The sequence below is a fragment of the Cytophagales bacterium genome, from assembly GCA_019456305.1.
Taxonomy (GTDB): Bacteria; Bacteroidota; Bacteroidia; order Cytophagales; family VRUD01; genus VRUD01.
On the sequence record VRUD01000029.1, the window covers coordinates 1861 to 47482 of the forward strand.

Below are 45622 nucleotides of genomic sequence, written 5' to 3' on the forward strand. Positions count from 1 at the left end.
ATGGATACTTCAATTGTAACAGATGAAATTTGCGGTAACGGGCAAGGGGCTGTTGATATAACTGTTTCAGGCGGAACAACACCTTACACTTTTACCTGGAGCAATGGAGCAACTACAGAAGATATTAGTGGATTAAGTGCCGGTAATTACACTTGTCAAATAACTGATATTAACGGTTGTATTCTTAATCTGTCAGCAACTGTAACAAATGCTGTGGGAAGTTTAATTATGGATACTTCAATTGTAACAGATGAAATTTGCGGTAACGGGCAAGGGGCTGTTGATATAACTGTTTCAGGCGGAACGACACCTTACATTTTTACCTGGAGCAATGGAGATACAACAGAAGATATTAGCGGATTAAGTGCCGGTAATTACACTTGTCAAATAACCGATTTTAACGGTTGCATTATTAATCTGTCAGCAACTGTAACAAATGCTGCAGGAAGTTTAATACTAAATAGTTCAATTGTAACGGATGAAATTTGCGGTAACGGACAAGGGGCTGTTGATATCTCTGTTTCAGGCGGAACAACACCTTACACCTACCTCTGGAGTAATGGAGCAACTACAGAAGATATTAGTGGATTAAGTGCCGGTAATTACACTTGTACAATTACTGATATTAATGGCTGTGTTATTAATATATCTGAAAATGTACTAAACCAAACAGGCACCTTTAGCTTAGACACCATTATTGTAACATACGAAATTTGTGGTAACGGACAGGGCGTTATTGATATCACTGTTTCGGGTGGCATTTCACCTTATACGTATGCCTGGAGCAATGGGGCTACGAGCGAAGATATCAACGGATTGAGTGCAGGAAATTATTCTGTCGTAATAACTGATAATAGCGGGTGTATTATTAATCAAACAGTTGATGTTTTAAATGCAACGGGCACCTTTAGCTTAGACAATATAATTGTAACCGGTGAATATTGTGGTAATGGGCTGGGTGCTATAGATGTGACCATGTCGGGTGGAGTTACTCCCTACTCATTTACCTGGAGCAATGGAGCAGTTACTGAAGATATAACCGGATTAAGCGCTGGTAATTATACCTGTGTCATTACCGATAGCACGGGTTGTATTATCAATACAGCAGGAGATGTATTAAACCAGACTTTTGGTTATAGTGTAGATTCCATAATTGCCATAGATGAAGTATGTAATAACGGACAAGGCGCTATAGATATAACCGTTTCCGGGGGTTTTCCTCCATATACTTTTGCCTGGAGTAATGGAGGCACAACTGAAGATATTATTAATTTAACTGCGGGTAACTATACTTGTATCATTACTGATAGCTTGGGATGTATTCTCAATACAGGTGGAACTGTTTTAAACGAAACACAAGGCTTTAATTTAGCCGCTGCAATTGTCACAGATGAAATATGTGGTAACGGGCAAGGCACTGTAGATATAACCGTTTCCGGGGGTGTTCTGCCTTATTCTTTCGCCTGGAGTAATGCAGCGACCACTGAAGATATAAACGGATTAAGTGCCGGTAACTTTACAGTAACCATTACCGATTCATTGGGCTGTATTGCCGGTACAACAGTAACTGTACTAAACGATCCGGGGAACTTGATCATTAGTAACGTCACCATAACTGATGAAATTTGCGGCAACGGAAGTGGCGCTATTGACATTACTGTTTCAGGAGGGTATGCTCCCTATACTTTTATATGGAGTAATGGAGCTGTTACAGAGGATATTACAGGATTGAGTGCAGATACTTTTACTGTTACCGTTACTGATTCAAATGGATGTGTAAGCGGTACTACCATTACTGTCTTAAATAGTCCAGGCACCTTAACCATCAGCAATGTAGGGATCACAGATGAAGTATGTGGCAATGGAGCAGGCGCTGTTGACATTACCATTTCAGGCGGATCTGCTCCTTATACTTTTGTGTGGAGCAATGGAACTGTTACAGAGGATATTACAGGATTGAGTGCAGATACTTTTACTGTTACAATTACCGATTCAAACGGTTGTATTACCGATACTTCCGTAACCGTACTGAACAGTCCCGGAACATTAAGTATGACCATTACGGGTATAACGGACGATAATTGCGGCTATGGCATTGGTGCTATAGATATTACCGTTACCGGTGGCAATGCACCCTATAATTTCATCTGGAGCAATGGAGCAACCACTGAGGATATTAGCGGGTTAGATACAGGAATATATACTGTAATTGTTACAGACAACAACGGCTGCCTGGTAACAGAAAGCGCCACTATTAATGATTCCACCGGGGGGCCGCCACTGACAAGTAATATAATTGGATTTACAACTGTAAGTGAATTTGCCATAGAAAATTATTCTGTTGCGCTTAATGCAGGGTCCGAATATTATTGGGCTGTTACCGGTGGTAATCAAATAAGCGGTGGCTTAACAAATGCGATCGGTGTATATTGGGGCGCTGCGGGTACGGGATTGTTGTCTGTTGTTGAAAAAAGCAGTAACGGGTGTTTTGGTGATACGATTTATTTGACTGTAAATATAGGTGGAACGGGTATAAATATTGAAGATACTTCACTTATTTCAGTAAAAGTTTATCCAAATCCAAATACAGGAACCTTCACCCTGGAATTACAGATAATAGAAGAACAGAATGTACAGTTAAAGATCATAAATATCCTTGGCATTGAGGTATTTTCGGAGGAGCTAATAATGGGTTCCCGGAACTTGCCGGGACGGGTAGAAATTTATCACAAGGTAATTGATTTTAAAAAATACGCAAGTGGGATTTATCAATTGCGAATAGTTACAGATCAAGGAGTTATAACGAGACATATAACTATAAATAAATAATAAATAATAACAATCATGAACAGGCTATTACTGATTTTTTTCGTATGGTTTGTCTCTTTTCAGTTTTTATTCCTGATACAAGCCAATTCGCAAACTACTATATTCACAGTAGGTACAGCAAATACCACCACCTCAGGTACAGGAGAAACCCCTTTTGGAACCTTTTATGAGGATAACAAAAATCAGATACTGTTCCTTGCCTCCGAGCTTCAGGCGCTTGGAATGGGGCCTGGAAATATTTATTCAATTGCTCTCAATGTTTCAACTGCAGCAGCTCAGACAATGAATGGATTTAAAGTTCTGATAAAAACCACCACTTCTACTGCAGTGACAAGCTGGGAAACCGGGCTGATTCCGGTTTTTTTAGGTAATCATACTGCCACAACGGGCTGGAATACTTTTACATTTTCTACACCATTTTTCTGGGATGGTGTTTCCAACATTTTAATTCAAACATGCTTTGATAATAATAACTGGACGAGCAATTCCTCTGTTTTTTATACCGCAACAACATTTAATTCAAATGGTTACCGGTATTGTGATTCGTGTGTCCCTGATATCTGTATTGATATGACGTTTACAGCCGGTACACTTCAAAGACCTAATACACGGTTTGAATATGCTCCATTAACTGATATTGACGCTGGTATCACTCAAATAACTTCCCCGGTTTTGGGATGCGGCTCAGCAGTATTTGAAGATGTCTCTGTAATTATTGAAAATTTTGGCTTAGATACCATTTCCACACTTGACGTATCTTATACAGTCAATGGTGGAGTACCAGTTACCGAAAATATAAGTACCACTATTCTTCCGGGAAACAACTTTACCCATACATTTGCAACTCAAGCCAATTTAGGTACTTTCGGAACTTATACTTTTGATGCCTGGGCAACACTGGCTGGAGATACCAATAATATAAACGACAGCATTACAAATTACCAGGTTTTACGCGACTCTATTTTTATATTTGTAGAAAATATTTGTATACATGATGCTCCGGGCGGAGCAGGTAGCTGCAACTTTTCCAATGATCTATGTAATGACGGTAATGATTTTGGAGATATCACACTAAAAACATCACCCTTATTTTTCATTAATACCCCAACCGTTGATTCCATAACCTTCTATTTATATTATACTGATTGTAGTTTTAGCACAAACGATTTTACATTTTATCTGAATAGTACACAAATTGGTACATTCACAAATACAATCCTGGAATGTGTATGTGCTCCATCATTGGGAACTTACCCATACATATTTAGCATCACTGATACAGCTGTTTTAAACGCTGCATGGAGTGATACAAGTACACTTGGCGTTCAACATAATAATATTGATATGGCAGCAGCCGGCTATGCTGCGACAGTTTATTCTCAAGTTCAATGTCCTCTGCTAACAGCTATTGAAGTTGCTAATGATACTAGCATTTGCATAGGTGACTCTATTTTGTTAAGCGTTGCCATAATTGATTCAAATATTTTGGTACCTCCTTACAGCTATTCATGGATTCCCTCAACGGGTTTGAGCTGTGATACCTGTCAAAGTCCACTAGCAAGTCCTTCTTCTACTATTACATATATGGTAATGGTAACCGATTCTACCGGCATTCAGGATTCTGCCTTTGTTACCGTAACGGTTTTCGTTGCTGCTCCGATTGCCAATGCAGGAACAGATACAACCATCTGCGAAGGGGATTTAATACAATTAAATGCTTCAGGTGGAGCAACCTATTTGTGGGACCCCGGTACAGGATTAAGTGATTCTATAATAGCTAACCCATTGGCAAATCCTTCAACAACAACGACCTGGTCGCTAACAGCGATCAATGCCTGTGGCAGTGATATAGATTCAGTAACGGTATTTGTTAATCCGCTACCTGTTATAACCATTAGTTCAGATACTGGTATTTGTCCTGGTGATAGCGTGCAATTAAGTGCAAGCGGAGGTGTTTCATATTCCTGGAACCCAACTTTGGGATTAGATAATCCTAATATTGCAAATCCCATAGCAAATCCCTTTGTTACAACTACTTATATTGTAGCTGTTACTTCTGACTCTGGTTGTACAGATTTTGCCACAGTGATAGTAATGGTAGATAGTGTTGCACAGCTAGTTGCTATTGCAGTTAAAGATACGATTTGTCTTGGAGATAGTACTCAATTATTTGCAAATTCTTGTCCACCGATGAATGATGATTTTGACCCGAATATCGATTTTGCTCTTTGGTCGGGCATTACAGGTGGAGCAGCAACTATTGATTGCGGATCGGTAAGTGGTTTTGCTTTATATTTTAATGGTTCCACAACGCGCGAAGCGATAACACAAAACCTGAATGTATTGGCGGGCGGTAACATCAACTTTTACCTCAAAATCGGATCAGGCGCTCCTCCTTGTGAAACAGCTGATGCCGGTGAGGATATCGTGCTTGAATATTCAACCGATAACGGTATTACCTGGAACAATATCAATACATATTTTACCGGTGGATATGTCACTTTTACAGCCATCAATGAAAATATGCCTGCCGGTGCTCAAACTGCAAGTACACAATTCAGATTTAAACAGATTATGTTTTCTGGTTCCTGCTGTGACCACTGGGCTATTGATGATGTAAACATCGCCTGCAGTGGAGTAGATACTACTTTGAGCTTTACATGGAATCCTTCGACCGGCTTATCCAACCCAAATATTTCCAATCCGTTAGCCAGCCCTTCTTCCACCACTACTTATGTGGTAGAGGCAGCTATTGGTACTTGTTCAAGCTTTGATACCATCACGATATATGTGGATACGGCAAATTTTATTGTTGCCAGCCCCGATACTGCTATTTGCTTTGGAGATAGCGTGCAATTAACTGCAACTGGAAGTGGAGCATATCTATGGTCTCCATCCACGGGACTAAGCTGTACCAATTGTCAAAGCCCTTATGCAAGCCCAACTGCTACCACAACTTATTATGTTACCACTCCTGCTGGCTGTACCCCTATTGACAGCGTGACGGTTAGCATTGGCGGTGGTCCAATCATTGCTTCAGCCACAAGAGATTCAATTTGCCCGGGTGATACTACTCAATTATTTGCCTATAGTTGCGCACCTGCACTTTTTTATGACGGTTTTGAAGACGGCACGTACAACAAATGGACTGACGCAGGCGGTGGCTATACCATTACACCTACCACCTCAACGGCTGCCGTTGGAAACTACTCGCTTCAATTATCTGGTGGAAACTGGGCTTTTTATGATGGGGTATATACTAATTTTAATCCCGGCACTCCTGATTACGTTGGTTTTTATGTAAACGCCACATCCACTTTTAATTGGGATGCTGGAGTGACAATTGGTGATAACAATACGACAACTAATGGGGGTATAATAACCTTCTCTGCAGATTGGTCTGGATCTTTTAACATGAATGGAATTTTCAATGTATTTAATGCAAATCAATGGTATCATATAGAATGCCAAAATATTGACTATATCAATGTAACCTTTGATTACTATATAGATGGTGTTCTTATTCAAGCCAGTGTTCCATTCAATTCTACTACCTCAACAGATATTTCTCAAATTCACTTATTTAATGTACAACCTGGAAGTATTGCTTATTTTGATGATATTATTATAGGCGCTCCCTGTAGCGGAATTGATACCACCTTGTCTTATACATGGACACCCGCTGCCGGATTATCCAACCCAAATATTGCCGATCCGGTAGCAAATCCCACTACAACCACATCATATATTGTTGTTGCCTCGGGTGGCGGTTGTTCAGCAACGGATACTGTCACAATTTATACAACCACACTTAATGTTGTTGCTAATGCCAGCACATCCCTTATTTGTTCAGGGGATACAGCTCAATTAAACGCTACGGCTAATATTGGAGGTACGTCCTTTTCATGGAACCCTCCTGCTGGATTGAGTTGTATTAATTGTCCTGACCCACTTGCAAATCCCGTGTCAACCACCATGTATTATGTTACGGGAACATCGGGGTCATGCACTGACATGGATTCGGTTTTGATCACTTTCGGCACAGGACCAATAGCGCCTTCCTGTACTCCAATAACTACCGCATATTGCTGCGGATATGGTATTTACAATGTTACTTTTAATACCATAAACAATACCACTGCCGATGGTATTGAGGGATACCAGGATTACAGTTGTTCAAATGCAACAAACGTAATTGTTGATCTGACCTATCCCATTTCCATACAAACAGGTGCAGGTGCAGGAAATGAAGAAAATGTAAGGATGTGGATTGACTACAACAATGATGGTGTTTTTGATAATGATTCCACCACCGAGCTTGTTTTTTGGTCTGACAATGTTTTACAAAATCATTCCGGAAATATTACCATTCCTTTTTCTGCAGTGATAAACACACCTTTACGTATGCGGGTAGGGTCTGATATATGGTGGAATACTGCACCTGCACCATGCGTAAATGTTTGGCGTGGTCAGTTTGAAGATTATTCTGTTGTTATACTGCCCAATACCATCCCTCCGGTAGCTGATTTCTCTATTAATATATTAGACATGTGCCAGGGAATCGTAAGCTTTACAGATCAATCATTATACAACCCCACTTCCTGGTTTTGGGATTTTGGTGATGGTATTGGACTCTCTGCGTCTCAAAATCCATTTTATGCATACAGTTTACCAGGCATTTATACCGTAACCTTAATTGTGACTAATCTTTATGGAAGTGATACCCTATCACAGCTAATCACAATAAACTCTCTAACGGGTAGCTTTACTATGAGCAACGATACGGTTAATATTGGTGTAGTTGTGAACTTTTTTGACAATAGTACTGGAGCTGATTCATGGAACTGGGATTTTGGAGACGGATTTTCTTCAATAATTCAAAATACTTTCCATGCTTATTTTTCAGTGGGGACCTATCCTGTAACTTTAACTGTTACCAACGCATCAGGTTGTATTGCACAAATAGTACAGCAAATAGTTGTAATTGATTGTGACGTAGGCCCGCAGACCGGTACTATTACCGGACCTTCCAATGTGAATGAATCTGCTACCGAGTTTTATTCGGTCACATTTCACGTTGGCTCAACGTATAGCTGGACAATTATTGGCGGAAATCAAACGAGCGGAGGCACAACTAATTTCATCACTGTACAATGGGGACCTTCCGGGAGCGGGCAAATAATCGTTGTTGAGATGGACAGTTTGGGATGTGCGGGGAATACTGTTAGTTTGATCGTTAATATAGGCCCTACTGGTACATTTGAAAATGAAATAGCTAAGCAAATGAATCTATATCCAAATCCAAATACAGGGAAGTTTATATTAGAAGTTTACGATTTAAGTCCTGAGAACCCGGGATACGATTGCTTTATTTATAATTTTTTAGGACGTGAAATAACCAAATTTAAGATCATAGATCAAAAAACCGAGATTGATTTGAAGGGGTATGCAAAAGGGATTTATTATTTAAAAGTGGTATCCGATGGAAAGGGAGCGATAAACAGGAAAGTGGTGATAGAATAATTGTATTAATAGTTATCAAATCCTTTTCTTTCATCAGAATGAATATGTCGTAAAAATACAAAAATTGCGACATATTATTAAAACATGTCGTTAGAATCAACATATAATTAGTGTTGAAAATAACATTTTTGCCAAGTCACTTTCCGATACAAAACTTCGAAAATATATTCTCCAGCAGGTCTTCAGTCGTTATTTCCCCCGTAATTTCACCCAAATAGTGCAACCCATTCCTGATATCTAAAGCTATAATGTCTCCTGTTTTACCTGTTTCAATACCATCGAGTACTTTGTTGAGTGCGTCTCTTGTTTGTACCAAACTATCGTAGTGGCGAATGTTTGTAACCACCGTATTTGCGGTTTTTATGGTTTTGGCATTGACCATTTCTAATAGCTTCTTTTTTAGCTTATCTATATTTTGGTTCTTTAAAGCAGCTATAAAAATGATCTCATAGGGTAGGGGAGTTCCTATGATATCTCCAGGTATAAGTTTTTTAAAGCTTGAGATAGTCTGCTCGTTACATTTGTCTATTTTATTTCCAGCAATCAAATATGGAATGTTGCCTGCCTGCCTGCCTGTTTGTCCCGTCTGTGCACTAACACTTCCAGCCCTGCCGCCAGGCCCGCCTGTATGGACAGGCGCAGGCAGGTAAGTATTTAGTTTTTTTAATTCTTCTTTTAGATTTTCAGGAGAGGTGTCATTCACGTCAAAAATATAAATGATCAAAGAAGCCTGATTCATCTTTTGATGTGTTCGCTCTACACCGATTGCTTCTATTTTATCTTTTGCTTTGCGTAGCCCTGCTGTATCTGTAAACCTGAAACTAATACCATCAATATTGATACGGTCTTCAATATAATCTCTTGTGGTGCCTGGAATTTTAGAAACAATGGCTTTTTCTTCGTTCAGTAAAGCATTAAGGAGTGTAGATTTGCCCACATTAGGTTTGCCAGCGATTACAATGGGCACCCCATCCTTGATCACGTTTCCAAGGTCAAATGAGTTTATGAGTGGTTGAATTACGTTTTGCAGTCCCTTGACCAATAATTTCAATTCTTTGCGGTTGGCAAATTCTACATCTTCTTCGCCAAAGTCTAACTCCAGTTCTATTAACGAAGCAAAATGTATCAATTTTTCTCTAAGCTGTTTGATCTCTGCAGAAAATCCTCCCCGCATTTGGTTCATGGCTGCCTGGTGTGCTGCTTCCGAATCAGAGGTTATCAGGTCTGCTACAGCTTCTGCTTGTGCGAGGTCGTATTGCCCGTTTAAAAAAGCTCTTTTGGTAAACTCTCCGGGCTGCGCAGGGCGTGCACCCTGCCTGATCAGCAATTTTATGATCTGAGTAACTATAAAAGCGGAGCCATGGCAGGAAATCTCTATCAGGTTTTCTTTGGTATAAGATTTTGGTTCTTTAAAAATAGAAACCAAAACTTCGTCAATAATTTTATTTCCATCTACAATCGTTCCATAGTGGATGGTGTGGGTTTGCTGCTTTTTAAGGTCTTTACCCTGAAAAACTTTGTCGCAAATATTGATTGCTTGTTTTCCCGAAAGCCTGACAACAGCTATTGCACTATTACCTTGAGAGGTGGCAGGGGCAACTATTGTATCGTTTAATGGATGACACAAGTTTATATTTACTTTATCATTTATGTGGTTGTTGTGTTATGGCAATAACTTCCCTATGTTTTTGTTCTGCCCTCTCTTCGCGATTTTCTTCTCTTTCATCAATCTTTTTAAACCAATCCAATACTTCTATATGGCGTTGTTCTACTCTTTCGTCACGTTTTTCTTCTCTTTCGTCACGTTTTTCTTCTCTTTCATCAATCTTTTTAAACCAATCCAATACTTCTTTATGGCGTTTTTCACCTTGTTGATTAATTGTTTTTACTGTTTCTTTCATCAACCGACCATTATTCCATGTCATCCAGGCAAGTACTATAGTGAGCAAAGTAATTGAAAAACCAAAAATTTCCATAAGCTGATCTGTTATTCGTGTTTGGTTAGGGTTTATAGCTGGCCTGAAACTCTTTCCAGGAAGTGGTTTTATGATGGTTCTCAGCGTAATAATGCAGGAGTTTTTCCAGGGAGTTAACTCTTTGATAACCAGGAACGACAGAAAGAACATTAACATCTTCATCTAAATACACTGTAGTAGGATAGCTCATTCTTCCTTTGAGGAGTTGGAAAGCCAGCTCATGACTTCTATATTTTGGAATAAAATTATAGGTTTTTCCTTTGAATATGATCGGCTGCTTGCCTTCGGCATTCAGCTTGACAGCATAAAATTTTTTATTTACATATTGCACAATTTTCGGATCTTTAAAGGTAGTGGCATCCATCCTTTTGCACCATCCACACCAGGAAGTATAAACATCAATAAATATCTTTTTTTTCTTTTTCTTTGATTTCTTTACCGCTTCTTCAAAGCTTATCCAGTTTATTTCCTCCGTTTCCGATGTTAAAACCTGTTGTTTAAACAGGAATCCCGATAAGGCCATTGCGACCACTATTAAGGGAATGAGCAATTGTGGGTATTTTTTTATCATGGTGTAATTTTTTTTAGAAAGTTAAATGATCTTTTTTCTTTTTATATCAAAAAAACAGCCAAAGTCATTAAAAAGTTGCAAGTTAATGAAAATAAATTATTATTTAAAAATAAATTATTGTAAATTAACGATTTCTTTCATTTTTCATTTCCCCCTCCCCACGCTTGTTGTACCCATTGAAATAAACCTTTTGAACTATATTTGGTAATAAAAAAGTCAATGGATCCGTCACTTGTGAGCGAAGTATCACCTACGGTAGCGGTGCCCTCAAAATATCCTGTCACAAAAACATTACCGGAATGATCTACTATAATACCGTTGCCATGGGTATAGCCAATACCCCCAGCTTGCTGCAGCCATTGTAATTGGCCTGATGAACTGAATTTGGTTATAAAAATATCTGTACCCCTTGGATTTGAAACTGAACCTGCCCCAAAAGTAGCTGTACCGGGTGTTTGCCTGGTAGCATAAATATTACCTGATGCATCTACTGAAATGCTGTTGCCGTAATCTTTTATGCTTCCCCTTGCCTGCTGCACCCAAAGCAGTGAACCCGATTGATTGTATTTAGCTATAAAGAGATCGGAGCTGGCTATGCTGGTAATGGTCTTTGAGCCACCGGGATCCTTCTTTGTAAAGGGGGTTTTTGCTTTCTTAGCAAAAAAAGCTTTACCTTCAAAATACCCGGTTATATAAATATTACCTGCCGGATCTGTTGAAATACCATTACCGAAATCATAACCATTCCCTCCTGCCTGCTGCACCCATTGGAATTTACCCGATGCATCATACTTAACCAAAAAAATGTCAGAACTGGCTATACTGGTAAGCATTTTTTCTCCAAAAGTTGCCCTGCCTTCAAAATAACCGGTTATATAAACGTTGCCTGCAGCATCTACGGCAAGGGCTTTGCTATAGTCGGTAGCTTCACTGCTGGCTTTCTGTGCCCAATTAAGAGCCTGGGAAAAGCAGTTGGTAGTAGGCAGTCCCGATAAAATTAATACAAACAAGAAACAGTTGATGCAAAAGAATCGGGATGTCGCTTTACTCCATAGGCAGTTGGCAATAATAATAGTAATAATGACTATCCGCCTTTGAACACAAATTGTAGTATTGATTGCATGATTGCATGGATGCATGGTTGCATGACGTGTTATTGATAATTTGATTTCCATTTGTCATTTGAATTTAATTTTGATATCAGGTTTTTATTCATTTTAATCATTTTATTTTCAAACTCATAGATTTTGTTATGATTCCCATATATGAGACAAAAAGTTGTGTTATCTGTACCAATCAATTTCTGAGCTACTATCCCAAAAACATGAAAAAATTGACAGTATGGGCAATATTTTTAATTTGTATTTAATTTTCCTATTATTTCCAAACATGGAATAACATAGCACAATTTTACTGTTTTTTATGTACAAATATATGGTCACATCCGTTTGATTAACGTCCCACATCAATGATTTTCCAGTATAATCATAAATCCACATCATTTGACTATCTTTAAAATACTGATCAATTTGACTAGCCGTATGTTTAAAACATATACTAATTTCTTTTTCAATACTATCATTGGTCAATCTTAGTTCTGTATATAATTCACAATATGATATTGTATCCTCCTTTATTTCATACAGTTTCCAGCTTCCATGGTTATAATGATGAATATACTGTATCTGTATAATGAAATTGCCTTTTTGAACTTTCCTTTTTAAATCAAACAATTTTTTTTCAAACAACGGATCTTTGTTAAACAACGAATCATTTATGGATGTGATAAACGATTTGTCAAAATGATCCCTTTGTTCAAGAAAATTCAAATTAATCATATACCCCTGACTCAAGCATGGTAAACTTAGAATTAGCAATAACTTCAAAATAAACAAACCACCAAAATTTCTCATTAATTTAATATTCAAAGGTTATTCTACTTTACAATCATGCATCCATGCATCCATGCATCCATGCAATCATGCAATCATGCAAAGAAATGGTATTTGGCATAGGAATACGTATATTCATTATAGTAATAATTTGGCAGTTGCCAAAATAAAGATATAATTGTTTCATAATTTTAAAAGATTGCAACAAATTTATAAATTTAAAAATCTAATAAGAAAATATTATGATATTTTTGTTGAAATAAAATGCCCAAAACAATTACAATATTATTGATTCTGATTTTAATACCATTAGCGTCACCAGGGCAGGTGGATACTGTATTGGCAAACACCTGGTTTGAAAAAGCAATGGAACTGAACAAACAAGCGTTGTATGATAGCGCTATTTTTTATCTTAAAAAAGTCAGTGAAAAATATCTGTCAGTCCTGCCTGTTTGGCAGACAAGCGTACAGGCGGGTTTTCGTGATACGACTGCAGCAATGGATAGCCTGTCTGTAAAAGTTTTGCAGCAAGCAGGTGGGATAGAAGATCGTGTTATGAATAAAAGGCTCTGGGAGAAGTATGTGAAAACTTTAGCTTTTATAGCCTGGAACTTAAATTTAAAAGCAGAGTATAACAAAGCATTAAAATATTTTTATGATGCTTTGAAAACCGGGTTAAATCAGTTAGGAGACAAAAGCCTGGGTGTTGCAAAAACATACAACGGATTGGGCATAGTTTACGAGAACAAAGGTGAATATGATAAGGCGATGGAATATTTTCAGCAATCACTGGATATAAAACTTTTAAAAATCGGAAAAAATAATCGTGAAACAGCTAAAAGCTATAATAACATTGGAATAGTTTATGAGAAAAAAGGCGATTATGACAAAGCGATGGAATATTATCAGCAAGCATTAAATATATTGCTTAAAATAATTGACAGAAACTATCCTGCTATAGCTGTAATCTATCAAAACTTAGGCACTCTTTATTGGTTCCAAGGAGACTACTACACTGCGCTGGAATATCATCAGCATTCATTGAACATTAGGCTTAAAGCCCTTGGTAAAGATCATCCTGATGTTGCAATTAATTATAACAACATAGGAGCTGATTATGAGAAAATAAACGATTATGACAAAGCGATGGAATATTATCAGCAATCATTGAACATAAAGTTTAAAACGCTTGGTCAGGAGCATCCTCTTGTGGCTTTAACATATAATAACATAGGAATAATTTATCAATTAAATGGCGATATTGACAAAGCCCTGGAATATTATAACAAATCTTTGATCATTTGGCTTAAATCTCTAGGCAAAGATCATCCTTATGTAGCCGTTAGCTATATAAATTTGGGTGATCTATATGCTGCAAAAGAACAAATCAATAAAGCAAGGGAATATTATAAAAAGTCATTAAATATCAATTTAAATTCTTTTGGTTCATATCATCCGGAAGTAGGTAATTGTTATTATAAATTTGGTGATCTTTATGAAATGACGGGGGATTATAGAAAGGCGCTTCAATATTACCAGCTGGCTATGCAGTCATTAGTGAGGTCTTTTTCGGATAGCAGTATTTATATCAATGTCACATTCCCGGAGCAATATGAAGATTGGAAAGGTTTGATCAATTCTAAATTGGTATTTCTCGAAACTTTAGAGGCGAAGGCTGAGACGTTTGAGAAGAGATGGGAAGAAGGGAAAAAGTAGCAGTTGCAGTTGGCAGTCGGCAGTCGGCAAAAAGGCAAAAAACAACAATTAAAAAATCGTAATCACATGATTAAAAATCCTGAAAAGTATAAATAGAGAAAAGCCGGCAATCTACAGTCCCCAGTCGGCAAAAAACAATTGCCGACTGTGGACTGCCGATTGTGGACTGCCGATTGTGGACTGCCGATTGTGGACTGCCGACTGCCGATTGTTAACTGCTACTGCCTCTGCTATTTTTCCCTCTCCTTCCCTTCATCACCTTTTGGTATGGGCTGACCATGAGGGTCTTTTTGGGGATGCCCAAGCACCTGATCCACTTTTTCCAATATTTCTTCGGGCAGCAAATGCTCTATTTTTTCTGCCGGCTCATGCAGCTCTTCGGCTGGCAAGCCCATTTTGGTGGCAAGGTATGTCTCCCATAGCCGGTGGGCTCTCACTAATTTAATGGCTTGATGATTTCCTTTTTCAGTAAGAACGATTTTATCTTTAGTGGTATTTATTAGTCTAAGACGTCTGAGATAAAGCAGGTGAATTTTAATTTTTGATAAAGAAATGTTCAGATAATCAACAATTGCTATGCGATTGACAGATCCCCCGGCTTTTATTTTGTAGTAGATCGTTTTTAATATATCCTGGTGATCTATAATAAATTGTTTTTTGAGCTTGCGGTATGAATTAATGAGAAAACCTTTTTTAGGAGAAAACAGCAGCGCAGCGCCAAAAAATAATACGGCCATCACGGTCATGGTCGGGCCGGGGGTTATTTCCAGTAATATGGCAATCAGCAAACCCGATGTGGCTGAAAGTAACCCCAGAAAAGCTGAAATAATGATCATTACCTTCAGTTTGTCTGTTAACAGGTAGGCAGTAGAGGAAGGTACGATCAGCATTGCCACCACAAGGATCACGCCTACGGATTGCAGTGATGCCACAACGGAGAGTGATAGCAGGAACATCAAAAAGTAGTGGATCACCGCCACGGAAACGCCCATGGTTGCAGCAATTACAGGGTCAAAAGTTGTAATAAAGAAATATTTAAAAAAGAGGGTAATACAGATCAATACATAAATACCAATTAATGCAGTCAGCCACAGGTCGCCATTGGAGACACCCAGCACATTACCAAATAAAAAACCCTTCATATCAAGGTGTATACCTTCTTTTTTGGTGAGCCACGAGATGCCAATGATGCCCAGCGCAAACATCCCGGTGAATACGATCCCGATTGAAGAATCTTCTTTTGTGATCGAATTTCTCTGGATCCAGGTAATAAGGATGGCAGTAAATAATCCGGCTACAACCGCTCCAATAAAAATGGCTAATGGGTCATGGCCCCAGAAAATAAAACCAATGACTACCCCTGGCAACACTGCATGTGATAAAGCATCTCCGATAAGCGCCATCCTTCTGAGTGTAACGAAACAGCCCAGTATGCCGCAGGTCATGCCCACTATAGATGAAGCGATCAGGGCACGGATTGAGTATTCGTATTGTAATATTTCAAATAGATCAGTCATTTCTTTAAAAATTTATGCCACAAAATCTAAAACACAAAACCCCACTAAATTATTTTATAAACCCTTTTCGCGGGATTTTGTGTTTTCGTGATTTAGTGGCATTTTTATTAATCATTTTACCTACCCGCCACTGCGTTTTGGCAGGCGGGCAAAGTCATGTTCATTATCACTCATAAACATACTTCTCAGTCTCCTGCAAAATAGTAAGCCGTGCGGCATAAGTAGCCGTTATATTTTGCTGGGTAAATACATCTTTAGTTTTTCCAAATGCTATCAACCACTGATTGAGCATGATCACGTAGTCAAAGTAATCCTTCACTTTTGCCAGGTCGTGCTGAATGAGCACGATTGTTTTGTTTTGTTGTGCCAGGTCTTTGATAATTTGAACGATCTTCTCCTCGGTTTTTATATCAACGCCCACGAAAGGCTCATCAAACAAGAGGATTTCAGCTTGCTGGCAAAGCGCCCTTGCTATAAAAACCCTTTGCTGCTGCCCGCCTGAAAGGTCGGAGATCTGGCGGTCAACATATTCGCTGATCCCCACTGTTTCCATAGCGTTTGAGCAGATTGACCTGTCATCACTGTTAAATCTTTCAAATTGTCTTTTATGGGGCAGCCTGCCGGTGATCACGATATCTTCGACTGTAGCCGGGAATGCCCAGTCAATTTCCTCTTTTTGAGGGATATAGGCGATCTTATCCCTGACTTCATCAATAGATCTGCCGTTTATTTTAATACAACCATTGTCAATGGGGATCAATCCGAGTATAGATTTTAAAAGGGTGGATTTGCCAGCGCCATTGGGCCCTATCAAGCCGTATAGTTTACCTGATTCGATAGAAAGGGTAATATTTGATAGAACGGTTTTTCTTTGATAGGAGACAGATATTTTATTGATATCTATGTTATAATGATCCCAATTATTGCTCTGGGTAGAATTCGGAGCAATTTGTTTTATTTTTAGGAAAACCCATAAAAATCCTATCCCAAAAAGTAATCCCACTGCAATAAACAAAGGCAGCAGTGTTCTTTTACGTTCCGTATTACGATTGCCAGTCATAGTCAATGCAGTGACGATGGTATCGGTGTTTTGTTTTAACATTTTCAGATAAGTATCTGCCCCGCTTTCTTCATCGCCCAACGAATCCGCAAAAAGCTTTCCCCCGATAACAACGCCATGATCTTTAGCCAACTGTCTTAAAAGTTTCGGATTGATGGTTGATTCCATGAATATTGCACTGATCCCTGTGGTTTTGATCACGTTTATGATATTATTAACGTCTCCGATCTGTACTTCAGCATCCGTTGAAATGCCCATAAGCGCTTCAACCCTGACACCATATCTACTTCCATAATACCTGAAAGCGTCATGAGAAGTGATCAACACCCTTTTTTGCTCAGGAATTGTATAGATATTATTCTTTATGTAGCTATCCAGCTCAATAAGCTCTTGTTTGTAGCGAGTAAAGTTTTCAGTATAATAGCCGGCATTTTTTGCATCTAATTGAATAAAAGTATTTTTGATATTACGGGCAAATTCAATAACCAATATGGGGTCCATCCATGCATGCGGGTCAGGGGAGCCATGGAAAGCTTCGCTGACAAATGGTTTTATACCCTTAGTAACAACAACAATTGGGCGATTCCCCCCTGCATTTTCAATAATTTCATCCAGCCAGCCTTCCAGCATAAGCCCGTTTTTCAGCACTACGTCTGATTCTACTACTTTTTGAGCATCTCCCGGAACGGGATCATAAAGATGTGGGTCACCTCCTACAGGCATCAGGCAGTTCACTTCAATTTTGTTGCCTGCAATATTTATTGCAATGTCATAGATGATGGTTGTTGTAGCCAGCGCTTTGATCTTTTTTATTCCTGAACTCCCTGTAGAGTAGGGTAGAAGTATTAACAAAAAGAGTAAAAATATGACCAGTTTCTTTATCATAAATTCAATATTTCAATCTGTAACAAAAATGTTATCCGATACTTTTTGCGATACGATGAGTGTTTTTTTGTTATCAATCTCAATTTCAACAGACCCGTCAAATTCAATTTTATCCAGAACTTTGATCTTTGCACCTAAATGGATCCCGGATTTATCAAGGTATTTGAGAAATGAAGAGGTTGATTCTTTAACTCCCACAACAATACCTTCATTATTTAGTGATAATTCAGTCAGGGGGATTTTATTCTTTGCTTTAATTTGACCATTTGCATCCGGTATTGGGTCTCCATGCGGGTCATATTGCGGAAAACCAAGAAATTCATCCATGCGTTCTACGAGATAATTTGATCTTATATGTTCCAGTTCCTCTGCTACTTCATGAACTTCGTCCCAGTTAAATTTTAGCTTTTCTACCAGAAATACTTCCCACAAACGATGTTTCCGGATGACTTGTAAAGCTGTTTTTATGCCTTCTTTTGTAACGGTCAGCCCCTTATATTTTTCATAATTGATCAGATTCTTTTGAGACAGCTTTTTCAGCATATCACTTACCGAAGCCGGCTTCGTGTTCATTGACTCTGATATGGAGTTTGTAGATACTTCTTTATCACCACCACCGGCTAAATGGTAGATGGCTTTCAGGTAGTTTTCTTCTGTGTAGGTTAGTGTCATGAAATCTAACTTTCCTAAACTTCTGGGTTTAGGAAAGTTTTTATAATTTGCAAAGTTAATAAAAATTTAGATTAATCTAAAAATATTTTTAGAATATGTCTAACATGCTTATATTCAGGAAGTTATAAAATCTAATGGCTGGGGTAAAATAGTAGCCAACTAGACAGGTATACATATCATTACAACTTTTATAAAGTACAAAAAGCGCTGAACAATAAATCTCCAACTGAATTTTTTTTGGAAAATGTTTGCAAATTTTAAAAAGAAGGTGTAATATCGCAAAATGAAAAGTTAGCTATTGAAAATATAAAAAAAACGCTTGTATATAATCATAGCCAACTAGACAAATAATAATAAAAAAAATGATATTAATAAAGTTATGAAAAAATCAATCATATTTTCGTCAATCCTTTTTTTTCTCACTCTCCTTCAAGGAAAGGATTGTGGTGAGGTATATGCCCAATGTAACACATGGATACAAAAGATGGATTTTGGTGGTACCGCAAGGCGGGGAGCAGTTGGATTTTCCATTGGCAACAAAGGATATATAGGCACCGGATATGACGGGGCTGCCAAAAAAGATTTCTGGGAATATGACATGCCTGGCAACACATGGTCACAGAAGGCAGACTTTGGTGGAACTGCCAGGGGTGGGGTAGTTGGCTTTTCTATCGGCAGCAAAGGCTATGTTGGAACTGGAAATGATGGTGTAAATAACTTAAAAGACTTCTGGGAATATGACACAACCAGCAATGCGTGGACCCAAAAAGCTGATTTTGGCGGAACAGCAAGAAGAAATGTAGCTGGTTTTTCCATCGGCACCAAAGGCTATGTTGGAACTGGATATGATGGTGTAAATAACTTAAAAGACTTCTGGGAATACGATCCGCTTACCGATACCTGGACTCAAAAGGCAGACTTTGGTGGACCAGCAAAAAACCTGGCAGTAGGTTTTTCTATTGGGAGCAAAGGTTACTTTGGTACAGGAGGTGCAGGTAGTGGTACAAAGGACTTCTGGGAATATGACCCTGGGAGCAATACCTGGACCCAAAAGGCAGACTTTGGAGGAGTAGCAAGATCACAGGCAGAGGGATTTTCTATCGGGGATAAAGGATATATCGGAACCGGGTGGACTGGTGGAGCATCTAAATATAAAGACTTTTGGGAATATAATCCGCTCACTGATACCTGGACCCAAAAGGCAGACTTTGGTGGAAGCGCAAGAAGATTAGCAACTGCTTTTTCTATTGGCAGTAAAGGGTATATAGGTACAGGATGGGATAATGTTGCTAACCTCGCTGATTTTTGGGAATATGATACGACCACAAACACCTGGACCCAAAAAGCAGACTTTATAGATGCAAGAAGAGTTGTGACAGGTTTTTCTATCGGCAGCAAGGGCTATATAGGCTTAGGTTGGGATGGTTTGAGCGCTAAACAAGACCTGTGGGAATATGATCCTATTACTGATTCATGGACACAAAAAGAAAATTTCCCTAATAATATATTGTTTACCAGGGATATCTTTTCTCTCGGCAGCAAAGGATATGTTGCTACAGGGGTATATGGATGGCCTTCGAATACTCATTCTAAAGAATTTTGGGAATATGATCCAAATGCATCAGGTATTTCCATAACTGTTACAAGTGTAACGAATGCCATTTGCGGTGTGGCAAATGGTAGCGCAACAGTAAGTGTAAGCGGAGGCGCTGCTCCCTACACCTATGCCTGGTCCAACGGTGATTCTTCAGCAACTGCTGATAGCCTTGTTTCGGGCATATACATTGTAACCGTAACAGATTCAAACGGATGCAGTGATCTTGCAGCTGTTACCATTCAGGCGAACAGGTTTATAACAGGTGTTAGTGAATTTCAGATTTCGGATTTTAAATTTCGGGTTTATCCTAATCCCTTTAGTGACGAAACAGAAATTACTTATGTTCTAGATGGAAAAGCGAATGTTTCTTTAGAAGTTTTTAATCTATTGGGAAACGTACAATTGCTTGTAAATGAATCACAGAACAGCGGGAAGTACCAATATAGTCTTAGTGCCAAAGAATTGGGTTTTGCTGCCGGGGTTTATATAGTGAAACTGAGCGTGGAAGATAAGATATTTACCAGGCAGTTGGTTAAATTATAAGTCATTAGGGCATCTCTAAAAACTACATATTTTTTAAAACACACCCCTTGCCCCTCTTGATAGAGGGGAATGTATGGTGTAGTTTTTAGAGATGCCCATTAGTCATTACATTACTTCATTAATGACCAAATGACTAAATTAAGTCCGCAGAAATAAGCCGGATAAATTCATCTCTTGTAGCCTGCCTTTCAAACGCACCGGTAAAAGAGGAAGTAGTGGCAATGGAATTTTGTTTTTGTATGCCGCGCATCAGCATGCAAAGGTGTTTTGCTTCAATCACTACTGCGACTCCCATGGGATTCAGCGTTTTTTGAATACAGTCGCGGATCTGGTCTGTTAACCGCTCTTGTATCTGCAGCCTTCTTGCAAAAGCATCTACTACCCTGGGTATTTTGCTCAAACCGACTATATATTTGTTAGGAATATAGGCAACATGCACTTTTCCAAAGAAAGGCAGCATGTGATGTTCGCATAAGGAATACATTTCAATGCCTTTTACCAATACCATGTGCTGATGGTCTTCCTTAAACATCGCTGAACGCAGGATTTTTTCTGGTTCTACACGATATCCCTGTGTTAAATATTGTAAAGTCTTAGCAATTCTATCCGGAGTTTTGGCTAATCCTTCCCTTTCCGGATATTCCCCTAATGCCTTAAGTATAGTTTTGTAATTATCAGATATGCTTTTGGTAACTGCGGGGTTGAATTGGTTAATCCCGTCAATTTGATCAGGAAAAACTTTACTTTTTGATTTTTTAATATCTACATTCATTTTTTTCAAGATAATTTTTATAGCTTTTAATTTTTTCCAACCCTATTCGTCCCGATAAGATCGGTATTTCGCTGATACTCAATCTGACCACTTTCCTCTACCAAGCCCAACCCTTATAGGGGCTACATTCGCCTTTGCCCGGCTCGGATTAACAATCCGAGCTACAGTGGTCGGACGATGCCATGCCCATATATTCAACAAAGTCTTTTTCTGTTTCATATAAAGTTACTTTTAGATCATAATTCTTATCAATTTTTTTTCTTAAAATATTCCAGATAACAATTGCAATATTTTCTGCTGTGGGGATATTATCCTTAAATTCTTCAATATCCAGGTTCAGGTTCTTATGATCAAACATGGAAATAATATTTTCTTTGATAATATCACCCATGGTTTTCATATCAAAAACATAACCGGTATCCGGGTCCACATCTCCGGTTAGCTTTACTTCCAGCTCATAATTATGTCCATGATAGTTTGGATTGTTGCATTTTCCGAAAACCTCATTATTTTTTTGATCATTCCATTGCGGATTGTATAGCCGATGGGCAGCATTAAAATGTTCTTTCCGGCAAACAGTTACTTTCATGTATAAACAGATTACCACCGAGAAATCGGGGCAGGCACAGATTAAAACCCAAATATAGCTAAAATTAATATTAATCTGTAAAATAGATTATATTTGCAACAAACTTGTCCTGAGCGATAGCGAAGGAACCAGGAATGTTTAATATCAATCCTATAAAACAACAAATCACCAACTATCAAAAGCAAAAGTTAAGGCTATTTGCCAGTTCATCATTTCAAACGCATAGTATAGTTTTATTACACATTTTGAGTAAAATTGATAAGAGCATTCCCATATACTTTATCAATACCGGTTATTTGTTCCCTGAAACGATCCGATACAAGGAACAAATTACAGCGTTACTTGAGTTGGACGTACAAGATGTTTTTTCACCAACACCCAAACATTTGCAAAAAGATGAAACGGGAAGGTTGTTATTTACTTCTAATCCTGAATTTTGCTGCTATTTAAACAAAACCCAGCCTTTAGAACCTATCCTGGCAGCGCATGACGTTTGGATCAGTGGAATACGTGCAGACCAGAGTACCAACAGGCAAGAAATGAAAAAAGAGGAAAAAGCTCCGTTTAATACCCTCCGCTATCATCCTATGCTTGACTGGGATACCAGGTTGATTGAACAGTACCTTAAAGAATATGACCTGCCGAGACATCCGCTTGAGGAAAAAGGATATTTCAGTATTGGATGTGAACCATGTACGCGAAAATTTATCCTTGATGATGGTGATGGCTCTGAGATTAGAGACGGCAGATGGTTTGGAATGAATAAAACTGAATGCGGGCTGCATACTGATTTAGTAGAAAAATAATACATTAACCTAAAATGAAAGTACTAATTACTGGTGGAGCAGGCTACATAGGTACCGGCCTGATACATAAATTAGCCGGAAATGACAAAGTTTCGGAAATTATTGTTTATGATAATCTGAGCAGGCCGAATTATAATCTTTTTCTTCACGAAGATATTCCTGATGCTAATATTAAATTTGTTTTTGGAGATATATTGGATTCAAGAAAGCTAAGGGAAATGTTGAAAGGGGTTGATGTTGTATATCATTTTGCTGCAAAAGTAACTACTCCCTTTGCCAATACTGATCCTCACTTTTTTGAACAGGTTAATCATTGGGGTACGGCAGAGTTGGTTTATGCCATTGAAGAGAGCGAGGTATCAAAGCTGGTCTATACCAGCAGCACTTCTATTTATGGCGCTTCAGACAGGCTGGTAGATGAAGATTCCGTTCCCAACCCGAGAACCTTTTATGGAATTTCGAAATTACGGGGGGAGGAACATGTGAGAAGGTTAAATGACAAGATCAATACAATTATTCTGAGATGCGGCAATGTGTATGGTTACAATCCAAGTATGAGATTCGATGCGGTGATAAATCATTTTATGTTTGATGCGCACTTTAAAAATCGTATACAAATACAGGGTAACGGAAAGCAGACGAGAGCCTTTATCCACATTAAGAAAGTAGATGAAGCTCTTGCCAGACTGATGGAAACCAATATTCCCTCAGGTGTTTATAACCTGTTAGACCAGAATATGTCTGTTTTGGAAGTAGTGGACGTAATAAAAGAAATATACCCTACATTGGAGTTTATTTTCATCAACCAGCACATGGATTTAAGGGAATTACACGTAAATCCCAAAAGCAGATTATACCGGTACTTCAAGCTTCCTGAGACAAATTTAAAAGATGAATTGATGGCTTTTAAGGAGAGTTTTGCTTTCAGGACGGTGGAGGAGGTAGTGGAGTTAATATAATTATATTTGCAATAATTAATTATATAAGTGATTTGCTATACTTCTCAAATTCTTCACCTGTAAAGCGAACGAGATTTTTATTCTTTTTTATATCTTCTATCGCTTTCAGAAGATGTGCCCTGTTTTTAGGATTTTTGAGCAAAAAAGAGGTTTCATCGTGGGTATCAGAAACAGTGACTTCTATTTCCTTCTCTTTAAAAAGCGTTTTTAGAGTTGCCAAAAAAGCGCTGTTGAGTTCAGAAGCTTTTAAACGAAATACAGTTTCCATAATAAATAATAATTTGAAATACAGGCAATTTCTTAACAAAACTCCTCAAATGCCCCCACCAGATTCTCAGCGATCATCTCAGGTGTTCTTCCTTCAATGTGATGCCTTTCTATAATATGCACCAACTCTCCATCCTTAAATAAAGCAATGGAAGGCGATGAGGGAGGATAAGGCTGCATATATTCCCGGGCTTTTCCGGTAGCTTCAGTATCTACGCCTGCAAAGACCGTAGTTAGCTTACCAGGTTTTTTGTTGCTGTTTTTGGTGGCTAATATTACGCCCGGCCTTGCGCTGCCTGCTGCACAGCCGCAGACAGAATTTACCACTACTAAAGTTGTTCCTTTATGATCCTTTAAAAGATCTTCAACTTCTTCAGGTGATTTTAGTTCCTGGAAACCTACCGTAGTAAGTTCTGCCCGCATTGGAGCTACCATTTTTTCTGAATACATAGTTTTAAAATTTAAAGTAACTAAATTTAAAATACCTGAAATTTTAGTTCATTTCAGTCATTAGGGCATCTCTAAAAACTACATATTTTTTAAAACACACCCCTTGCCCCTCTTGATAGAGGGGAATGTATGGTGTAGTTTTTAGAGATGCCCATTAGTTATTGCTATTGCCATTGCCCCTATTCATCGGATGACGCCAATGCACAATCTATCCAGTCATCAGATGATAGCCATCACTTGTTATAGTCATTGTCATTTAGTTGCATTTAGGCGTGGCATCGTGTACTACATAAAACCCAATTCCAACTTTGCTGCTTCACTCATCTTGGTTTGATCCCATGGCGGATCCCATACCAGATCCAGCGTCACATCATTTACTTCCGGTATAGACTTGACTTTTGCTTCAACTTCTGGTGGTAAAGTCTCTGCAACGGGACAGGCTGGAGAAGTTAAGGTCATTTTAACGTAAACATTGTTGACCGGGAAAACTTCTATTTCATAGATCAATCCCATTTCGTAAATATTAACCGGAACTTCAGGATCATAAATGGTTTTAAGCACTTCAATGATCGTTTCCTTTAATGCTTTAATATCGTTTTCAGTGTTTATTGCAGCCATATTGTTGTTTTTGTGTTTTTTTTAAAAAGCGAGAAGTATGTCGCGTTACAATTTTGCTTTATACGCCAGCGCATAAAATTTCATTTGCTTTACCATAGCCGCCAGGCCGTTTGACCTGTTGGGCGAAAGGTGCTGCCGCATTTCTATTTTATCAATGAAATACAGATTAGAATTGATGATCTCATCGGGATGCTGTCCTGAATAGACCCTTACTAACAAGCTTACCAGCCCTTTCACAATCGCAGCATCACTATCTGCCTCAAAAAACAAACACTCACCATTTAAATAGGTATGGAGCCACACCGTTGACTGGCAGCCTTTTACTTTATTTTCATTAATTTTATGTTCATCAGGCAATACAGGCAACTTTATGCCAATTTCTATGATATGTTTGTATTTTTCGGTCCAATCATCAAAAAATGAAAATTCTTCTATGATTGAGTCTTGCGTTTTATTGATGCTGGACATTTGTCCTATAAATTAATTTAATTATCAAGTGTATCAATTATCTTTTTGACATTTTTAAATCCTGATTTTATCATTTTAACGTCACAAAATCCTTCGTAATATCCTCCAACGTGCAAATTTTCATAAACGGTATTATAATAGTCCATTAATTTCCCATTTCTGGGGATCTTTTTAATATACATCGTATATTGATCAATACTTTTAGGCAGGTTACGCTGCTAATAAATTGACTTAATTTTATCCACAAACTTTTTTACCTGCTCTGAGTTTGCTATTACATCTTTTTTGGAAAACCAGCCTTCGTAAAAATTGGAATGTAATGCAGATGCATTACCGAATAAACCTCTCAATTCTTCATCATCGGTTTCACTGGCTATTTTACCAACAACTTCAAAAAGTTCTCTATGACCGTTATGAACCCACCCTTTTTTTTGGGCATAAGCTTTGACAATTTGAGCGGCAGCTCCCCATATTTTTTCAGATGCTTGCTGTAGTTCTCCTTTTTTCATTTCTTTTTCGAAATCTTTAAGGAATTTGTCAGCCACTTTTATATAATTTTTTTTCATAATTTATTTTTGTAATAAACCACCTATTTTGGAATGTCATTTATTTAAACATTTTTATTACCTTATAAATTCCCTCAACAAGCAGATCAACTTCACTTTTGGTATTATAAAACGCAAAAGACGCCCTTGCAGTTCCGGAAATATTAAACCTGTCCATAAGCGGCATGGTGCAATGATGCCCGGTTCTTACCGCAATCCCTTCGGCATCCAGCAATATCCCTGCATCCTGATGGTGTATTCCATCCAAAACAAATGAAATGACGCTTACTTTTTCTTTTGCCGTACCAATGATCTTTAGTCCTTTAATATCCTGCAATGCTTCAGTAGCATATTTGAGCAGTTCATCTTCATAAGCTGAAATAGCCTCTTTTCCGAGCTTTTCAGTATATTCTAATGCCTGTTTAAGTGCAATGGCATCGGCTATGTTGGGCGTACCGGCTTCAAACTTATAAGGCAGATCGTTGTATGTTGTTTTTTCAAAAGTAACCTCATCTATCATTTCCCCTCCACCCTGGTAAGGCGGCATGGCTTCTAATAATTCCTTTTTTCCATAAAGCACGCCAATACCGGTAGGCCCATACGCTTTATGACCGGAAAAAACAAAAAAATCACAATCTAATTCCTGGACATCAATGGTAAGGTGTGGCGCTGCCTGCGCCCCATCTAACAATACCGGGACACCAAACTTATGAGCAGATTCAATGACCTTTTTAACTGGATTGATCGTTCCCAGCGTATTTGAAATATGATTAATGGAGACAAACTTTGTTTTCTCACTTAATAATTTTTCGTATTCTTCAATCAGTATCTCCCCGTCATCGTTTATCGGAATGATCTTTAGCTTTGCTCCTTTTTCCTCGCACAGTATCTGCCACGGAACGATATTAGAATGATGCTCCATCGCTGAAATGACCACTTCATCCCCTTTTTTAATATTTTTTCTGCCATACGAAGATGCTACGAGGTTGATGCCTTCGGTAGTACCTTTTACATAAATGATCTCTTCAATAGCAGAGGCATTCAGGAAGTTTTTTACAGTTTCCCTGGTTTCTTCAAAATCATGCGTTGCCGCTTCACTCAGGCAGTGTATGCCTCTATGCACATTAGCATTGATCTTATTGTAGTAATTGTTGATTGTGTCAATAACAATTTTTGGTTTTTGCGAGGTGGCAGCATTATCTAAGTAAACCAACTGCTTATCATCACGAATTCGTTGGTTTAAGATAGGGAAGTCGGCTCTGATCTTGTTTACATCAAAGGTTTTTGGTTTTTTGATATTATTTGATGAAACAGCATTCATTATTTAATAACGTAATTTAAAGTTAGTTTAAACAATTCACCAATTTCTGTAATTTCTACTTTTCCTTTCATTTCCTTAATTATCGTTGGAATACCTCTTCCTAAGCCATCAATATACCTGTAATTGTCAAGATATTTCAGAATAAAATGGTTTCGTATTGCAGAGTTACCGTATTTGATTTTTTCTACAGTTAGTGTATTTGCAATTTTCCCGGGGGAGGTAATCTCAATTTTGTCATTAAAAATATAAACCATAGTTTTCCTGTTAATGATAGAATAATCTCTATGACAAACGGCATTTACTAATGCTTCTCTTATCACTTTTGGCGGCAATAAATTTTTTTCTTCTCTTTTAAGCCCGTTAATCGTTGAAGGCTTGGGTAAAAATAATTGTATCAAAGATGCTGTATTATCAATAATATCCGGGAGAGTGCCGGTGATCTCTTTTTTATCAACCAGTTCATCGGTAATATTTTTCCCTTTAAATACTGCAAAAATGATAGCGCTTTGCGGCAGGTATTTTTGAGGTTCTTTCCCAAATATGAGCATACCTCCTACACTCACAACATTGCCATCCAGAAAAGGCACTAATATATCCGTATTGAACAGCAAATTTTCCCTCTCTGATTTTTCAATACCTTGATAATCAATGTGATAATAAGTATTCCAGTAATTATGCAGTTTATCGTTATCTAAGCAGCTCATATCAGCTCTTTCTAAAGGTGAGATATCGAAATTTACCAGCCCCGCTTGTTGAAACAGCCGGCTCAGCTCTTCTTTTGTTGCACTTCTGTTAGTTGAACCAACTCTTATCCAGAACCTTCCGTCTATTGTTTGATATGGCTTATAAATTCCTTTCGGTACTTCTATAACACCAATTTTTTTATTTTTGTTGGTTTCTGTATAAATTATAGGATCCATAGCAGGAACAACATTATTACGTGAAATATTAGCAATCCACTCATCAAAATTTTCAATTTCCATTCCACTTATTTTTCCATCATCATCAACCCCAATTAACAGCGTGCCACCCAAAGTGTTTGAAAATGCAACCAAACCTCTCGCTACGGCATCAGGGCGTACTTGCCCGCTTTTGAATTCAATGGCGGCATTCTCTCCCTGAGAAATTAAAGCTAATAAATTTTCTTTTTTATTACTCATACCATTCCAATTATTCTCTATTTACATATTTGTTTAATTACTTTTTTATACGCTTTATAATAACCAAGCTCACCGGCTTTACTCAAATCCAAACAAGCGCCTGTTATATCATCTAACATAACTTTTGCAAGACCTCTGTTTAAATAAGCCTTTGCAAAATCAGGTTTTAGCTCAATCGCTTTATTATAATCTTTTATTGCTCCATAGCGACCCTCCAGGTCATCTTTAGCATTACCTCTGTTTAAATAAGCCCATGCAAAATCAGGCTTTAGTTCAATCGCTTTATTATAATCTTTTATTGCTCCAATGTAATCCTCCAGGTTATATTTAGCAAGACCTCTGTTACAATAAGCCTTTACAAAATCAGGCTTTAGCTCAATCGCTTTATTATAATCTTTTATTGCTCCAATGTAATCCTCCAGTTTACCTTTAGCAAGACCTCTTTTAAAATAAGCCACTGTATAATCAGGTTTTAGCTCAATCGCTTTATTATAATCTTTTATTGCTCCATAGTGATCCTCCAGGTCATCTTTAGCAACACCTCTGCCAAAATAAGCCTCTGCATCATCAGGTTTTAGCTCAATCGCTTTATTATAATCTTTTATTGCTCCAATGTAATCCTCCAGGTTAACTTTAGCAACACCTCTCTCATAATAAGCCTCTGCATCATCAGGCTCTAGCTCAATCACTTTATTATAATCCTTTATTGCTCCATGGTAATCCTTTAGGTTATGTTTAGCAAGACCTCTGTTATAATAAGCCGATGCAGAATCAGGCTTTAGCTCAATCGCTTTATTATAATCTTTTATTGCTCCATAGTAATCCTTTAGGTTATATTTAGCATTACCTCTGTTTAAATAAGCCAATGCAAAATCAGGTTTTAGCTCAATCGCTTTATTATAATCTTTTATTTCACCATAGTAATCCTCCAGGTTACCTTTAGCAAAACCTCTGTTATTATAAGCAAATGCATAATCAGGTTTTAGCTCAATCGCTTTATTATAATCTTTTATTGCTCCATAGTAATCCTCCAGTTTACGTTTAGCATTACCTCTGTTATAATAACCCTTTGCAAAATCAGGCTTTAGCTCAATCGCTTTATCATAATCTTTTATTGCCCCATAGCGATCCTCCAGGTCATCTTTAGCATTACCTCTGTTTAAATAAGCCTTTGCAAAATCAGGTTTTAGCTCAATCGCTTTATTAAAATCTTTTATTGCTCCATAGTAATCCTGTAGTTTATATTTAGCAATACCTCTGTTATTATAAGCATCTGCAAAATCAGGCTTTAGCTCAATCGCTTTATTATAATCTTTTATTTCACCATAGTAATCCTTTAGGTTACCTTTAGCAACACCTCTGTAATAATAAGCCTCTGCAAAATCAGGCTTTAGCTCAATCGCTTTATTATAATCTTTTATTGCTCCATAGTGATCCTCCAGGCTACCTTTAGCAAAACCTCTTATAAAATAAGCATCCGCATAATCAGGTTTTAGCTCAATCGCTTTATTATAATCTTTTATTGCTCCATAGTAATCTCCTAATTCAACTTTAGTAACACCTCTGTCAATATAGGTATCTGCCTCATCACCTGTTTTTTGTGAATAAGCTGAAAAGCTAAAAAGAATCAGGAAAACGGATATTTGTATTTTTGTCATAATGATTTTGGTTTAATATACCAAATGTCACTTTGCTTCATACAAGTCTTCAATGTCTAATGAAGTAAATGTAGTTAATTCCTTGTCGTTTCATAGTCTTTACGAAGTATTTCAACTGCTTTTTTCATTTGATTTTTTATTTTCTCTATCTCGAAAAAACTTCAAAACTCTTTCAATAATTACCTTTCTGCCGGTAATTGGTAATTTTTCAATCTCTCTTATTAATTGTTGTGTTCCCATTAGTCAAATATATTAATTTCTATTTACATAATTGTTTAATTACTTCATACGCTTCATAAACACCAAGCTCACCGGCTTTATTCATATCCAAACAAGCGCCTTTTTTATCTCCTAATGTATGTTTAGCAATACCTCTGATAAAATAAGCCCCTGCAAAATCAGGTTTTAGCTCAATCGCTTTATTAAAATCTTTTATTGCTCCATAGTGATCCTCCAGGATAGCTTTAATAGTACCTCTGTTACAATAAGCCCCTGCAAAATCAGGTTTTAGCTCAATCACTTTATTATAATCTTTTATTGCTCCATAGTGATCCTCCAGGTAACCTTTAGCATTACCTCTGTTATAATAAGCATCTGCAAAATCAGGCTTTAGCTCAATCGCTTTATTATAATCTTTTATTGCTCCATTGTAATCCTCCAGGTTACCTTTAGCAATGCCTCTGTTATAATAAGCCAATGCATAATCAGGTTTTAGCTCAATCGCTTTATTAAAATCTTTTATTGCTCCATAGTGATCTCCTAATTTACTTTTAGCAATACCTCTACTATTATAGGTATCTGCCTCATCACCTGTTTTTTGTGAATAAGCTGAAAAGCTAAAAAGAATCAGAAAAACGGGTATTTGTAATTTTGTCATAATGATTTAGGTTATTTTATACTAATTTCTAAATGTTTGCCTAAACCGGTTTCAACTATTGAAAACTACAGAGATGTTTAAGTCTTTTATCCTGTTTATTTTAGTTGATCCCCGGTATTTTAATTTTTCGTCTCATTTGAGTCCAGGATTTAATTCATAAAATACATCTAAAGCCCAGTCTGAGTTATCACTCAACCATTCGTATGCTCTTTTCAATTGCTTGTTTAAGATATTTGAAGTAAAAATAGTAAGCGCCTTGCCCAGAACGGCTTCAAATAAGGTGATGCGGAGAGTGCTGATAAATTAATATAAATGAAAACCGGCAGTCCACAGTCGGCAAATTTTTCCCCGATGACCCGATGTAAAACACAAGCTGACGCTTGCGCCAGAGGGGTGTGTCTTGGTGTTTTTGTGGCAAAATTGAGCATACCGATCCGAATAGTAACAATCTATTTTGATGAATGCTTTTGTTGTTCCTGCCGTTGCTGGTATTTAACAATGGCGAGAGTAATCAGGGCAAGCGCTCCAAGTACTAACAATGTAATAGAAAACCAAGTCATAAATTTAATTTTATTGCAAAAATAGTATTTATTAGTGTTTATTCTAATAATATTTTTCATTTATTCAACCGATCAGCTATAACCCTTTGCAAATACTCCTTCAAATCACCAATTTTAATTTTATCAAGTATTTCACTCACAAAAGCATGGATCAACAAAGCTTTTGCCCTGCCCTCATCAATCCCTCTTGAGCGAAGATAGAAAAGCGCTTCTTCATCTATTTGCCCGGTAGTGGCACCGTGGCTGCACTTTACATCATTAGCAAATATTTCTAATTGAGGTTTTGTATTTACCGTAGCGTCATTTGATAGTAAAATATTCTTATTTGACTGGAAAGCATTTGTTTTCTGAGCATCCTGCCTTACTATGACTTTGCCATTAAATACACCGGTGGATTTATCGTCAAGAATCCCTTTATACAATTCTTTACTAAGAGAATTAGGTACTGCATGATCAACCAAAGTATGATTGTCAACATGACTTTTACCGTTTAAAAGGTATAAGCCATATAATTGCGTTTCACAACCTTCACCATCTATCTTTATGTTCAGATCATTGCGGATAATATCGCCATTGAGAGAAACAGTGGTAGAAGTAAAATTGCTGTTCGCTGCCTGGTAAACCTGTGTGGTGCCTATGTGCCAGGATGTATCTCTATCATTTTGTATTTTGTAGTAATCCATTGCAGCGTTTTTCCCAACCATTATTTCAGTAACAATATTTGTAAATCCGGACCTCACGCCTGCCTGCCCAATACGAGGCAAGTGGGAGGCAGGCAGGTCTATGGTGCTGAAAGATTCTGCTATGCTCACCCTGCTATTTTTACCCAATAAAAACAGGTTACGTGGCTGTGCGATAATATTTGATTGCCTTGTATCAGTGATAAAGTATAATAGTACCGGATAACTTACTACTGCTTCCTCGGGCACATAAATAAAAGCCCCATCAGCAGCGAATGCAGTGCTTAAAGCTGTAAAGGCATTATTTTGAAAATCTGCATATTTGCCAAAATGCTTATCAATCATACCCGGGTCATTTGCCATAGTCTTTGCCAGGCTTTCTATCCTCAATTCATTTGCAGGACTGATAATAGTTGAAAATTCTTTGGAATAGTGTCCATTAATAAAAACAACTGTATTAGAGACGCCCAAATTGGTAGAGACGTCCAAATTGGGCGTCTCTACCAATTTGGGCGTCTCTAACACAGATCTATGAAACAAACAGGGCTGAATGTTACTTTTTGAAGTGGACTCCGACTCAGTCGGAGCAGGTGAAATTCGGGTGGTTAAAAAATCAAACTCATTGTTTAGAATGGGGTTAATGTTCGTGTATTTCCACTCTTCATTTTTAGTGGTTGGAAAGCCGAGAATTTCAAATCTTTTTATTGCTGCGCTTCGGATTTTATTTATTGATGAAGTTGCCCTCCCATTCAATTTACTGTTAAATATATCAAATGAAGAGATAAATTTTTCTTTCAGATGTGAAGTATTTATTTGATTCATAAATTTCTAATATTAAGCTTTGTCATTATCTTCAATGTCATTAGCTTCAATGTCATTATCCTGAATTTTCTTAAGCAGATATTCTTCTATTTTATTTACAAAATCCTGAACTTTGGGAAACATGTTCTCAACGTCCCCCTTTTGAAGATCTACTGTTTGATTATAATCACCTTTTATTCGAAGATCAAAAGCAACATGCAAAACTTTTGAAAGGCCTTTTTCTAAAATGCCTGTTTTAATAAAATATCTTCCAAATAAATTACGTGCTCCACTATGCGAAGCTATTTCTATCTGTTTTTTAAGAAAAAGTGCAAGTACAGAATAGTGTATTGCATAATACAATCTGTTCATTATCGAGCGGGCACTCATTCCTTCTCTTAATAGTACATTTGCTTCCTCAAGGGACTCATTTGCGTGTTTCAGCCTCCTGGTCATTTTATCCTTCCATTCATTCATTATATTCTTATTCCGTTACTATAAATATTTTTAATCGGCCATGGTGAATTGTTGTGACCATTTTCAAATTCACTTTTGCTGGTGGGAAAAGTAAGTAAACATGCATCTTCAGATAACTCTACTTCCCAGGCACAGTCACTGATATGCTCTTCAATTTCCCTATTAAGCTCATCTACAACAATTAACAGTTCAAGGTTAGAGTATCCAATGGCTTCCTTGCATTCTTCAGAACGATACACAATTAATTCATGAACCTTAACTTTCTTTGAAACAAGCTCCTTAAATTTTTTGGCGATATTTTGATGTTTTTCTAACATATTAAATTAATTAAATCAGACATATTTTATAAAATACTACGCAATTAAAAGCGTTTTGTTTGATTCCTTACCTAACCACTCATAACCTTTTTCTTCCAATTTCAGGGCAAGCTCTTTACCTCCTGTTTTTGCAATTTTACCTTTATGGAGAACATGTACATAATCGGGTACTATGTAATTTAAAATTCTTTGATAATGAGTTACAATAATTATCGCATTGTCTTTGGTTCTCAACTTATTGACTCCATTAGCCACTATTTTCAACGCATCAATATCAAGTCCCGAATCTGTTTCATCCAGAATGGCAAGCTTTGGCTCCAGCACTGCCATTTGAAGTATTTCATTGCGTTTTTTCTCTCCTCCTGAAAAGCCTTCATTTATAGACCTGCTCAGCATATTTTGTTCAATTTCCAGTAGCTTCATTTTTTCTTTAATAAAAGAGAGGAAGTCAGAAGCTTTCATAGGTTCCAGTCCTTTATATTTTCTGATTTCGTTGAGGGCGGTTTTTAAAAAATTCACAGAACTTACCCCCGGTATTTCTACAGGATATTGGAATGCAAGGAAAACTCCTTCCCTGGCTCGTTCTTCGGGAGGCATATCTAATAAGTTTTTGCCTAACCAGGATACTTCACCATCCGTAACCTCATAATTTTCTTTACCTGCCAAAACTGCCGCAAACGTGCTTTTTCCCGAACCATTAGGTCCCATAATGGCATGCAGCTCACCTGGCTTAACTTCCAGGTCAATGCCGTTCAATATCTGCTTGTCTTCAACAGATGCTTTTAGATTCTTTACTATTAACATATATTTTATTAGTATCGGAATTTCAATAATTTTCTTTTGCCACTAAGACACAAAGACACTAAGTTACACAAAGTTTTTTATAAAACCATTCTTGTAATGCCGTATCGGATAAGGGTTTAAATTTATCTTTTTGCATCTTGGTGTCTTTGCAGCCAATATATAAAATTTTCTTTGTGTCTTGGTGTCTTAGTGGCAAATATTTTTTTCAAATTACCCCACACTCCCCTCCAAACTTACAGCCAAAAGCTTTTGAGCTTCTACAGCAAATTCCATGGGTAAGTTTTTGAGCACTTCCTTACAATAACCGTTCACGATCAGGGCAGTAGCATCTTCGGTAGAGATCCCTCTCTGGTTGCAATAAAAGATCTGGTCTTCACCAATTTTAGAAGTAGTAGCTTCATGCTCAACGATTGCAGTATTATTTTTTACTTCAATGTAGGGAAAGGTGTTGGCGCCACATTTATCTCCCATCAGCAGTGAATCGCATTGTGTAAAATTCCTGGCATTTTCGGCTCTTTTGAGTACTTTGACCAATCCCCTGTAACTGTTGTTACTTTTTCCCGCAGAGATACCTTTTGATATGATCCTGCTTTTTGTGTTTTTACCGATGTGGGTCATCTTGGTGCCTGTATCAGCTTGCTGGTAATTATTGGTAACTGCTATGGAGTAAAATTCACCGGCTGAGTTATCTCCCTTTAAGATAACGCTCGGGTATTTCCATGTGATGGCTGCACCTGTCTCTACCTGTGTCCAGGATATTTTAGAATTATCGCCTTTGCAAATACCCCTTTTAGTTACAAAGTTGAACACACCACCTTTACCATTTTTGTCACCGGGGTACCAGTTTTGTATGGTAGAATATTTCACTTCCGCATCTTTATGGGCTATTATTTCAACTATGGCAGCATGCAGTTGATTTTCGTCACGCATTGGAGCAGTGCATCCTTCAAGGTAACTAACATAGCTCCCCTCTTCTGCTATGATGAGCGTACGTTCAAACTGTCCCGTATTTGCCTCATTGATCCTGAAATAGGTAGAAAGCTCCATAGGGCAGTGTACGCCTTTGGGAATATAGCAGAATGAGCCGTCACTGAACACGGCCGAATTGAGCGCTGCAAAATAATTATCGGTAGGGGGAACCACCGAACCCAGGTATTGTCTCACCAGGTCAGGATGTTTTTCAATGGCTTCGGTCATTGAGCAGAAAATAACGCCTATCTCGTTTAATTTTTCCTTGAAAGTTGTAGCCACTGAAACGCTGTCCATTACAACATCAATGGCAACGCCAGTAAGCCTTTTTTGTTCTTCAAGTGAGATGCCCAGTTTTTCAAAGGTTTTCAAAAGTTCGGGGTCCACTTCATCAAGACTTTCAGGTTTAGCTGTTTGTTTGGGAGCAGCGTAGTATATGATATCCTGGTAATCAATTTCAGGATAGGTTACATTTTGCCATTTAGGTTCTTTCATAGTGAGCCAATGCCTGAAAGCTTTAAGCCTCCTTTCCAACAGCCATTCAGGGTCATTCTTTTTGGTAGAAATAAACCTGATGATATCCTCATTCAACCCTTTGGGCGCTGTATCACTTTCAATATTCGTCTCAAACCCGTATTTATACTCGGATGAGGTTACTTTTTCCAGTATTTCTGTTCCGTTACCCATGTTCTTATTTTTATTTAGACTAATTCTAAATTAGAAATTACAAATGTACAACAAATTTTGTAATAAAAGGGTTTCAATGGATATAATTATTTTTTAAAATAGAAAGGCTATATTTTAAATTAGCGTTGTAAAATGCATAATTTTTCAAATTGCATTATCAGAAAAATAAAACTGACAAAAATCATTTTTTTAAAATTTGCTTAATATTAAATTTGCCAAATATTGCGAGCAAAGTAGAGACGTTACATGTAACGTCTCTACAAAAACAACATACTTTTGCACCCGAATTAATTACGTAACCAAAAAAATAAAACTATGGCAGAAAAAATAACATTCGCAGGAAAAGGTGATTCTGAATTCTTTTCAACTTTAAAGAAAAGAATAGAAGCATATTTTGAGGATAAAGGAATATCCCAATATGCAAATGGCTTTATGATCTTTAAAACATTATTTATCCTATCAGTCTTATTTGGCTCCTACTTTCTATTGATTTTAGGACAATACAGCCTTCCGGTAATGTATCTGTTATGGATACTGGTGGGCTTATTTACTGGCTTTGCCGGTGTAAATATATGCCACGATGCCATTCATGGCGCTTACTCGTCAAACAAAACAGTAAATTTAATTTTAGGCTATATACTGAATATTGCCGGTGGCAATGCCTATCTGTGGGGCCTCACGCATAATATTGCGCATCACACCTACACCAATATCCAGGGATATGACGAAGATCTTAATGCGGTACCCCTGGTAAGGTTATCTCCACACCAGAAGCGCTATAAGATACAACGTTGGCAGCATTGGTACACTTTCTTTTTTTATGGATTCACATCGCTTGCATGGGTTTTTCTGAAAGATTATAAAAGGTTTTTTCAAAAAAGCACAGGAAAATATCATGACAAAAAACATCCGAAAATTGAATATTTTAACCTGTTTTTCTTCAAAGCCGTTTATTATTTAGTGTTTTTGGCTTTACCCTTAATATTGATAAATCAGCCATGGTGGATCATACTAACCGGATTTGCCGCCATGCACTTTTTCGAGGGAGTTACACTGTCAATAACAATCATGCTGGCACATCTGGTTGTTGATGTTGATTTCCCCTTGCCGGATAAGGACGGTAAAATCGAAAACAACTGGGCAGTGCACCAGTTGCTTACCACGGCCGATTTTGCACGTAATAATCCTGTTATATCATTCTTTTTTGGCGGGCTGAATTTTCACATTGAGCACCATCTTTTTCAAAGAATCTGCCATGTACATCACCGGCCTCTTTCCGATATAGTGAAGCAAACGGCAGGGGAGTTTAACCTGCCATATTATGATTATCCGACAATTGGAGGTGCTTTACGCTCTCATGTACGGTTTTTGAAAAAGTTTGGGAGGGAGTAAACCAATTCGTGTTTGTAGAGACGTTACATGTAACGTCTCTACAAACACGAGTAAACCAAAATATTTTAACTATGTTCAATGAATGTTCTTCCCATAGAATACGATACTCCTCATAAGATACGCAATAAACAATCCGCAGTTTGCAGGATTAAGGGAAGAATGGCAGCGGGGGTTATAATTAACTTGCGAATTTTTTTTTAAGCTGTTTTATAGCGCTTTACTAAGTCTTTACAATAGTGTTTGATCTCATCCCTTACTTTTCTATATTCATTTAATATCTCTTCCTCTGTTCCTGTAGCATTGGTAGGGTCTGCAAAGTCGTGATGTAATCTTTTTGAAGAACGTTGGTTTAGGGGTTGGCCAGTTCTCCCCCCTTTATCAGCCCCCCTAAATCCCCCCAAAGGGGGGACTTTGCCATCGCTTTTGCCTCGGGGAAGGGTAAAGTGTTGGCCAGTTCTCCCCCCTTTCTTCTTTCCCCCCTTTGGAGGGATTAAAGGGGGGCTTGGAGTCAGAGGGGGGCTGTGGGGGCTTGGAGTTAGAGGGGGGCTGGCAGGAAAGTTTGGGCAATGCTCCTGTGCATTATCACATACTGTGATCACAAGATCAAAATTATTTTTTGAATATTTATCAACACTTTCAGATTTGTGATTGGAAATATCAATACCAATTTCCCGCATCACCTGAACGACTTTTGGATTTAGTCCGTACGCAATTATACCTGCACTACTAACTTCCACTTCACTGTCTGCATAATGCCTGATAAACCCTTCGGCCATCTGGCTTCTGCAGGAATTGCCTGTGCAAAGAACTAAAATCTTTCTCATTTATATAAAGTCTATTAAAAAATAATACAAGTTTTATTTCGGTTGGGTTTTTTTAAATAATGGCACTGCACTGCAAGCTTCTCCAAACATAATGCTCAATGCCACAGGCATAAGTAACCTTGTAATTTCTACGTAAGCAGAGGGTGGAATTGGGGCGCTGCCACAGCCCTTTACTATTACTTTGGCGCCTTTAAATTTATTCAGATCTATCTTTGACAACGCATCCTGAAACAAAGCTTGCTCTAATATCTCAAGATCACCCCATACAACCCTATTAGCATAAGGTGAGATATGTACTGTTAAAAGCATATATGCCCACGTAGGTATCACTGCATCAACACTGCAAGTGAGGGCTACATTTTTATTTTTGTAGATCGTCCAGTCATTTTCCTTAACAAATTTTCTAAACTCCTTTTCTTTTAAAGCGATCCCTTCATACAGATTATCTTTAATATCATAAACTACGCGTTCGCCCTGGGAATAATAATCTTCAAGATTCAGGGTTATTAGGCTGCTTTTTGCTACTCGGTTTACTATAACATCCTGATTTTCCATAATATTTTAGAATGACACGAAATCTTTAAGATAGAACGGTTCAAAATATGCTACATCCTCAAAATCGTTTTCTTTGTAACGGTTTGTTGCAAGATAGCCAATATTTTTGGCAGATGGAAAGATATCGTCTATAAAAATTGCATTTTCATGCTTTGAAAGTATAGGCCTGCATTTATCCATTCCATCTCCAAAAAAAATCACTTTACTTGCCGATAATACATCTTTAAATGAAAATTCATCTATTATTTCTGCGGAAGTATCTTTAATAAACTCATTTGATGTATTAAACATAGCATAAAAAACTTCCATTCTGCGTGCATCAAGCATAGGGCAGATAAGGATTTCGGATTTCGGATTTCGCCTTTCGGATTTCGCCTTTCGAATTTCGGATTTCGCCTTTCGGATTTCGCCTTTCGGATTTCGAATTTCGGATTTAAGATTTCGGATTTCGTCTTTCGGATTTCGTCTTTCGGATTTCGAATTTCGTCCCGAGTACTCGGGATCGGATTTAAGATTGGATATTGGGAATTGGAGTTGTTGGATTGTTGCCTTAACAAACTGTTGATTTAGTCCATAAGCCATCGCTTGCAATGTATTTATTGCAATTAGAGGCTTTTCAAGGGCATAGCAGAGGCCTTTTGCTGTGGACGTGCCTATTCGCAGCCCTGTATATGAACCCGGCCCTTTGGAGATTGCGATGGCGTCTATTTGATTAAAGTTAAAACCATTCCCGGAAATGATATTTTTTGTTAATACGGTTAAAATCTCACCGTGAGACTTTTCTGCAATAATTTCATTACGAGCAACCAGGATGCCTTGTTCGTGGAGGGCGACAGAGCAGACTTTTGTTGAGGTTTCTATGCTTAAGATTAAAGACATGACAAAGTAAGTTAGTTTCTGGGTGCTGGGTATTGGGTGCTGGGTAATTAGAAAATAAAGTAACATTTGTATACAGAACCCAGAACCCAGTACCCAGTAGCTGTTCATTAAGAGTACGAAGGATAGATTTGAATATATGTGTATTTAAAACAAACTAAATTCCGAATTGATAGCATCAATTCTTATTAGAAAATGTCCATCATTTTTTTAATGATCACCACGATCAAAAAAAATGAAAAAATTATATAGATCGTTTTAGAAGACGCCTTTTTTGAAACCGTTACCCCAATAGGGGAAGCTACTACTGCACCCAATGCAAGTGAGAGAGCAACCGGAAAAATAATGTATCCAACACTATAGTGATTAGTGAATGGTGATTGGTGTATGGTGTGTGGTGTTTCAAGCATATTAAAGGCAGTCATTATCAAAGATGTGATGGTGATGACGCCTAGCGAGATAGCATTTGTTTTTTTAATATCAATGTGCATAATAGAATTAAGGATTGGAATAATTATTATGCCACCTCCTAACCCGGATAATGCTGATAATGCTCCACCTGCCAATCCTGCTAAGGTCAGTTTTTTCTTATCTGTATTTTCCTGCTGGTCTTTTGCTGTTTTCAATACAGATGCTTCTTTTTTAACACCATAGTGGGAGGCTTTTGGTAAAAAATAAAATTTTTGGAGAAATCTGGAAAGCATAAAGATCAATAATAAAACAACAACAATGTTGAATATTTGCCTGGAATACCAATCTGTGTTGACAATAAGTTGCAGGAATAATATCGCGCTAAATGCACCAGCCAATCCAACAAAAAGAGCTTCTTTTAAATAAAAACTTTTACGTTTAACCAATACAACATTTGCAGCCAATGAAGCAAAAAGAGCAGCAAAAATGGAATTAGCAATGGTATATTGAACAATTTCTGAATGGGGAGTTCCAAAATGCGGTAAAACGGCAGGAATTACCAAAATGTAAATGATACCACCGCCTATTCCTAATAATCCTGATAAAAATCCGCCAACACTACCTGCAATGAATAAGTATAAATAAAAGGACATTTTGGAATTTCGGATTTAAGATTGTGGATTTGGGATTTTTGTTTACGGTTTTAAATCCGAAATTGAAAATCGGAAATCCGTAATTCTAATTATTTTCCTTTTAGAATCTTATCATATCTTTCAGGATCATTAAACAGTTCTAATGCAGCTTGTATATACAGATCATTATCAAATGAAGCTTCTACAACCCCTTTTTGCAGATAATACATTTTAACGATCTCTTCTTCGAGCAATTCACTGACATCTTCCCTGAACTTTTGCAGGTCAGTTTCTTTATTATGTTTTACCTGTTTTTTTAAAGACTCTATTTGGTTTTTAATATCATCGTAATATCTTTCTTTCTTGGCTTGTGTTACTAATTGTTCAAGTGTATTCTCAACTTTTGTTTTATAATCATATTCTTTATCTGATAACCAGCTTATAAAATGCTGGTATTCAGCATCAGATAGTTTAAACAGTTTTGCGGGTAAAATAGAATCGTGCCGGCTATGATAATCCAGGGCATAATCAAACAATAAAACTTTCTTAATTAATCTGAGAGTAATTGGCGCCAATGGCTTGGATTCAACGGTTATATCAGGGGTTATACCGCCTCCGTCATAAACGACCCTGCCATTTTTTGTATTAAAAGCAGATTTTAAGCTATCAGGCATTTTACCTACGCTTCCATCCGCATTTCTATTTTTGTAATTGATAGCCTGGATACATCTGCCGCTGGGGATGTAATACTTTGCTGTAGTGATCTTTAACTGAGAATTGTATGAGAGGGGCCTTGTTGCCTGTACCAAACCTTTTCCAAAAGTCCTTTGTCCTAATATGACTCCCCTATCATAATCCTGTACTACGCCAGCCACGATTTCTGATGCAGAGGCGCTCTTTCTATCTGTAAGAATAACAAGCGGTATTTCAGTATCAGCAGGTTGACCGAGTGTGATATATTTTTTATTCCAATTTTTTACCCTGCCTTTTGTGCTAACTACTTCCATGCCTCTTGGTATAAATATATTTGAAACATTAACGGCTTCATTTAACAACCCGCCAGGATTACTCCGTAGGTCAAGAATAATTTTTGTTGCTCCTTTATCTTTGAGGCTGTTCAAACCCTTTTTTACTTCCTTAGATGCACTTGTAGTAAAATCGGATAAGCGAATATAGCCAACTTCATTATTGACCATGCCATAATAGGGCACATTTTTAATTTTTATTTTTTGCCTGATTAATTCAATATCAAATTCATTTTTTACATCATAACGCTGTATAGTTACTGTAACCATTGTACCTGCCTGGCCTTTTAACAATTTACTTATATCGTTTGAAGACTTGTCTGTGATGTTAATTCCGTCAATTTTTAAAATTTCATCTCCTACCTGCAGGCCGGAATTATGGGCAGGAAATCCCTCGTAGGGTAATAATATAATTGTTTTACCATTTCTTTTACCAATTATGGTACCGATTCCCCCATATTGTCCTGTAGTCATCGATCTGTAATTCTCAATCTCATCTTCAGGTATGAAGTTGGTATAAGGATCTAATGATTTCAGCATCGCATCAATGGCTTGATTCATTAATTTAGCCGGCTTAATATCATTAACATAATATTGATTCACTTCTCTAAACAGGGTACCAAAAATATCGAGGTATTTTGATATTTCAAAGAATTTTTCTTGCGGAGGGGCTACGGCAATGATGCTAATAAAGAGGGAGAACAGCAGGCCAACAATAGTAATTTTTTTTATGATATTTTTCATTATACATAATTTAAACGTTGTAAAGCCAAAATTAGTTTTCTTTCTAACTCCTGAAAAGGTATTTTCTTATCTGAAACATATATTATTGCAATAGCATAAGGTGTTTTAAATTTAGAATTTAGAAGAAAATGTTTATTTATCCTATAAGCCTCTATCATTTGTCTGCGAATTCGATTTCTGTCAACTGCGCGCTTAAATTTTTTTTTGGAAACAGTGATCAATACCTGGGGGAAATCTCTTTTTTCATTTGAAAGATATAAAAGGCGAATAGGAAAACAATTGACTGATCTCCCTTTTTCGAAAAGTTCCTTAATTAATTCTTTGCTTTTTAAACGTTCTCTTTTTGTGAATTTTTTATGGATGTCTTCTTTCATCAGAGACACTAAGCTTTTTTCTGCCTTTAGCTCTTCTTCTTGCCAATGTTTTTATACCACCAACCGAGCCCATCCTCTCTCTGAACCCGTGTTTATTTTTTCTTTTACGTTTATGTGGTTGATATGTTCGTTTCATCTCTTAATTAGTTATTTAAGTTAGTTGGTGTAAAGTTAACTTTATTTTTTGTATTTGCTATCAATGAAATAGCAAATAAGTACGAATGTACGAAAAAGTAAGAGACATAATGTTACCATCAGAACGTGTTTGTAGCCTGAGAATTCGTATAAATTTCGTTATTTTTTGAAGCTCATTTTAGGCATTTTACCATTAATTAATCTCAAATTGAACCAGGTCAACAAATTGTCGAACCCTGTCTTGCAAACCTTCCTTTGATAAACCAACCAATCTCTCTGTACCAAATTTCTCAACACAAAAAGATGCCATTGCCGAACCATAAATGATGGCTCTTTTCATATTTTGGAAGGAAATATCGTTGGTGCTTGCTAAATAACCAATAAATCCACCGGCAAAGCTATCCCCGGCACCGGTAGGGTCAAATACATCTTCAAGCGGCAGGGCAGGTGCAAAAAAGACCTGATTTTCATGAAACAATAAAGCGCCATGCTCCCCTTTTTTGATAATAAGCACTTTAGTACCCGTTTTTAAAATCTTTTTTGCCGCTTTTACCAATGAATATTCATTTGATAATTGTCTCGCCTCTTCATCATTGATAGATAGTACATCAACCATAGAAATAGTTTCCAAAAGATCATCAAGGGCAGTATCCATCCAGAAATTCATCGTGTCCAATACGATCAATTTCGGACGGTTATTTAATCTTTGAATAACTGTTTTTTGAATTTGGGGTACTAGGTTGCCAAGCATAAGAAAGTCACAATCCTGGTAAGAACCGGGAATGACCGGGTCAAAATTTTCTAATACGTTCAATTCAGTAATTAGTGTCTCCCTTGTATTCATATCATTGCTGTACTTGCCTGACCAGAAAAATGATCTTTCGTTCTCCTTAATTTGCAAGCCTTCTGTATTGACACCATGGTTTTGCATTAGCTCAATATCAGTTACTGCGAAATCTCCACCTACTACGGCTACCAGATTTACAGGCTTTGTGAAGTAAGATGCAGCCAGTGAAATAAATGTGGCCGCCCCGCCTATGATCTTATCTGTTTTCCCGAAGGGGGTTTCTATGGCATCAAAGGCTACGGAACCTATTACGAGTAAGCTCATTATTATTGAATTTCGGTATTTTAAGTTGCTTCTTCATATAACTTTTTCTCTTTAATTTTTACAAATTAAATGAATAATCCAAAAATATCCAAATACATTTTATTTTTTAAAAATTAAGATAAAGTATCTTCATAAAAGATCACTGTCTTAAAATACTCCCCATTAGTCTCAAAAACCAACTGCCTGGAAGGCTCTTTGATTCCATAATAAGACGAATAAAAAGCATCTCTTTCTTTGCCTTCAATTTCATTTCCGTTTTTGTCTCTGCTAGTGATCTTAAATCCATCCTTAGAAAAATCAGGAGCAAAATTCCAGATTTGTTTTGCGGATAATTTGATGCCTGGTGGGGGTATTTCAATCACATCCTCTATTTCCCAGAGCAATTGCTTTTTATGCTGCTTTACAATACGGGTATGAAAAATGTTGGGCTTAATATGCTTAAAAGCATGAATTTTTCCCTTAAATATGAGCCACTCATCATCTTCACTCAAATTAGCTTCTACCGCCTGGCTCCAGTAATACCAGATAAAATGTTCTCCCTTTTCCATTTGATCGTAATTGCCAAGCATTACTGTATTGTGTGAAATGGTTCCCATGAAATATTTGATATCTTCAGGAGTAGTGTTGTATTTAAAAGAACCTGCATCACGCAATATATTTTTGCCGTTTACCCAAATATCTAAATGCAGGTTATCGGCCTGGGAAGGACGGTCTTTGTGTTTGCCGCAGCGGATGAAAGCAAACCTGGTGTTATCTCTTAATACATAAAATCCCCCTTCTTTAAAGGCAGCCTCACGCCTTAAATTAGGCTTTACATCAAACTCTTCCTCTCCCTGCCAGCCCACCTTTAAATCACCTCCGCCACTATTCCTTACCCCCGAGCACTCGGGGGTGAACGGGTGAATGGGTGAATCGGTGAATCGCTTCGTTTTTATTCTCTCCGTTTCTCCGATTCCCTGTTTCTCCTTTTCGGGGGG

The 45622-nt window shown here is 37.4% G+C and carries 40 protein-coding genes; 7 read left to right on the forward strand and 33 right to left on the reverse strand.

Annotated elements, in window-relative coordinates; genetic code table 11:
* A complete protein-coding gene (locus FVQ77_07830) occupies positions 1-2829 on the forward strand; it encodes a T9SS type A sorting domain-containing protein (GenBank protein ID MBW8050232.1) in 2829 nt (942 codons plus the stop codon).
* A gap of 15 nt (positions 2830-2844) precedes the next feature.
* Positions 2845-8352, forward strand: coding sequence for a PKD domain-containing protein (locus tag FVQ77_07835; GenBank protein ID MBW8050233.1), 5508 nt, complete (start codon positions 2845-2847; stop codon positions 8350-8352).
* A 136-nt stretch (positions 8353-8488) separates the two neighbouring features.
* Here the strand turns inward: FVQ77_07835 and mnmE are convergent, their stop codons facing one another.
* The 5 genes from mnmE to FVQ77_07860 form a co-directional block, all read right to left on the reverse strand.
* On the reverse strand, positions 8489-9979 hold the full coding sequence (mnmE, locus tag FVQ77_07840; GenBank protein ID MBW8050234.1) for a tRNA uridine-5-carboxymethylaminomethyl(34) synthesis GTPase MnmE: 1491 nt from the start codon (positions 9977-9979) through the stop codon (positions 8489-8491).
* A 16-nt stretch (positions 9980-9995) separates the two neighbouring features.
* Entirely contained in the window at positions 9996-10328 is a 333-nt protein-coding gene (locus FVQ77_07845; GenBank protein ID MBW8050235.1) for a hypothetical protein, read from the reverse strand.
* A gap of 25 nt (positions 10329-10353) precedes the next feature.
* Positions 10354-10851, reverse strand: coding sequence for a DUF255 domain-containing protein (locus FVQ77_07850; GenBank protein MBW8050236.1), 498 nt, complete (start codon positions 10849-10851; stop codon positions 10354-10356).
* A gap of 185 nt (positions 10852-11036) precedes the next feature.
* Positions 11037-12074, reverse strand: a complete 1038-nt coding sequence (locus FVQ77_07855; GenBank protein MBW8050237.1) for a hypothetical protein — start codon at positions 12072-12074, stop codon at positions 11037-11039.
* 108 nt (positions 12075-12182) lie between these two features.
* Entirely contained in the window at positions 12183-12728 is a 546-nt protein-coding gene (locus FVQ77_07860; GenBank protein ID MBW8050238.1) for a hypothetical protein, read from the reverse strand.
* A gap of 327 nt (positions 12729-13055) precedes the next feature.
* Between FVQ77_07860 and FVQ77_07865 the strand changes: the two genes are divergently transcribed.
* Entirely contained in the window at positions 13056-14507 is a 1452-nt protein-coding gene (locus FVQ77_07865; GenBank protein ID MBW8050239.1) for a tetratricopeptide repeat protein, read from the forward strand.
* A gap of 230 nt (positions 14508-14737) precedes the next feature.
* On the opposite strand, the gene FVQ77_07870 is transcribed toward FVQ77_07865, so the two are convergent.
* From FVQ77_07870 to FVQ77_07880, 3 genes are all read right to left on the reverse strand, one after another.
* Entirely contained in the window at positions 14738-16024 is a 1287-nt protein-coding gene (locus FVQ77_07870) for an iron chelate uptake ABC transporter family permease subunit (GenBank protein MBW8050240.1), read from the reverse strand.
* A 166-nt stretch (positions 16025-16190) separates the two neighbouring features.
* A complete protein-coding gene (locus FVQ77_07875) occupies positions 16191-17969 on the reverse strand; it encodes an ATP-binding cassette domain-containing protein (GenBank protein ID MBW8050241.1) in 1779 nt (592 codons plus the stop codon).
* 12 nt (positions 17970-17981) lie between these two features.
* The gene (locus tag FVQ77_07880) at positions 17982-18641 is read right to left on the reverse strand and encodes a metal-dependent transcriptional regulator (GenBank protein ID MBW8050242.1); all 660 of its coding nucleotides are present in this window, start codon (positions 18639-18641) and stop codon (positions 17982-17984) included.
* 379 nt (positions 18642-19020) lie between these two features.
* On the opposite strand from FVQ77_07880, the gene FVQ77_07885 reads away from it, so the two are divergent.
* Positions 19021-20781 (forward strand): T9SS type A sorting domain-containing protein, encoded by a 1761-nt coding sequence (locus FVQ77_07885; protein ID MBW8050243.1) that lies wholly within the window; start codon positions 19021-19023, stop codon positions 20779-20781.
* Positions 20782-20914: 133 nt separating this feature from the next.
* Here FVQ77_07885 and folE read toward each other — a convergent pair whose 3' ends face one another.
* Together folE and FVQ77_07895 are read right to left on the reverse strand one after the other, a co-directional pair.
* The gene (folE, locus tag FVQ77_07890; protein ID MBW8050244.1) at positions 20915-21553 is read right to left on the reverse strand and encodes a GTP cyclohydrolase I FolE; all 639 of its coding nucleotides are present in this window, start codon (positions 21551-21553) and stop codon (positions 20915-20917) included.
* 148 nt (positions 21554-21701) lie between these two features.
* A complete protein-coding gene (locus FVQ77_07895) occupies positions 21702-22142 on the reverse strand; it encodes a 6-carboxytetrahydropterin synthase (GenBank protein ID MBW8050245.1) in 441 nt (146 codons plus the stop codon).
* 134 nt (positions 22143-22276) lie between these two features.
* Here FVQ77_07895 and FVQ77_07900 point away from each other — a divergent pair, with 134 nt between their 5' ends.
* Together FVQ77_07900 and FVQ77_07905 are read left to right on the forward strand one after the other, a co-directional pair.
* Entirely contained in the window at positions 22277-22948 is a 672-nt protein-coding gene (locus FVQ77_07900; protein ID MBW8050246.1) for a phosphoadenylyl-sulfate reductase, read from the forward strand.
* 14 nt (positions 22949-22962) lie between these two features.
* Positions 22963-23907: an SDR family oxidoreductase gene (locus FVQ77_07905; protein ID MBW8050247.1), complete on the forward strand. Its 945-nt coding sequence runs from the start codon at positions 22963-22965 to the stop codon at positions 23905-23907.
* 19 nt (positions 23908-23926) lie between these two features.
* Here FVQ77_07905 and FVQ77_07910 read toward each other — a convergent pair whose 3' ends face one another.
* From FVQ77_07910 to sufB, 14 genes are all read right to left on the reverse strand, one after another.
* Positions 23927-24175 carry a hypothetical protein gene (locus tag FVQ77_07910; protein MBW8050248.1) on the reverse strand — a complete coding sequence of 83 codons (249 nt, stop codon included), beginning with the start codon at positions 24173-24175 and terminating at the stop codon, positions 23927-23929.
* 32 nt (positions 24176-24207) lie between these two features.
* On the reverse strand, positions 24208-24624 hold the full coding sequence (locus tag FVQ77_07915; protein MBW8050249.1) for a BrxA/BrxB family bacilliredoxin: 417 nt from the start codon (positions 24622-24624) through the stop codon (positions 24208-24210).
* A gap of 285 nt (positions 24625-24909) precedes the next feature.
* A complete protein-coding gene (locus FVQ77_07920) occupies positions 24910-25242 on the reverse strand; it encodes a DUF59 domain-containing protein (protein ID MBW8050250.1) in 333 nt (110 codons plus the stop codon).
* Between the two features lie 45 nt (positions 25243-25287).
* Positions 25288-25710, reverse strand: a complete 423-nt coding sequence (locus FVQ77_07925) for a SufE family protein (protein ID MBW8050251.1) — start codon at positions 25708-25710, stop codon at positions 25288-25290.
* A 218-nt stretch (positions 25711-25928) separates the two neighbouring features.
* Complete coding sequence (locus FVQ77_07930; GenBank protein ID MBW8050252.1) at positions 25929-26276, reverse strand: hypothetical protein; 348 nt, start codon at positions 26274-26276, stop codon at positions 25929-25931.
* Between the two features lie 40 nt (positions 26277-26316).
* A complete protein-coding gene (locus tag FVQ77_07935; protein ID MBW8050253.1) occupies positions 26317-27576 on the reverse strand; it encodes a cysteine desulfurase in 1260 nt (419 codons plus the stop codon).
* Positions 27576-28736, reverse strand: coding sequence for a histidine kinase (locus FVQ77_07940; GenBank protein ID MBW8050254.1), 1161 nt, complete (start codon positions 28734-28736; stop codon positions 27576-27578). Before FVQ77_07940 ends, FVQ77_07935 begins: the two co-directional genes overlap by 1 nt.
* Before the next feature lie 17 nt (positions 28737-28753).
* Positions 28754-30394, reverse strand: coding sequence for a tetratricopeptide repeat protein (locus tag FVQ77_07945; protein MBW8050255.1), 1641 nt, complete (start codon positions 30392-30394; stop codon positions 28754-28756).
* A 259-nt stretch (positions 30395-30653) separates the two neighbouring features.
* Positions 30654-31271, reverse strand: coding sequence for a tetratricopeptide repeat protein (locus tag FVQ77_07950; protein MBW8050256.1), 618 nt, complete (start codon positions 31269-31271; stop codon positions 30654-30656).
* A gap of 616 nt (positions 31272-31887) precedes the next feature.
* Entirely contained in the window at positions 31888-33333 is a 1446-nt protein-coding gene (gene sufD, locus FVQ77_07955; GenBank protein MBW8050257.1) for a Fe-S cluster assembly protein SufD, read from the reverse strand.
* A 12-nt stretch (positions 33334-33345) separates the two neighbouring features.
* Positions 33346-33789: a HEPN domain-containing protein gene (locus FVQ77_07960; protein ID MBW8050258.1), complete on the reverse strand. Its 444-nt coding sequence runs from the start codon at positions 33787-33789 to the stop codon at positions 33346-33348.
* The gene (locus FVQ77_07965) at positions 33789-34106 is read right to left on the reverse strand and encodes a hypothetical protein (protein MBW8050259.1); all 318 of its coding nucleotides are present in this window, start codon (positions 34104-34106) and stop codon (positions 33789-33791) included. Before FVQ77_07965 ends, FVQ77_07960 begins: the two co-directional genes overlap by 1 nt.
* 36 nt (positions 34107-34142) lie before the next feature.
* Positions 34143-34910: a Fe-S cluster assembly ATPase SufC gene (gene sufC / locus FVQ77_07970; protein MBW8050260.1), complete on the reverse strand. Its 768-nt coding sequence runs from the start codon at positions 34908-34910 to the stop codon at positions 34143-34145.
* Positions 34911-35120: 210 nt separating this feature from the next.
* Positions 35121-36566 carry a Fe-S cluster assembly protein SufB gene (sufB, locus tag FVQ77_07975; protein ID MBW8050261.1) on the reverse strand — a complete coding sequence of 482 codons (1446 nt, stop codon included), beginning with the start codon at positions 36564-36566 and terminating at the stop codon, positions 35121-35123.
* A gap of 315 nt (positions 36567-36881) precedes the next feature.
* Between sufB and FVQ77_07980 the strand changes: the two genes are divergently transcribed.
* Positions 36882-37958, forward strand: coding sequence for an acyl-CoA desaturase (locus FVQ77_07980; protein MBW8050262.1), 1077 nt, complete (start codon positions 36882-36884; stop codon positions 37956-37958).
* 197 nt (positions 37959-38155) lie between these two features.
* On the opposite strand, the gene FVQ77_07985 is transcribed toward FVQ77_07980, so the two are convergent.
* The 9 genes from FVQ77_07985 to FVQ77_08025 all read right to left on the reverse strand — a co-directional run.
* The gene (locus FVQ77_07985; GenBank protein ID MBW8050263.1) at positions 38156-38782 is read right to left on the reverse strand and encodes an arsenate reductase ArsC; all 627 of its coding nucleotides are present in this window, start codon (positions 38780-38782) and stop codon (positions 38156-38158) included.
* A gap of 33 nt (positions 38783-38815) precedes the next feature.
* Positions 38816-39337 carry a DUF2480 family protein gene (locus FVQ77_07990; protein MBW8050264.1) on the reverse strand — a complete coding sequence of 174 codons (522 nt, stop codon included), beginning with the start codon at positions 39335-39337 and terminating at the stop codon, positions 38816-38818.
* A 6-nt stretch (positions 39338-39343) separates the two neighbouring features.
* On the reverse strand, positions 39344-40324 hold the full coding sequence (gene tsaB, locus FVQ77_07995) for a tRNA (adenosine(37)-N6)-threonylcarbamoyltransferase complex dimerization subunit type 1 TsaB (GenBank protein ID MBW8050265.1): 981 nt from the start codon (positions 40322-40324) through the stop codon (positions 39344-39346).
* A gap of 77 nt (positions 40325-40401) precedes the next feature.
* Positions 40402-41277 (reverse strand): sulfite exporter TauE/SafE family protein, encoded by an 876-nt coding sequence (locus tag FVQ77_08000; protein MBW8050266.1) that lies wholly within the window; start codon positions 41275-41277, stop codon positions 40402-40404.
* Between the two features lie 89 nt (positions 41278-41366).
* Positions 41367-43025 carry a S41 family peptidase gene (locus tag FVQ77_08005; GenBank protein MBW8050267.1) on the reverse strand — a complete coding sequence of 553 codons (1659 nt, stop codon included), beginning with the start codon at positions 43023-43025 and terminating at the stop codon, positions 41367-41369.
* Entirely contained in the window at positions 43025-43399 is a 375-nt protein-coding gene (gene rnpA / locus FVQ77_08010; protein MBW8050268.1) for a ribonuclease P protein component, read from the reverse strand. Before rnpA ends, FVQ77_08005 begins: the two co-directional genes overlap by 1 nt.
* A complete protein-coding gene (locus tag FVQ77_08015) occupies positions 43380-43535 on the reverse strand; it encodes a 50S ribosomal protein L34 (GenBank protein ID MBW8050269.1) in 156 nt (51 codons plus the stop codon). Before FVQ77_08015 ends, rnpA begins: the two co-directional genes overlap by 20 nt.
* Positions 43536-43727: 192 nt before the next feature.
* Positions 43728-44645, reverse strand: coding sequence for a sugar kinase (locus tag FVQ77_08020; protein MBW8050270.1), 918 nt, complete (start codon positions 44643-44645; stop codon positions 43728-43730).
* 113 nt (positions 44646-44758) lie between these two features.
* The coding region (locus tag FVQ77_08025) for a hypothetical protein (protein MBW8050271.1) at positions 44759-45622 on the reverse strand (864 nt) is incomplete at its 5' end.

Excerpts from the sequence above, each read along its gene's own strand:
- FVQ77_07960 (MBW8050258.1), bottom strand. The coding sequence starts at position 33,789 with ATGAATGAATGGAAGGATAAAATGACCAGGAGGCTGAAACACGCAAAT.
- FVQ77_07965 (MBW8050259.1), bottom strand. The coding sequence starts at position 34,106 with ATGTTAGAAAAACATCAAAATATCGCCAAAAAATTTAAGGAGCTTGTT.
- FVQ77_07900 (MBW8050246.1), top strand. The coding sequence starts at position 22,277 with ATGTTTAATATCAATCCTATAAAACAACAAATCACCAACTATCAAAAG.
- sufB (MBW8050261.1), bottom strand. The coding sequence starts at position 36,566 with ATGGGTAACGGAACAGAAATACTGGAAAAAGTAACCTCATCCGAGTAT.
- FVQ77_08005 (MBW8050267.1), bottom strand. The coding sequence starts at position 43,025 with ATGAAAAATATCATAAAAAAAATTACTATTGTTGGCCTGCTGTTCTCC.
- FVQ77_07990 (MBW8050264.1), bottom strand. The coding sequence starts at position 39,337 with ATGGAAAATCAGGATGTTATAGTAAACCGAGTAGCAAAAAGCAGCCTA.
- FVQ77_07850 (MBW8050236.1), bottom strand. The coding sequence starts at position 10,851 with ATGGCCTTATCGGGATTCCTGTTTAAACAACAGGTTTTAACATCGGAA.
- FVQ77_07880 (MBW8050242.1), bottom strand. The coding sequence starts at position 18,641 with ATGACACTAACCTACACAGAAGAAAACTACCTGAAAGCCATCTACCAT.
- FVQ77_07980 (MBW8050262.1), top strand. The coding sequence starts at position 36,882 with ATGGCAGAAAAAATAACATTCGCAGGAAAAGGTGATTCTGAATTCTTT.
- FVQ77_07895 (MBW8050245.1), bottom strand. The coding sequence starts at position 22,142 with ATGAAAGTAACTGTTTGCCGGAAAGAACATTTTAATGCTGCCCATCGG.
- FVQ77_08020 (MBW8050270.1), bottom strand. The coding sequence starts at position 44,645 with ATGAGCTTACTCGTAATAGGTTCCGTAGCCTTTGATGCCATAGAAACC.
- FVQ77_07905 (MBW8050247.1), top strand. The coding sequence starts at position 22,963 with ATGAAAGTACTAATTACTGGTGGAGCAGGCTACATAGGTACCGGCCTG.
- FVQ77_07855 (MBW8050237.1), bottom strand. The coding sequence starts at position 12,074 with ATGGAAATCAAATTATCAATAACACGTCATGCAACCATGCATCCATGC.
- FVQ77_07845 (MBW8050235.1), bottom strand. The coding sequence starts at position 10,328 with ATGGAAATTTTTGGTTTTTCAATTACTTTGCTCACTATAGTACTTGCC.
- FVQ77_08015 (MBW8050269.1), bottom strand. The coding sequence starts at position 43,535 with ATGAAACGAACATATCAACCACATAAACGTAAAAGAAAAAATAAACAC.
- FVQ77_07920 (MBW8050250.1), bottom strand. The coding sequence starts at position 25,242 with ATGGCTGCAATAAACACTGAAAACGATATTAAAGCATTAAAGGAAACG.
- tsaB (MBW8050265.1), bottom strand. The coding sequence starts at position 40,324 with ATGAACAGCTACTGGGTACTGGGTTCTGGGTTCTGTATACAAATGTTA.
- FVQ77_07835 (MBW8050233.1), top strand. The coding sequence starts at position 2,845 with ATGAACAGGCTATTACTGATTTTTTTCGTATGGTTTGTCTCTTTTCAG.
- FVQ77_07935 (MBW8050253.1), bottom strand. The coding sequence starts at position 27,576 with ATGAATGCTGTTTCATCAAATAATATCAAAAAACCAAAAACCTTTGAT.
- FVQ77_07870 (MBW8050240.1), bottom strand. The coding sequence starts at position 16,024 with ATGACTGATCTATTTGAAATATTACAATACGAATACTCAATCCGTGCC.
- FVQ77_07940 (MBW8050254.1), bottom strand. The coding sequence starts at position 28,736 with ATGAGTAATAAAAAAGAAAATTTATTAGCTTTAATTTCTCAGGGAGAG.
- FVQ77_07910 (MBW8050248.1), bottom strand. The coding sequence starts at position 24,175 with ATGGAAACTGTATTTCGTTTAAAAGCTTCTGAACTCAACAGCGCTTTT.
- sufC (MBW8050260.1), bottom strand. The coding sequence starts at position 34,910 with ATGTTAATAGTAAAGAATCTAAAAGCATCTGTTGAAGACAAGCAGATA.
- sufD (MBW8050257.1), bottom strand. The coding sequence starts at position 33,333 with ATGAATCAAATAAATACTTCACATCTGAAAGAAAAATTTATCTCTTCA.
- FVQ77_07865 (MBW8050239.1), top strand. The coding sequence starts at position 13,056 with ATGCCCAAAACAATTACAATATTATTGATTCTGATTTTAATACCATTA.
- FVQ77_07930 (MBW8050252.1), bottom strand. The coding sequence starts at position 26,276 with ATGAAAAAAAATTATATAAAAGTGGCTGACAAATTCCTTAAAGATTTC.
- folE (MBW8050244.1), bottom strand. The coding sequence starts at position 21,553 with ATGAATGTAGATATTAAAAAATCAAAAAGTAAAGTTTTTCCTGATCAA.
- FVQ77_07885 (MBW8050243.1), top strand. The coding sequence starts at position 19,021 with ATGAAAAAATCAATCATATTTTCGTCAATCCTTTTTTTTCTCACTCTC.
- FVQ77_07830 (MBW8050232.1), top strand. The coding sequence starts at position 1 with ATGGATACTTCAATTGTAACAGATGAAATTTGCGGTAACGGGCAAGGG.
- FVQ77_08000 (MBW8050266.1), bottom strand. The coding sequence starts at position 41,277 with ATGTCCTTTTATTTATACTTATTCATTGCAGGTAGTGTTGGCGGATTT.
- FVQ77_07950 (MBW8050256.1), bottom strand. The coding sequence starts at position 31,271 with ATGACAAAATTACAAATACCCGTTTTTCTGATTCTTTTTAGCTTTTCA.
- rnpA (MBW8050268.1), bottom strand. The coding sequence starts at position 43,399 with ATGAAAGAAGACATCCATAAAAAATTCACAAAAAGAGAACGTTTAAAA.
- FVQ77_07925 (MBW8050251.1), bottom strand. The coding sequence starts at position 25,710 with ATGTCCAGCATCAATAAAACGCAAGACTCAATCATAGAAGAATTTTCA.
- FVQ77_07875 (MBW8050241.1), bottom strand. The coding sequence starts at position 17,969 with ATGATAAAGAAACTGGTCATATTTTTACTCTTTTTGTTAATACTTCTA.
- FVQ77_07945 (MBW8050255.1), bottom strand. The coding sequence starts at position 30,394 with ATGACAAAAATACAAATATCCGTTTTCCTGATTCTTTTTAGCTTTTCA.
- FVQ77_07915 (MBW8050249.1), bottom strand. The coding sequence starts at position 24,624 with ATGTATTCAGAAAAAATGGTAGCTCCAATGCGGGCAGAACTTACTACG.
- FVQ77_07985 (MBW8050263.1), bottom strand. The coding sequence starts at position 38,782 with ATGAGAAAGATTTTAGTTCTTTGCACAGGCAATTCCTGCAGAAGCCAG.